A 47,849-nucleotide genomic window follows, 5' to 3' on the forward strand; every position below is an offset into this window, starting at 1 on the left:
GGGGGAGTTTTCTTAATACAACGCTGAAAGCTTTTTGGAACCCTAGGCCTAGCCTAGGGTTTTCTTTTTCACAAAAACAGCCTGCTTTCCGCTCCAGGGCGGAAAACAGGCTGCCGGATACGGCACAGTCTATTTTGAAGACTGGCCCTGCATGCTTTTGGCAACCATCAGAAGTTCATCTTGAGAAAGGTCTTCTGATGAGATGAAATAGTCGACTCCGTCATAAGTCCATGACAACGATTTATCCGTCAGTGCGCCGACCGTGAAGCCGAGGTCAACCGGCTCTCCATTCATGGACACGGAAGTGGACGTTTTGGCGACGCGGGCTTTTTCCTGAATCAATGTAAAGGACTTTTCACCGCCGTATGTGATGACGATTCGTTTGCCGTCTTCAGTCGCCATTTCTTTCTCCTCAAGCTTTTTCACGCCTTGAGGCACATCGAGCGGCGTTTTGACGGCGAAAGAGTCTGACACGTCCGCGCTTGTCGCTACGTCAATTTGAGACAGCGTCATATTTTTCTTTTCATCAAATGCGTCTTTATCGAGCGGCTTATCGAATTCAAAGCTTGTAAACTCAACCTTTACCATCGGTTTGCGGTCCGTATCCATCACTTTAACCGATGAAGGAGCCATGGTCTTTTTATGGAAAACGATTTCCTGGGTCGGCAGCATCTGATTATGCTGATAATTCGTTTTCGTTTCAAAAATGTATTTTGAATCCTTTGCGGAAAAAGAAGCTTCCCCATCATTTTTGACATCTTTTACGAGCGATTCGAATAAGTATACCTGGCTGCTGTTATTGGGCCAGTCGCTGTGAAAGCGGAAGCTTTTATTCAGCGACGGAGTCAAAACAAACACGCCGTTTTCATTGCGCAAGATCACCTGGCTCTGGTCTTTTTTCGGGTTTTCCAAGTAGACCCGGTAGAGAGAAGGTTTTTTATGCCAGATTTCCACATTGTACTCCTGCGGTTCATTTCCCGTTTCAATCGTCATTTTCGCTTTTGCCTTATAGGACGTGTATTCTTTTGCCTTCTTGTCGAGCCCCGTCACAACATCTTCTTGCGATTTTTGGCCGCAGGCAGAAAGCATAAGGATTACAAGCAGCCCCGTTAAAAGCAAAACAAAGCTTTTTCTCACCTTTTTTCAACCCCTTTTTAATCATTGATGTAAAAAGGAAGAAACCGCTTGTTCGACTTTAACGGTACGCCATAAGAACAGGGCCGGCTGTATCGGCGTGCGTACCATAAAAGCCTGCAACGACTCGTCTCCCTTATTGCACTACCCAATATATGAGCGTGTCTCAGACAATATGCAGACTAGCATGACAACCTTTCAAAATCATTTTTCTCCTCCGTACTAATCGCCGCTGCCTGTTCATAAACGTGTTACTATATATGTACGAGATCATTGTAAAGGGGCTTAAATCATAAGCATGTTTATTAGAACAGAAAATTTTCAGACGTTTATCAGGCTCTACCCGGTCACATCCGCCATACTGGCCCTGCAGCTTGCCATCTGGATTCTTTTTTTACTTCCGTTGACGGCCGTACAGATGTGGTCTGATTTATTGATTGGATTTAACTGGGGGATAGTGAATGGAGAATGGTGGAGGTTTGTGACACCGATCTTTATTCACGCCGGGTTCGGCCACCTGCTCTTTAATTCGATGTCGATCTTTTTATTTGCCCCCGGGCTGGAACGAATGCTCGGGAAACTCAAGTTTCTCATCGTTTATATCGGGGCAGGAGTGATCGGCAATATCGGCACATATTTCATCGAACCGCTGGAGTATATGCATGTCGGTGCTTCGGGAGCGATATTCGGCTTGTTCGGCGTGTACCTGTACATCGTGCTGTTTCGAAAAGAGCTGATGGGAAGCGCCAATTCCCAAATCATCGTCACCATCCTCGCCATTTCGGTTTTGATGACGTTTGTCAACCAAAATATCAATATCATGGCGCACATCTTCGGACTGCTGGGCGGACTCGCTCTGGCTCCTCCATTGTTAAATAAAAGAGTGAACGGCTTTTAACCGTTCACTCTTTTTTCATAAGAATACCATGCAAAAATATCGTCCGAATCTTTCTCCTCGACATCAGCCACCGAAAACTTCTCCATTAAAGCAGACGATTTTGTTGATGTATGAATCGAAACAAGCTGTCTTCTGCGCTGGAAATATGAGCGGCTGACTTCGAACACCTGCATGCGCCTGCGCTGAATGACAGCGGTTGTTCTGCCGATGAAGCGCGATGACATGATGATTTTGCTGCCGCTGATCTTCCATCCGGCATCGCGGTATGATAAACAGCCGATGATCCAGTAAAAAGGAATCAATACAGCGGACAAATAGCCCCACGGCGGAAACAGAATCGAAAGCGGAACGACAGCGAGAACCGGCCAGGATGCGCGCAGGAGATAGCGGCGCAGTGCGCGTTTCGGCAAGCGGTTCAAATCGTCTTCCGGCGCATAATCCGGAATGAATTCGCCGAGGCGCTGTTTGATCATTTTTTTGCTGATAATCGGAAATAAGACGGCTGATTTATCCTCTTCCAAAACGTTTCCGCCTGCGCTGACAATCGTGACGGCTGCAAGTCCAAAAGGCTGCCTGATCAGACTCTCCTTGATTTTAATCGCTTGAATCCGCTGCAGCGGAATCGTGATTTGATGCTTTTCAATCAGTCCTCTGGAAATGACGATTTCTTTCTCTTTACGGACGACTGTAAAATTGGCGTATTTCAAAAGCATCCCGACAATGCTGAGAAGCCATGCGATGAAAAGGGCCACAAAAGCGGCTAAGGCGATAACAGCCGCTCCAGCGCTGTTCAAAAACGCAAAGCGGTCATACAGCCAATCCAAGTCAAAGAAGTCGTCGACTTGAGTGAAAAAAGCGAATACCCCTGAAATAATGACGCCGATGCCGCTTGATGTTGACGCTGCAGTTAAAAGCTCCTGCCCGGTCATTTTGTACATCATTTCCGGCTCTTCCGCTGTTTCCTCCGCGTCTTCAGCAGTCTCTGCCAGCGGATCCGTGACATCGGCTCCAGTGCCTTCCGCCGCCTTTTTCCTTTCGAAAAGCGCTTGCTGAATACGTTCGGCTTCTGCCTGAGTAATGGCGACCAAGGAAACTTCCGCTTCCGTTCCTCCGCTTGCCGTTTCGACTTGCAGCTTCACCAGCTTGAACATTTGCTGAATGAGGCCTGCGCTCGTGTTGATCGTTTGAATCCGTTCGATCGGAATATACCTTTTTTTCTTATTGATCAGGCCTTCCTCTATTCGCAATTCATCCTCTTCGATACGGTATGTAAATTTGCTCCACTTGATGATGCTCGTCACGACCAAAGCAATGAAAAACAGCACGGCCGCGGCGATCGCCAGCATTTTGACTGTGTGCGACTGATTTAAAAAAAGCACTACGCTAAATGGAATGATAAAGTTTTTAACAGTCTCAACAAGGCCTTTAATAAAGTTGAGAATGACGGCGGCGGGGTGCATGCGTCTCGGTTCAGACATCATCTTCAGTCACCCTCGCCAGCCTGGAAATGGAGTCCCTGAGCTGATCGGCCTCTTCAACATCCAGAGCGGGAATGGAATGGGTCGTCGCGGCTGTTGAAATTTGCACGGAGGCGAGATTATATTTTCTGAGGATGGGGCCCTGCGATGTATCAACATGCTGGACTCTGACCATCGGAACGATCACGCGGGTCACCACAAAGATGCCGTGCTGAATATCGATTTCGTTCTCATGGACTTCGTACCGCCAGATTCTGTGGCGGATATTCGGAATAATAATAATGATGACAAATGAAATCGCCAGCCAAACGGCTGCTGACAAAACGCCGATCCATACCGGCCACTTAAATATCACCCCTGCGGCAACAAGGCCTGCTGCAGCCAGCATTAAAACGAATGATGTGATACAAGCTGTGATTCTCCAGACTTTTACGCCATCACGGCTGATTTGATTTTTCGGCTCGCTTCTCAAAACTCGATTCCCCCAATCTCATTCTATTTACGGTCTTCAGGCTGAAAATGTTTCGTTTAAAGGCTTTCGTTTTTAAAAAAAGGCGAATCCGTAAAAAAGGATCCGCCTTTTGCTTATGAATTATATGATTTTTTTTGGCGTCTGTCATTCGAAGAACGCTTTTTATCATAGGATGAACGATTGTTCTTTCCTCTGTAACCGCCGCCGTCTCTGCGTTTTGAGGAACGGTGGTGGTGATTTTTGTTTCGCTTCGATCTGAGCGGAGCCTCTTCCGTCAAACGGACAGGCGTATTGTCCGGCTCTTTAGTCATCATTTTAATGGCAGCCGCAACAACTGTCACAGAATCATGGTCTTCCAATAATTCCGCTGCAGCCGTCATATAGAAGTTCAGGTTATTTTCCTCAATGATCGTCCGGAGGCGGTCAACCGTCACCTGCTGCTGTCCTTCAATGGCCTCATCTAGAGTCGGTGCTTTCATGCGGTCCATTTTGCGTTTTGTCGTCTGCTCGATGGCGCGCAGCATATCTTTTTCGCGCGGTGTAATGAAGGTCATCGCCATTCCTGTTTTGCCTGCGCGGCCCGTTCTTCCGATGCGGTGAACATAGCTTTCAGGGTCTTGCGGCACATCGAAGTTGTAGACGTGCGTTACCCCTGAAATATCAAGGCCGCGCGCCGCAACGTCTGTCGCAACGAGCACTTCAATTGCGCCTTGCTTAAATTTCCGGAGTGCCACCATCCGCTTCGCTTGAGTCAAATCGCCGTGGATTCCTTCAGCTGTATAGCCGCGCAGATTAAGCGCTTCTGTCAGCTCATCGACGCGGCGCTTTGTCCGGCCGAATACAATCGCCAGTTCCGGAGACTGGATGTCAAGAAGACGTGTCAGCGTATCAAACTTTTTGCGTTCATGTACTTCAAGGTAGAACTGCTGAATGTTTGATACTGTCATTTCTTTCGCTTTCACTTTCACGTGCTCCGGGTTGGTCATGAAACGTTCTGCAATCCGTTTAATCGGAGCAGGCATTGTTGCAGAAAACAGCAATGTCTGGTGCTCAGCAGGCACATTGGAAAGGATGGATTCGATATCTTCGATGAATCCCATGTTCAGCATTTCATCCGCTTCATCAAGCACAACAGTGTTCACTGTTTGAAGACGCATTGTGCGGCGGTTGATATGGTCAAGCAAACGGCCAGGTGTTCCGACGATAATATGAGGATTTTTCTTCAGCGCGCGAATCTGGCGTCCGATATCCTGTCCACCGTAAATCGGCAGCACGCGAGCGCGTTTATCCTGTCCAATTTTATATAGCTCTTCAGAAACTTGAATGGCTAGTTCACGAGTAGGTGCGATAACAATGGCTTGAATGTTAGGAGACTCGGGGTCGATTTTCTCAACAAGGGGGATGCCAAATGCAGCCGTTTTTCCTGTTCCCGTTTGCGCTTGTCCGATCACATCTTTATTTGCAAGGCCGAGCGGAATCGTTTGTGCCTGAATCGGTGTTGCCTCTTCAAATCCCATACGCTTGATCGCTTTTGTGAGATCAGAACTTAATTGAAAATCTTGAAACGTTATTGTCAATGTATTCAAACTCCTTCTGCTTACTGTTTCAGTAATCGTGTTTTATCAATAAAAACTGCCCTTTGTGCAAAGGACAGGTCCATACTTATGCAAAGCCCGAATTACTTTACATGTTATATTACCATTCCGTTATACGTTTTTCAACAAGATGAGAATGAGCGGTGTGCTCTCTTGCCGGTTCGGCAGTCTCCTATGGACCTCGGGCGAAGCCGTCCGTCATCGAAATATAAAGCACGCCCGGAGGCGTCTTTTACACATTGTAACACAGGCTTGTGCGGCTTTCGACAGCATACGCTCATTTTTTCCCTGCCAACATCCCAGATTATTTTTTGCAGATTGCCGTTCAATTATTTATTTTTTTATGGATTCAATCGGCGTTTTTTTGAGAAACGCCTCAACGGTTTGAAATAGGGTAACGGAGTTTTCTTCAAGGCAGACATGGTGCTTGGATTCCGGCAAGAGGCACAGCTCTTTCTCTTCGGAAGGTATGGTTTCATACAAGTAATACGCGCTTGACAGCGGCACGATTGAATCACACTCCCCCTGAACAATAAGCACAGGGATCTGGAGGTTTTTCAAAGCAGGCTTTGTCATCTTGACGAGCTTGCGGAACTGAAATGCTGAAGACACCGGTGTGCTTGTCAGCTTTTGTTTATACCTTTTGTAAAGCAGATTATCCTCAAGCTTGCCTTGCAGAGAATCTTTGATCACATTCTTCAAATCCTGGATCAGCTGTCCCGGGCTGATGTACTGGGCGGCCGCACTCAATAGGACAAGGCGGCTGACCGAATATTTTCCGGCTAAATAGGCGGCAATCATCCCGCCCATTGAAAATCCGATTAAAAATACCGTATCACACGTTTTCAACAAGCGGACGAGCTCCACTTCCGCGCAAGCGATCCATTCCTGAAAACAGACGCCTTTTAAAACCGGCATCTCCCCGTGCCCGGGCAGCGTGATCATTTCGACTTGCCAATCAGCCGTTTGTTTTAAATGAGAAGCCAGCGGTTCCAATTCATACGGTGCTCCGGTAAATCCGTGAATGCATAAACATCCTATCATGACCATTCACCCGTTTTCTTTTACTGATGATCACATAAAAAACGACTTTATGATTCAATGTTCCCTTACAAATCTTTTATAACATCCTCAAGACGCATGCCTCTGGACGCTTTGACGAGGATCAGATCCCCTGTATTCGCTTTTTCTTTCAATGTCTTTTTCAAATCGTCTTTGTTTTCCGGGTTGAAATGAAGGACGCGGTGTTCCGGAAAATGTTTAAGCGCCCCTTTTGCAATATATGCACCGAGATCTCCGCACGTAAATAAAAAGTCGATCGAGTCCGGATTGACTGCCTGCCCGATTTCTTCATGAAACACTTTTTCTCCTTCGCCGAGCTCCAGCATATCGCCGAGGACGAGCATTTTCTTACCGTATCCCTTCATCTGTTCGACAAGCTCGATCGCCGCTTTCATCGATGTCGGACTTGCATTATAGGCGTCATTAATGATCGCAACGCCGTCCGGCGTCTTCACAAGCTCAAGCCGCATTCCGGTCACTTTCAGTTTCGTCAGCCCTTCCGCAATGTGAGCCCGGCTGACATTCAGAAGGTCTCCGGCCGCAATCGCAGCTAAAGCGTTTTTGACATTATGCTTTCCGAGGACCGGGATGAAGAACCGGTTTTCGATCCCTCTGACACGGAATGCCGTGCCCTCTTCCGTCTGTGTCATACCCTCAAGCTGATAGTCGAAAGCCGGATCCTCTCCAAACGTTTTTGTCTCGTAAGGCGGCTGGTTCAGCCTTTCGGCGAGCAGCGGTTCATCTCCGACATAAATGAGTGTGCCTTCTTTTGAAAGCCCATTGACAATTTCGAGCTTTGCCTCTGCAATTCCTTCTCTTGATCCGAGTTCCAGGAGGTGCGATTCGCCAATGTTTGTGATGACTGCGATATCAGGACGCGCCAGACGAGTCAGAAAATCGATTTCTCCTTTGGCGCTCATCCCCATCTCCAAAATGGCGATTTCCGTATCTTCTGGCATCGCCAGAATCGTCAGGGGCAGGCCGATGTGATTATTGTAGTTTCCTTCTGTCTTATGCACTTTATATTCGGTGCCCAACACAGCATGAATCATGTCTTTTGTCGTCGTTTTTCCATTTGAGCCGGTCACACCGACGATTTTCACGTCGAGCTGATGCCTGTATGCCTTCGCAAGCTTCTGCAGCGCTTCCAGCGTATCGTCAACTAAAATAACCGGCTTCCCTTCCGGAGGATTCGGTTCGCTCCGGTTCCAGAGCACGGCCGCGACGCCTTCCTGAAAAGCCTGCTCTGCAAAAACGTGTCCGTTGAACCGCTCGCCTGCAAGCGGAATAAACAGTTGGTCTTTCGCCAGTTTTCTCGAATCGGTTGAGACGCCTTTGACGAGACGCCCTTCAAAAGCTTCATTCGTCAAAACGCCTTCCGACATTTCAGCAATTTCTTTTACCGTTCTCGTTATCATGTATGTTCCTCTCTTTCTCCAGCAAGGAAAAGAGACACTACCACAAATAAGGATAGTGTCTGCAGCTGTATATAAGGGCGAACCGCTTCCGCGCCTTTCTCCATGAAAGCTCTCCGGATTCGGTCCGCTCCGTCCCGTTAAAATGTATGTTTGATCTGCTGTTTTTCTTCGTGCCGATCGATTGCCAAAGCGACAAGTTTTTCAATCAGTTCAGCATACTCAACCCCTGATTGCTTCCAGAGAAGCGGGAACATGCTGAACGGTGTGAATCCCGGCATCGTATTGACTTCATTGATCAGGACCCTGCCTTCGTTTGTAAGGAAAAAGTCCGCTCTCACAAGGCCTGAGCCGTCAATCGCCTGAAACGCTTTGACCGCCATGCTGCGCATTGTTTCGTATTCGTCCTCTGTCAGGGAAGCCGGAATAATCAAATCAGTGTCGCCGTCTTCGTATTTTGCTTTATAGTCATAAAAATCTTTCTTCGGAGCGATTTCCCCCGCGACTGAGCAGACAGGTTCATCATTCCCCAGAACGCCGAGTTCTATTTCCCGTCCGATGACGCCTTCTTCAACGACAATTTTCCGGTCATATTGGAATGCTAGCTCAAAGGCTTGGTCAAGCTCTTCACGGTTTCTGCATTTGCTGATCCCGACGCTTGATCCAAGGTTAGCCGGTTTTACGAAGCACGGATAACCAAGCTCCGCTTCCACTTGATCATAGCTTTCTTCTTTGGAGTGACTCCAGGTTTTTTTCACAAATGAAACGTATTTCGCCTGGTCAAGGCCTGCCTGTGCAAACAGATGCTTCATGACCACTTTATCCATGCCCGCGGAGGAAGCCAGGACTCCGTTGCCCACATATGGCACATTCAATAGTTCAAGCATGCCTTGAATGGTGCCGTCTTCCCCATTCGGTCCGTGCAAAAGCGGGAAAACAACATCAATCGAGTCTTCTTTCACATCAGCTTCGCCCGGAAACATATCGCGGTTCAGCAATGCCGGAGAAAATGTCTGGCCCGTCTGTTCAAACTGAAGCATTTTCACATTTGAAACCGGTTCTGTCAGTTGCGGCCCTCTCACCCACTCGCCTTTTTCTGTTATATAAATCGGGTGTATATCAAATTTTTCAGTATCTAATGCTTTCGTGACGGCCAGCGCGGTTTGCAGAGAAACGTTATGCTCCGCTGATTTTCCGCCGTATACCAATCCTAATCTTGTCTTCAATTCGTACTCCCCCCACTGGATTCATCTTTACTATCTTATCACTTTCCCGGGAAAATGATCTAATTATTTTAATACGGTCTAAAAACAGCATATAAAAAGCATTTGTATGTAAATCCTTTTCATTTTATATTAAAATGGCATTGAAAAGGAGAGGTTGCAATTGAAAAAAATCACAACAGAAGCACAATTTAATGAACTGATCCAATCCGATAAAGAAATCATCGTCAAATTTTACGCTGACTGGTGCCCGGACTGCACACGCATGAACATGTTCATCGGAGACATTCTTGAGGCTTATCAGGAAAATGACTGGTATGAGCTGAATAAAGACGATCTTCCTGAACTTGCCGATAAGTATCAGGTCATGGGTATTCCAAGCCTGTTGATTTTCAAAAACGGTGAAAAAACGGGTCACCTTCACAGCGCAAATGCCAAAACGCCTGAAGAAGTGAACGAGTTCCTGGCTGAACATATTAGCTAATTCGTTTAAAGTCCTGATTTTTTGTCTGAACCGCCGGACATGGGAGTACCCATGTCCTTTTTATACAAGACGGGACAGCAGCAATATTTGTTTCATAAAAGAATGAGCTTTCATTAATAATTCGACACGAGTATTTCCCGGGAAACGAAAATGTCGAAATTTCGCAAAAAGTTCTTGATTCGTTTTTTATATTCAGGTAGAATGTTTTTTGTTCCTATTTTGCAATTATTTTTTCTAGTTGTGAAGCCCTTGTTGGCTTCTTTTTTTTATATGCATTTTTGGATAATAATTCATATTTTTCAATTTTGTTCAATATGATTTTAAGGATGTCTCTTTACATTCTGTAATACTATTTAGTATAATACCCTTAATTGATAATGATTATCAATATCACTAATGGTTGACGAGGTGATCACATGGCCCCTCAATTAAAGAAAGCGGTGGAAATGAGAAAGAAACAACTCATTCAGCGGCTTATCCAGCTTGGCATATATAAAAAAGAAGAGCGCCATCTTTACGAATTGTCTTTAAGCGAACTTGAAAGCGAATACCAATCCAACAAGAAAGGCGGATAATCATGTCAAAACGGAAGATTAAAACCTTTCATCAGCTTGTCGAAGAATATAAGAAAGAAATCGCCAAGAACCCGAAAGAAATGGACGTCATTTATGACAAGATCGACCGCAGACACGAGAACCGCCTTTTGGCCATTTCTAAAGCAAAACAAACGTAAAAAAGAAGCCGCTCATTTTGAACGGCTTCTTTTTTACTATTCACTGAATGCAATGCCAGCAAGCTTGCCGATTGTCGCATCATCCATCGGCGGATTGTGGAGGCCCGCCCGGACATCGCGATAGAATCTTTGGAGCGGGTTCGTTCTCGCCAGGCTCTTCGCTCCGACGACTCTCATCGCCCTGTCTACGACAGCAATAGCCGTATTCGTTACCGTATGCTTAACCGCTCCGAGCTCACCTGTCAAAAAGGCGCGGCGCTCCGGGTCATCATAAAGCTCTGCGACATGATACATAAAGTGGCGGGCTTTCATGAGTTCCAAATCGATTTCGCCGATATGGCGCTGAACAGCAGGCACTTCTTTAATCGGAAATTTCAAGCTGTTCGGCTGATAGTCTTTTGCAAATTGGACGGCATAATCTCTCGCTGCTTGCGCGATACCTAGATAAACAGCCGGTATATGAAGCAGCCAGCCGTTGACTTTATCCGTTCTTTTACTTGCCAACAGCTCGACAAGCATGGATTCGTCGAGACGGACATCGGTCAGCACCAAATCGTGGCTTCCCGTCCCCCTCATCGCCGCCATATCCCACGTTTCTTCTATCACCAAGCCTTCCGCATCTTTATGGATCAAGAAAACGCCGACCGTTTGCTTCTCTTCAATCCAAGCGGTGACAAGAAAGTAGTCGAGAACCGGAGACATCGTTGTAAATGTTTTACGTCCGTTTACAATCCAGCCGCCATTCTTTTTGACTGCATAGGTTCCGGGGCGTCCTCCTCTTGTCGGGCTTCCCGTCTGCGCTTCACTTGCAGCTCTGTTAATCAGCGCGCCCTTAAATGCTTCATGTGAAATCGATGAAAACACATGCCGGTCCCAGCTGTTTCCTTCCGCCAGTTCGCCCATCACGCTTAAGTGCCAGCCGATGCTGAGAGCCGTCGGTCCGTCTCCTTTTGCAAGCCGTTCCTGAAACAAAAGCATATCGTAGACCGAAATGCCTTCTCCCCCGTAATCTTTTCCGACCGTCAGCGCTGTGTAGCCTGAATCCCGCAGCTTTTGAATATGTTCTGCGGGAAATTCGGCATGTTCGTCATAGTACGCTGCTGTTTTCTCAAATTCATCCGCCAGTTTCCCGATTTTACCGAGCCATTCCTGCTGCCTTTCCGTTTTCACAAATATTGAACACACACCGGTATCCTCCTGACCAAATTCCGATAGATTTAATAAGTATTATAGTTCGTTCCCGGCTCGTTGTGCAAATGATAGCCATGGCAAAACAAAAAAGCGCACCTTCAGCGAGGTGCGCTTTGGATTAAACGACTTGACCGCCTCGACGGTCAACTTTCATACCGAGATAAATCAGCATGTAGGTTAAGTAGCCCATCGTGATCGTGAGGCCGCCGAAGAAGAAATCGGAAAAAAGCGGTTCTTCATATGCAGCGATTCCGGCCAGCACGACCCAGCTTCCATAAAGATACGCCATAAAGAAGCGGACGCCGTTTTTTAATTTATATAACAGAAACAAACCTGCGAGCGAAAAGAGCCCGAGCGCAAGTCTAAAATAGACGAGATGATCGAAATTAAAGGCAAAAGAAACAAATGAAAATGACAACAGCAATACAATTGGCAATGCCGTAATAAATTTTTTCATGGATGTCTCATCCCCCATTCCCTTATCCTAAAATTATAATTGAGAATAGGAAATTCACACGGTAATTACGACATATTTCACAAAAATGTCATTCCTTTTGTCACACTTTAGACAAATTATTTTATACTTTCATATCGCGTTTACAAAAGGCCCACCACGCCGCTCCGAGAAAAAACACGAGATGGAGAAAGACGATGAAGAGCGAAAACAAAGGCGTCATCCCGGCAAAAAGCGGCTTGGCCTCTCCGGCGTATTGCGTTAAATTGGTATTGGCGAACAATAAAAATTTACCGAGCGGTTTTTCCAAATACGACATAATCGTCACAAGCATTTTGGCGCCGTACAGCACGACAATCGACACCATGATGCTGAGCGCGCTGCTTTTAAACAATGCAGAGCATAAAAACGCAAAGGAAACCATCATCCATACTTCAAACCACTGCGTCCCGATCATTGTCACCGTATTGATAAAGAGCGGCTCCGCTTTTTCGTCGAGCTTCACGCCGAAAAAGAGCAGACCGAATAATAAAGAAAATCCGTAGTAAATGATAAAAAGCCAAATGCTTGCGAGCACGCTCGTCACGTATTTTGAAACAAGAATTTTTTCTCTTCTGACTGGGCGGATCAGCAAAAATTTGATCGTCTTTTTATCATATTCAAAGGATATAATTGAAGCCGCCACCACAATCGAAAGCCCCTGCAAGAGGATATTCAGGTTTGGGGTGAATGAAAAATAGCCGATAAAATGATCCTCTGTCCCGGCGCTCATCAGGATTCTTTTCGTTATGAGCGCGAGGAGAAATTGAAAGACTGCGATCAGCGCCAGCGATACAAATGTTACTTTTCGCTTCAGCAATTTAACATGCTCGTTTTGAATCAGTTTAAACATCAGCATTCCTCTCTTCCGTTCCATTCGTCCGCGCCATATATTCATCCTCAAGAGACTGCTTAAACGGAGCAATCGAATAGACGTCAATATGATTGGCGACAAGCTGTTGATTTAAAGCAGGAATTTGCGTTTTCGCCACCTTTACGGTAAGCAGGCCTTTTTCGGCGTGAGCTTCGTATCCCTGGTCTTTCAGCCACTGAAGCGCTTTGTCATGAGGCTGTACCTCCAGCATCGCCTTTTCCTGCTTTTCATCTGCATCATTGAGGTCGACGGTTGATTTGATTTTTCCTTGTTGAAGGATGACGACCCGATCGCACAAATCTTCCACTTCCTTCAGCAAGTGGGTCGCAAACAGGATCGCCGTTCCTTCTTCTTCGGCGAGTTCACGCAGATGTTCGCGGAAATCTTTCATTCCCGCCGGGTCCAATCCGTTCGTCGGCTCGTCCAAAATCAACAGCTTCGGCCGGTGAAGAATCGCCTGGGCGATACCGAGGCGCTGTTTCATTCCGAGCGAGTACGTTTTGACCTTGTCTTCTGCGGCATCTTCAAGACCGACCCTGCTGATCACTTCCGCCAGTCTTTCCCGTCCGATTCCAGCGTGCATATTTGCATAGTGTTTCAGATTTTCATAGCCTGTCAGATACGGATAAAATTCAGGATTTTCAACGATGGCTCCGACGGACCGGATCGCTTTTTCAAATTGGCGGTCAATCGAAAAGCCGTTTATGACAATTGATCCGCTTTTCATTTTCATTAAGCCGGTGATCAATTTGATGAGGGTCGTTTTTCCTGATCCGTTCGGGCCAAGCAGGCCGATGATCTCCCCTTCATCCGCCGTTAAGCGGATATCCTTCAATATCGTTTTGCCGTCTATGATTTTATCAACATTTTCTATATGTAAAACAGGCTGCTTTGTCATAGCCCCCTCCTCTTTCCCCAAAAAATAAACAGTGCCGAAAAGGCACTGTTTGATTATATCATTTTTGAGTTACACGGAAACTTCACTATGAGGGGCTTCAATTTTGCCGTGTTTCTTTTCCGTTTCGGTGACGATGACTGCACATGCTGCATCGCCTGTTGTATTGACAGCCGTACGAATCATGTCCAGAAGTCGGTCAATTCCCAATATTAGCGCAATTCCCTCAACTGGAAGGCCAACTGTTTGAAGAACCATGGCGAGCAGAATCAGTCCGACACCCGGGACACCCGCTGTTCCGATGCTGGCAAGCACTGCCGTGAGAACTACCGTCAAAAGCTGTGTGAATGTCAGGTCATAACCGTACACCTGAGCGATAAAGACTGTTGCTACCCCTTGCATAATTGCCGTTCCGTCCATGTTGATCGTAGCTCCGAGCGGCTGAACAAAACTTGAGATCGGCTCTGGAACTTTCAGCTTTCTTTGAGCGACATCCATCGAAACCGGAAGCGTCGCGTTGCTGCTGGACGTACTGAAAGCGACAAGCATAACCTCTGAAAAATCTTTAAAGAATGTGAGCGGGTTCCGCTTTGCCAGAAATGCAATCGCTGAGCCGTATGTGACGATGGTGTGGATGAACAGCGCCAGAATGACGACGATCATATAAAGTCCCATTGCTTTAATGGCGTCCCAGCCTTGGCTTCCGATCGCCCCGGCAATCAAGCCGAACGTACCGTACGGTGCGAACTTCATGACGAGATTGACGAGATACATCATTAGATCGTTACCTTGTTCAACCACTTTGAGAAGAGCGTCCGCTTTTTTGCCGAGCATCGTAATTCCGAGACCGACCAAAATGGAGAAAGCAATGATTTGCAGCATATTCCCTTCAGCCATTGCCTGAACCGGGTTTGTCGGAATGATGTTCAAAAGCGTTTCGGCAATGCTTGGCGCTTTCTGTGCTGAATATTCCGCAGCGCTTGTATCATATGTTCCGATGGTTCCCGGTTTGATGACCAACGCTAAAACAAGTCCGATCATAATGGCAATTGCAGTTGTCACTAAAAAGAAAGAAATCGTTTTGGCACCGATTCTGCCCAGTTTCTTTGGATCTCCAAGTCCTGCCACCCCTAAAGTCAGAGAAAAGAAAACAATCGGTACAACGAGCATTTTAATTAAGTTAAGGAAGATCGTGCCGAGCGGCCCGAATAAAAATGTATTAAGCTTGCTGAATAAATCCGGTGAAGTGACGTTCAGTATAATACCGACGGCTGCACCGAGTAATAGAGCGATAATAATTTTTGTTGCTAACTTCATATAACATATCTCCCCTTTCCAAAAAAAGCCCATGAGAGATCTCCCATGGGCTTTTACCATTAAAATTGGTCCACATGACTCTCTTCACGTTGATGAGGTTAGCTGACGGGTTCGGACGAAGAGATGTCCGTCTTTCAGTTCGCACGGGAACAGAAAAATTCACCCCAAATGATCGGGTCCCCCACTCCTACTAAAGGATTAAACGTGTGGCGCTATTTCGTTATATAACAGTTATACCTGAAAATTCGAAATATGTAAACCAAATTTTCCGATTTACAAATATATGCTATTTTCGGGTGCCAGCTGTTCGGTTTTTCTCCTGATTTGTAACATCAAGTATATCAAGCAGGAAAACAAATATTGGAATACCGATAATTAAACCCCAAATCCCAATAAAATGTTCAGAAAAAATCAGCACGATAAACGTGAAGAAAATCGGCAGTTCCGTCTTGGCGGACATCAATTTCGGATTGAGGAAATAGGCCTCTATCGCATGGACGATCATGATGACCAATACCAGTGATACGATATAAGCGATTCCGCCGATGCTGTAGGCGATAATACTTAACGGAATAAGAGAGAGCACAACGCCTGCGACCGGAACCAGCCCGAGGAAAAACACCATAACGGCAAGGCCGAAAAGCTGAGGAAAACCCATAATCGCGAGGGCAATAGTCGTCAGTGCGCAATTGATGGTGGCGATAATAAACTGAGCCTCAAGCACCTTTCCGAACGTTCTCGTGAATTTTTTCCCAAAGTAAGCAATTTCCTCGTAGAAAATAGCTATTTTGCTCGTCTTAAATTTATCCATTAAGCTCAAGACCTTGTCTTTTTCGATCAATAAGAACATGCTGAGAACCAATGACATAACCACCTGCAGGCCAAACGCGCTAATATCCGTGATATATGTATAGATAAAGTTAAGACCTTTTTCCAAATAGGATGTCAAATTGATATCGCCGAACATACCGGTGATCATATCGAGAAAAGGAATGCTGTCAGGGTGAGAAGCGATATACTTTCCTTGTTTGATCAGCTGCTGAATCTGGGTGACGATCACGGGGTAATAGACCACACCGCCGATCGAAAGCGCGATGGCAAGAGCCGCATACAAACAGGAAATAATCAGTCTCTGGCTGACTTTAATAAAGCGGTTTAAAAAACCGCGAATCACATTTTCCAGACGGTTCATCAAAAACGTAAAGATAAATGTGAGCAATATGAGATTCATCATGCTGCGGAACAGATATAAAACTCCCGCCAATACAACAAAAACTGAAAAACGCCTGACCCCAGGATGCTGAAAAAATTTAAACAACGCTGCCATTCGGTACACTCCCACCAGTACTTTAGTCCTTAACTTTTAGCATTCAAACTTTTATAATTACAATTTGATGCATCATCTGTAAATTATATAACAAAACAGACCGGAAATCTCTTCAGAAGATCAATAATTAATAATATTTTAATATGGACGTTCGCGCGGCAGCGGTAGCATCTTCCATAAAAAGAGAGGGGCTGATGTTCAGCCCCTCTCTTCACCGCTCATTAACCGCTTCTTCTTTGGCGTCCGCCTTTTTCACCGTTTTCTTGATAGAATTCCTTGTCATGGTTACGGCTTGTCGCTTCTCCGCCTTTTTGACCGATCTCCTTGTAGAATTCTTTGTCATGGTTTTTGCTTGTGGCTTCTCCGCCCTTTTCACCGATTTCCTGGTAGAATTCTTTGTCATGATTACGGCTTGTGGCTTCTCCGCCTTTTTCGCCGATTTCCTGGTAGAATTCTTTGTCATGATTACGGCTTGTGGCTTCCCCGCCTTTTTCGCCGATTTCCTGGTAGAACTCTTTGTCATGATTTTGGCTTGTCGCTTCTCCGCCTTTTTGACCGATCTCTTGGTAGAATTCTTTATCATGGTTTTGGCTTGTTTTTTCTCCGCCTTTTCTGCCTGCTTCTTCCCTGCTCATTTTGTTGTTGTCATTATTGTTTGCCATTTTCGATTCCTCCTTTTGAAGTGTTATGGTTTTTACATTCCACATTTCAAAAAGAGTAAACACTAATAGCACATTCACGAAAGAGTCCGGGAATCATGCGATTGTCCGCTGCCCTTTATCGCCCATTCCGGTACCGGAGCCGGCGCATTGTTCTGCAGCGTCTTAGATATCTCGGCAGGCTCTTCAAACAGCGCAATGTTGATGGATTCGAACGTGCCTTTCTGATTTGTTCTTTCATATATTGCATCATGATGTTCCGCCATAAAGTTCAAATAATCTCGCTTCGATTTCCAAAGCACGAGGACAACGGCTTCCGGCCCGTCTTCTGTTTCCACCCATCCGCCCCACTGCCTGATGAATCCGCTGACGTATTGCAGCGGGGCCCATTTGGCCTGCGCCTCGCTGAACGCTTGAAGTTGCTGTTCGGCTGATTTGCACCGTATCAGCTTCAGCACATTCCCTTCCGCGAAAGCGACGGTTTCCGCATTCGTTTTTTCTATACAAAGGTTAACCGATCTTACATGAGCGCGCGTCCGGTGAATGACACCTTTCGGAATCAGCAGGGAATCGTTCGCTTTCAGAACTTCTGTAGGACGGTCCTGAAAATCGATCAACAGCTCTCCTTCCAAAACAATAAACAGCTCATCTGAGCCGGGATGGAAATGCCATACGTATTCGCCCTCCAAAACAGCAATTCGCATACAATGGTCGTTCACTTCCGAAACGGAAAAATTGGCGTGCTTTTCTGTGACTTTCTTTGTCAATTCAAGAAGATTCGTTTTGCGATCCATCAGCTTCCCCCACTTTTGATTTGATTTTCTCCCGAACTTATTTTACCATTTGACTTTTGAGCGTGCGCCTTTTAAAGTGTTGGATATTGGTGAAAAAACGGTTTGAACCTATAGAAGAGGTGTACATCATGCAAAATCAAAACGGAAAAGCTTCAGGGCTTTTGCCGCTGTTTTTATTTGTTTGTTTATTCGTTGGATCAGGCTTGATCACAGGCGACTTTTACAGCCTGCCAATCGTGGCCGCGGCGCTTGCGGCATCGGTTGTCTCACTGGCGATGAATCGCAAGGAGAAGCTCAGCCAAAAGACGGAGTGGTTTGCGAAAGGCGCCGGACACCCCGATATTATGATCATGGTGATGATCTTTATTTTGGCCGGCGCGTTTTCATCTGCCGCAAAGGCGATGGGAGCCGTCGAATCAACCGTTAATCTCGCGCTTTCGTTTGTACCGGGGCAGTTTATGGTTGCCGGTTTATTTATCATCGCTGCGTTTATCTCTGTGTCGATGGGCACGTCAACCGGAACGATTGCTGCGCTCGCTCCGATCGCTGCGGGGATCAGCGCTGAGATCGGCGTTCCTGCGGCCTATTCGGTTGCTGCGGTTGTAGGGGGCGCGATGTTCGGTGATAACTTATCATTTATTTCCGATACGACCATTGCCGCTGTCCGCACACAAAAGACGAAAATGTCGGACAAGTTTAAAACGAATTTCCTGATCGTTCTGCCAGCCGCGGTTGCGACAGTCATCCTGCTGATGGTGTTTTCAGCCGGAGGCCATCCCGGCGCACAAGCCGGGACTTACAGCTGGGTGAAGGTGCTGCCGTATCTCGGGGTTCTGATATTCGCCCTTCTCGGGTTTAATGTTATGGCCGTTATTTTCGGCGGGATCGTGTTAGCCGGGGTGATCGGAATTTCCGACGGAAGCCTGACGCTTCATACGTACTTAACAGCGATCACCGAAGGCATCGGCGGGATGTCCGAACTGATCATTTTATCGCTTCTGATTGGCGGAATGGCTGAAATGATGAAGCGAAACGGCGGGATCGCATTTCTCCTTCAATTTGTATCGCGGAGAATCCGTTCAAAAAAAGGAGCGGAAGCGGGCATTGCCGGCCTTGTCAGCGCGGCAAACCTGGCGACGGCCAACAATACGATTGCCATCATTACAGCGGGGCCGCTGGCAAAAGATTTATCTGACCGGTACGGAATCGACAACCGGAAATCGGCGAGCATCCTCGATATCTTTTCCTGTGTTGTTCAAGGATTGATTCCTTACGGCGCGCAAATGCTGTCAGCTGCACAAATCGCGAAAATATCGCCTGTCAGCATTCTTCCTTATTCTTTTTATCCGATTTTGATCGGCGTTTGCGGCATATGCGCGATTATCTTCAGACTGCCCCGCTTTACGGAAAAAGCGTAACGCCATGAGAAAGGCTGCCGTTATCAGACGGCAGCCTTTTTATCACTCTGTTTCTGCGGTGTCCAGCTCCGCAAGCCTTTCCATGATCCTCCGCTTTTTATACATCATCATCCCTGTTTCGGCAACGCCGTTCACCATTGAACGATTTGAGATTGCGCCAAAGAGGATGCCTGCGACAGGCACCATTTGAAACAGCTTTTTCCATCCGAAAGAATCGCGGTATGTATAAACAACCTCCCGCCAGCCTTGAATTTGCGAAATCATATTTTCCCGGGAGCCTGATGGTTGATGGTAGCGGCTGAGTTCCTGAATAATCGCTCTTTTCCCGACAATATCAGCAGCGCTGAGCTGCAGGCATTTAATAATGAACATCCGCTCCGTTTTTTCTTTAGGATCGTAGCCGTAAGACACCGCGATGTCCTGCAATGTCTTCAATGAAAGGCCGAGTATTGCGGGAATATCGACGGCAAGCGTGAACAAGCCGCCCACACCGGTTGTCGCTCCTTGGACAGCCGCGGTATTCGCCCTGTTTTTCCCGAGGTTTTCACACATTTGATCCATCACTTCCAAAGGAGCCCTTTGAATATCTTCGACTGTTTCGATTGTTTCATCCAGCAGCTTTTTTTGAAACTGTCGGATCATATGCTTTTCGGACGTCAAATATTGGCCTCCGTTTTGAATAAAGCCGCCGATTTCGTCGAGCAAGAGACCGATTTTATCTTGAATGAATGCCGGCGTAAGCTTGTCCAGAACTTTGAACGGCAGCCGGCCGATCCTTTCCCAAAACCACGCTTTCTGCTGTTCTTTTTCCCATTTTTCAATTTTTTTCAGTTCGTTTTCCAAATCTGTTTTATCGTAGCGCACAGAATGTTCGCCCTCTCAATCGTGTTTTTTTATAGTATACAATGATTCACTTTATGAATCCGTGTTTTTTGATCGGCAGCTGGCGGGTAAACCTTTATGTAAAAGGAGGAATGATCAAATGCCATGGTCAATGGAAGACTATCCCGCTTCATTGAAACATTTGGACAAACCGGTAAAAAATAAAGCCATTGAAATTGCGAATGCGATGGTAGACGAAGGATACGACGAAAGCAGGGCGATTCCGATTGCGACGAGTCAGGCGAAGGAATGGGCGGATAACAGAAGCAAAAGCGAACTCAAATCTTATGCGGAGGAAGCCGATGAAACGGAACGCGGTGACAGCGGTTCGAGCAGCAGGCCGGAGCTTGCGGAAAAGTGCGAGCATGTCATTAAACACGAAAAAGGCTGGGCAGTCAAAGCCGAAGACGCTAAGCGGGCCAGCGAAGTAAAGGATACAAAAGCAGAAGCCGTCGAACGGGCGAAAGAAATCGCCGAAAACAAAGGCACTGCCGTCATCGTCCATAAAAAAGACGGCAGTGTGGAGCGGAAGATCAGGATGAATTAGCGGGGCGCTCCGTTTTTGGAGCGTCTTACTTTTTCCCCGCCAACTCCAATACAGCATCAGCCGCTTTTTGATAGCCGCCGGCATCGCGGAGCGAGCGGCCGATATTGGCGGCGCCGTCTTTATAGGAGCGGTTTTTAAGCATCTCTTCAATCGTTTTTTGTAAAACAGCCGGAGAAAGTTCATTTTTATCCAGCTTGATCCCGGCGCCTGTACGTTCCACCTGACCTGCGACGAAAAACTGGTCTGCACCCATCGGGATGACGATGAGCGGCGTATCAAAGTACAGGCCTTCATTTGTACTGTTCATGCCGCCGTGGGTGACAAATACATCGGCTTTTTTCAAAACCTCCAATTGCGGGATATACGGCCTCACGATAAAATGATCCGGTATGGTGCCGAGATCCGCGGGGTCCGTTGATTTCCCGACAGCCATAACCACCTTGCCGTCAAAGTCTTTCAGCGCTTCGATACACATATGATACAGTTCTTTTTGCTGATTAAAGATTGTGCCCATCGAGATCACGATGACGGTTTCCCCCTCCAGCTCAGCGAACGGAAAGCTGCCTGGGTCCTGCCTGCTCGTAATTGACGGCCCGACAAACAAATAGTCATTGCCAAATCGTTCGGCATGAGGCTGAAACTCCCTGGAGGTAAAGACAATCGTAATATCCCCCGGACAGGAGAACACGTCAAACGGCTTGTCGAGGCTGACGGGATACCGCTCACTTAATTCGCCGAGGGATTGCTTCAATTTTTCAAAATACGGCGAGCTTTCAAGGTCGCCTTGCAGGGTAAACGTTTTTGCAAACGTCTCGTCCATTGCAAATGTCGTACATAACGAAACGCTCGGCAGCCCAAGCATTTCAGCAATGATTTTCCCCGCCAAAAAGTGATGGTCATATATTACATAATCATAAGACTCGCTCCTGACTTCCCGGTAGATGAGCTGAACGATCTCATCGACTTTACCCGACATATTGTAAACCAACTCGGCAAAGTCCCTCTTTTCTTTTTCCTTCCCTGGTGATAAAGCCTCTCTGAAATCCGGGTATAAACGGACTTCCGCGCCTGTTTTTTTAATTTTTTCAGCGTATTCCTCAACTGCATAATATACGATGCTTTCTCCTCGTCTTTGCAGCTCCTTTGTGACGCCAAGAGAAGGATTGATGTGCCCCTCCCCCGGGAAATTGATCATCAGTACATGTCCCATCACAGATCTTCCTTTCTCATACGAAAATTTATATAAGGAAATTTACTACAAAAAGACAAATGAAGTAAATAAATTTAATTAAGTTAATAATACATAAACATAACTATATGACCATTTGTCTGTTTCTGCATATCTTTCCTTTAAATTTTTTTGCCATGCAAATGAGCGTATATCATTAGAGAAAACAGGCTCTTTATTACTTGACAGCCCAAATCGGAAGACGATTTTCCTTTTTTTAAAAGCAAATTAAAACACGGCTGATCGAGGCACAATACATCATAAGAAACAACCTACGGAGGTTTTACCATGGATACGAAAGCAACCAGGATCGAAAAGGATTTTCTAGGCGAAAAGGAAGTTCCGGCTGACGCCTATTACGGCGTACAAACCATGAGGGCCGTGGAGAACTTTCCGATTACAGGCTATCGGATTGATGAAGAGCTGATTAAAGCTTTGGCAATGGTCAAAAAAGCGGCGGCTCTCGCCAATATGGATATTAAACGTTTATATAAAGAGCTCGGCGAAGTCATTGTAAAAGCGGCCGGCGAAATAGCGGAAGGGCTCTGGCACGATCATTTTATTGTCGACCCCATTCAAGGCGGCGCCGGCACTTCAATGAATATGAATACAAATGAAGTGATCGCAAACAGAGGTTTGGAGCTTTTAGGAAAAGAAAAAGGTGATTACTTCCATTTAAGCCCGAACACGCATGTCAATATGGCCCAATCTACAAATGATGTGTTTCCGACAGCCATTCATCTGGCCACATTGAATCACTTAAGACAGCTCATATCGACGATGGAGCATATGCTGGATGCCTTCCGCAAAAAAGCGGCGGAGTTCGATTCCGTTATCAAAATGGGCCGCACCCATCTTCAGGATGCTGTTCCGATCAGGCTCGGCCAGGAATTCGAAGCCTATTCCCGGGTGATCGAACGCGATATTCAGCGGATCAAGCAGTCGCAGCATCATCTCTATGAAGTCAATATGGGAGCCACCGCAGTCGGCACAGGTTTAAACGCCGATCCGAGATATATTCAAAGCGTTGTCGCACACCTGTCAGATATCAGCGGCTATCAGCTGACAGGCGCAGACCATCTTGTCGATGCCACACAAAATACGGATGCCTACACAGAAGTATCGGCTGCTTTGAAAGTCGGCATGATGAACATGTCCAAAATTGCCAACGATTTGCGTTTAATGGCGTCAGGCCCGAGGGCGGGACTTGCCGAGATCCGGCTGCCGCCCCGCCAGCCCGGCTCCTCCATCATGCCCGGAAAAGTAAATCCGGTGATGCCTGAGCTGATGAACCAGATCGCATTTCAAGTGATCGGCAACGATCATACCATCTGCCTTGCATCAGAGGCGGGGCAGCTTGAGTTAAACGTGATGGAGCCCGTACTCGTCTTTAATTTGCTGCAGTCGATTAAAATCATGAACAACGGATTTCGCGTCTTTACCGATTACTGCATCACCGGAATTGAGGCGAATGAGATCAGGCTGAAAGAATTCGTCGAAAAAAGCGTAGGAACGATTACGGCCGTCAATCCGCACCTCGGCTATGAAGCTGCCGCACGAATTGCGAAAGAAGCGATTGCCACAGGACAATCCGTGCGCGAGCTGTGTTTGCTCCACGATGTTTTGACAGAGGAAGAATTGGATCTCATTCTCGATCCGTATGAAATGACACACCCTGGCATCGCAGGCGCTTCGCTTCTCGAAGATTAGCCATCCGTCTTTCTCAATATGCTTTCAAGCGTTTATAGACGCCCGAGACGGGCTAAACATTTAATATAAATCAATTGAAAGAGGTGGAAAGACAATGTTAGGATTTCTCGTTTCTTTAATTGTTGCGATTGTCATTGGTTTGATCGGAGGTGCAATCGGAGGCAGCGGCGCTCCCTGCGGATGGATCGGCTCCATGGTTGTCGGCTTTGTCGGAGCTTGGATCGGCCATGGACTGTTCGGAACGTGGGGGCCTGATATTGCGGGATTCGCCATCTTTCCGGCGATTATCGGAGCCGCAATTCTCGTCTTCATTTTAAACCTGATCTTCCGCGGAAGAATGGGTTCTCAGGCCTAATATCCGGCCAGCATCGCCCGAAAGCGGTGCTGGTTTTTTTGTTTGGGCGAAACCGTTCGCGCATATACTATAGCATCTTATGGTTGACAATTGATCATCGCGGGCATATGATGATGATATAAATTTGCACTAAGGAAACTTTTGTGTACAAGGAAAAACAACTGAGAATCTAGGTGAATCAAATGGTCAGTCACGATTTGTCCAAACACTCGCAAATATCAAAAGAAGCTCAAGATGCACTGGACGGAAAAAGCAAAGGCTTTAAAAGGCTGCTCCCTTTTTTGGGTCCGGCGTTTATCGCGGCTATAGCTTATATTGATCCCGGCAATTTCGCCACCAATATCGCGGCTGGTTCGAAATACGGCTACTTGCTTTTATGGGTGATTCTTTTTTCAAATATTATGGCTTTGCTGATTCAGTCGCTGTCTGCCAAGCTCGGAATTGCAACGGGTAAAAATCTGCCCGAAGTCGCCCGGGAAGAATTCCCTAAACCGGTCTCCATCGGCTTGTGGATTCAGGGAGAGCTTGTCGTGATCGCGACCGACTTGGCCGAATTTATCGGAGCTGCTCTCGGTCTCTACTTGCTGTTCGGTATACCGATGCTTGAAGCATCGATTATTGCAGCCGCCGGATCTTTCGCGATTTTGGAACTGCAAAGGCGCGGCGTCAGGCCGCTTGAAGCAGCGATAACAGGAATGCTGTTCATCGTCGTGATCGCTTTTGCCTTTCAAACCTTTTTTGCAAAACCTGATATCGGATCGGTTTTGGAGGGCATGTTTGTTCCCCGCTTCGATGGTGCAGACAGCATCCTGCTGGCGGCGGGAATCTTGGGAGCGACCGTGATGCCGCATGCCATCTATCTTCATTCCGCTCTCACACAGCGGAGAGTGGTCGGAAAAACGGAAGCGGAAAAGAAAAAGATATTCCGGTTTGAGTTCATCGACATTTTGATCGCCATGCTGATTGCCGGAGCAATCAATGCGAGCATGCTGATCGTCGCCGCTGCACTGTTTTATAAGAACGGCATTTTTGTCGAAGACCTTGATGTGGCCTTTAGCCACTTCAGCAGCATGGTCAGTCCGCTTTCCGCGGTACTGTTCGGCGTCGGCCTGTTAATCGCCGGTTTATCGAGTTCGTCTGTCGGAACGCTTTCAGGAGATATTATCATGCAAGGCTTCATTAATTTCAGGATTCCGCTTTATTTAAGACGGTTCATTACGATTTTGCCGCCTATAGCCATTATTGCTTCAGGGGTGAATCCGACAACCGCTCTTGTCTTGAGTCAGGTCGTCCTGTCATTCGGCATCGCCTTTGCCCTTATCCCGCTTATCTTATTTACGAGCAATAAACGCATTATGGGGAGCCTGAAAAATGCGAAGTGGATAACAGCCGTCTCATGGCTGATCGCCGCCTTAATCGTCGCCCTTAATATTTTCTTGATTTACGATACATTTTCTGGTTAAAAGCCGGCCTCGGTCGGCTTTTTTATATTATACTGAAGAAAAGGGGGATTCTGGATGTTTAAATTAATGGTGCGTGATGATCTTTATTTGAAAATGCTCGAACCCAAAGATGCCAAAGCCGTTTATATGCAGATCCAGCAGTCTAAAGATGTGTTGCGGAAATGGCTGTTTTGGGTGGACGGCACAAAGCAGCTGGAGGATACCGAAGCTTTTATTGAAGAAAGTATGAAACAGGCCGCTGCGAACAACGGGTTTCAGGCGGGAATATGGCATCAAGGCCATTTTGCCGGAATCATCGGGCTCCATTATATTAATTGGATCAACCGTACGACTTCGATCGGCTATTGGCTGGGGGAGCCTTTTCAAGGAAAAGGGATGATGACTGATGCCTGCCGGGCGCTGATCGACACGCTTTTCAGCGAATACGATTTAAACCGAGTTGAAATCAGAGCCGCTGTTCAAAACGTAAAAAGCCAGGCGATTCCGGAAAGGCTCGGCTTCACGAAAGAAGGCTGCCTCAGACAATGCGAGTGGCTCCACGATCACTTCGCCGACCATTTCGTATACGGGCTCCTGAAGGAGGAATACCTCGCCCGCAGCAAATGAGTCCGGGATTTGTCACACGCATTTCACATTGCAATCTGTTATGATAGATAAAAAAATATGGAGTTTTGATCATGAGAGTATTTATACTGTTTTACTTATGGATTGTCCCGCTCGTCATCGGGCTGATATTTTTTCGGGTGACCCAACGGACAAGCTTTAAAAAAAGGTTTTATCCAGGCTATATCATGATCGGTCTTGCTGCGGCTGTATTTGCCGTCTGTTACCTGATCGGACAGCCTTATCTCGGGAATTTCTTCGGCGGTACAATGCTGTTCGGCACCCTGCTGCCGTTCATGGCTGCCGCAATGAAGAAAAAGAAATAACGAACCTCAAAAAACCCCGGCATGTTTTGGGAAAGCCGGGGTTTTTGATCACTTATTTTCTCTGTTTGCACCAAAACCCGCTGATTCACAAACCGGTTTTCAGACAACTGGGCTTTATTTGTTCACTAGATCAACGTCGATCACCTGATAGAAAGCGTTTTCAGTATCAGCCACATCCCAAACGGCCAATATGACATGATACCCGGAGCGGTCTTCTGGAATGTAAATTTCGTGAGATAAATGGCGAGATGCAGGGGAACCATCATGCGGCACGGTTCCAATCCGTTCGAAATCTGCACGCTTAAGCGGTTTGTCAGGATCCCAGCCTTTTTTGGTGATATAGTAGTGCCATTGGCTGGTGTTGTGGGGGGCGGTATATGTCCAGGTAAAGGTGTGTTCCCCGCCGGTCATAATATGTTTAAACCAGCGATTTTCCGACTGTTGATCAAGAATCCCGCCGAACAGTCCGCCCGCGGATGCTATTTGTCCGTCTGCCGGGCCGTCATGCGGAAACCCTTTTTTCGCTTCGAGGCTTTGTGGCTCATACATCACGCTTCCGCAGTTCAGATTGAGAAGTCCGTAAGCCTCACTGCACAGAGCCGCTCTGCTCTCCGGTTTTTCGACAAAACCATGAGCGAAGGCTTGCTGAGGAACGATTGACATCAACAGCAATCCGGCTGCTAGTATGAAAGCTGTACTGAAGGTACTTTTCATAACATAATCCACGTTTCAATCCCCTCTCTTTTTATCGTGTTGAGACGGGTTTTGATGCAAAAAGAAAAAACGCGGACATTCCAATACTATCCATCAAATTTTAACACCTGAACATGATAAAGCCAAGGGACGATCTCCCTTGGCATCATACTAAAAAATCCTTTTCAAACTTTTTTTCAGCGGCGGCAAGTCGAGCTCTTTTTTCTCAACCAGTTTTTTGATCATATATTTGCTGTAGTTTACAGCTTGCGTATAGGATATTTTTCCCGGAAGCGGCGGTTCATCTGCTATTGCCACATCGATAATCGACGGTTTTTGTGATTGAAAGGCATTTTTCAAAGCCGGTATGAGCTCTTCGTGCTTTGTCACGCTGAAGCCCTTCCCGCCGCAGGCCTCGGCAAACTTGGCATAATCGACGTTTTCGAGCGCCGTCGCATAATTTACATGCCCTTTTTCCTGCTGTTCATATTGAATCATTCCCAAGTTCTGATTATTTAAGATCACGACAACAATCGGCAGGTCATATTTGACAGCAGTCGGAAAATCGTGCATGGACATGCTGAAGCCGCCGTCTCCGCATACGGCTACAGCTTGGCGCTCCGGATTGGAAAGCTTTGCCGAAATCGCGCCTGGAAGACCGCATCCCATCGTGCCAAGCCAGCTTGAAATCAGAAAATCCTGACTGGTCATATTAAAATGGCGCGCCGTCCAAACCGTCACATTTCCGACGTCAACGGACAGGACCGCATCATCGGCGACTGCGTCCTCAAGCCTTGCAATCACCTGCTGAGGCTTAAGCGGTGCTGTCGCCACCTGTTCGTCTTTTTCAATTTCATAGCGCCACTTCCTCATATGTTGTATACAGCTTTCCAAAAATGCGCGGTTCGATTTCCGTTCAATGGTTTTCGTCAGTTCCAAAAGCCCTTTTTTCGCATCGCAGACAAGGCCGGCGGTGACAGGATACCGTTTGCCGATTTTCGCCGGGTTGTTATCAAGCTGAATAGCCGGCGCATCTTCCGGCAGATAATCGCGGTATGGAAAAGAAGTCCCCAGCATGATCAACAGATCGCTTTCCTCCATCGCTTCATATGCGGGTTTTGTGCCGATGTGTCCGAGGTTCCCGAGCATGTGCGGGTGCCGATCGGGTACGACTCCTTTCCCGGGGAGCGTAACGATGATCGGGGCGGCCGCTTTATCGGCAAATTCGAGCAGCTCATCTCTTGCCGATTTCATTCCTTTTCCCGCTAAAATCACCGGCTTTTTCGCATGATTAATCAATTGTGCGCATTGCATCAGCTGGCTTTGCTTCGGTTGAAGATCGCCTTCGATATAAAGCGCAGACGTATAAACCGGCTTCCGCTTAATCTTTTCCGCAAACAGATCATCGGATACGCTCAGTACGGCGACCCCTTTTTGGCTGTAGGCGGTACGGATCGCCTGATTTAAAAGGTCAGGCAGGGCTTCGGCCGAATGAACCTGCTGATTAAAGACAGCCACATCCTCAAACATTCGTTCAAGACCGATCTCCTGAAAGTAATCTCTTCCGATTTCATTCGAAGACACCTGCCCTGTAATCGCCAGCACAGGCGCCCCGTCAGCTTTCGCGTCATACAAGCCGTTCAGAAGATGAACGGCGCCCGGGCCCGCTATCGAAAGGCAGACGCCGATTTTGCCTGTCAGCTTCGCATCGGCTGCGGCAGCGAGAGCAGCGGTTTCTTCATGGCGCACTTGAATGAAGCGGAGGCTGTTTTCTTCATGCCGCAATTCATCGATAAATTCGTTGACGCTGTCGCCCGGCATGCCGTAAACATGATCAATATTCCATTCCTTCAGCAGTTCTGCAGCTGCTTTTCCTGCGGTTTTGTTTGCCATATCACGTCCTCCTTTGTTTCTTCCATACCACTTTTTCGCTGACGGGAAACGTGATCCGGCATGCTGACGAAAGTGAAGGAAAAAACACACAGCGGCTGTTTCATACTTTGTGTTCCCAGCCGTGCTCATCTCGCATAAAGATCTCCCCACCGCACTGCTGAACTTGAAGACGTGCCCGGAAAATCCGGCGGCATCCGATCCTAAGCACCACTCCATGTACACATGATCAAACCTACTAAAAGCCTGCCGCTCATTTTGATATGCCCCCGCAAAGTTAGACAATAAAATGTCATGAAGCGGTTGGACCGGCATGAATCCGGAATTGTATTGGACTCATACCTTTTCATTTGATCTTCATCCGTTAGCAGCGCTGTTATAGCAATTGGGGCGCAGTTCATTCACACAAGTGTTGAAACTTTTTTCAATATTTAAATTGTTATAATTTAGGCTAATAGTTATAATTTAACAGAAATAAACCACATTTGCATAACTTCGATGAAAGTTAAATCCTTCGTCAAACACAGGGGTGGTCGTGGCGGCAAATATTATCATCTGCTGTTATAAAAAATTTATAGTATTCGAGAAATGGATTATTTATCCAATCACCCTAATCTGATGGGTCAGCAGTGCTCGTACGTATGTGATTCCGCCTGTCATGCGGCATTGTATCAAGGTTACTCCATTTTAGAAAGACAAGCTGGTCTATGAATGTGGATACACGACAAGCTCAATCCGCTTGTTGAGTCTCCTCGGCACGTTAGGTATTCATAATGCTGCAGATTGTCAGTTTCAAGTGCTGTGGTCTTCGAGATTCGGTTGTTGCGATCTGAAGGTATTTTCACTGAAACTATAGTCGAACACTCAAATCTTCTTATCTTATCAACCGTATACTTCATAGTCTAAGTTTCGGGTGAAAAGGAGAGACGCAGATCGTCAAGGTAAAGTCCCTCTCATTTATCAAAAGAATTTAGAATTGGAGGCATTTACATGTTATCAGAAATAGAAAAGGGGCTTGAGGGCCTGCGTGTCAAACTTGATCGTATTGATGAACAACTGTTGGATACATTGAAAGCACGTTTAGAATGCTGCATTAAGATTGGATTATACAAACGCGAGTATCATATTCCGATGATGCAGCCGCACCGAATTAACTTTGTCCAGGAACGGGCAGCTCGATACGCTGACGAGAATGGTCTAAGTCAAGAGTTTTTGCGTAACCTTTATGAGCTCATTATTTCTGAAACGTGCAGGGTTGAGGATATCGTCATTGATAATTCAGAAAATCGCAGACAGGACATTTCTTTTTTGCCCGGCCGGGCAAAAAAGAAAAAGGGAGGAATTGTTTAATGGGGGCAGGGATACAAACACTTCTAATTGACAACTATGATTCATTCACTTACAACCTCTATCAATTGATCGGCGAAGTAAATGGCCGACCGCCAATCGTTGTCCGTCATGATGCAGACTGGTCACAAGTACCGATTGATGAGATTGACAACATCGTGATCTCCCCAGGCCCCGGTCGACCGGAACGGGTTGAGGACTTTGGTATTAATGCAACTGTTATTCAAGAAGCTAAGCTGCCAGTTCTCGGAGTCTGTCTTGGACATCAAGGTATAGCTCATTTGTTTGGCGGAAAGGTGAACCACGCTTCTGAGCCCATGCATGGACGAACATCAGTCATTCACCATTCAGGGGTTGATATCTTTGACGGGCTTCCGCCTGAGTTCTCTGTCGTACGCTATCACTCCCTTGTCGTTACTGATCTGGGTGATGATGTGAAAGCGATTGCCTGGACAAAAGATAAGTTGATTATGGGGCTTCGACACCGCCATCTGCCGATTTGGGGTGTGCAATTCCACCCCGAGTCAATCTGCAGTCATTATGGGCACGAGTTGCTTGCCAACTTTCGAGACCTGACTCCGAAGCGCACTGAACAATCAAGACCGTCTCCCAAATTAAAGGAGCCTTCCCAATCTAAAAGCGATTTCTACCGGATTCATTTTCGAAAATTATCGGGATTTCCTGACGCTCAGTTAAGTTACCAGACACTATTTGCTGATGCACCTCATGGATTCTGGCTTGACAGCAGCAGTGTCATCGAAGGCTTGTCACGATTTTCCTATCTTGGCGATGGTGCCGGAGAGAATGCTGAATATATAACCTATAGCGTAGCAGAGGGTGTTGTAAAAGTACAACGTTCGGGTCAAGAGACGGAGTTCATTGAACAGTCATTTTTTGATTATCTTGATGAGCAAATCCGCCGTCGGGCAACATCTGCTCCGAAAGGCCTTCCCTTTGAATTCAATCTCGGCTATGTGGGTTACATTGGCTATGAGCTAAAAGTTGAAACTTGCGGGAGCAGCCGGTATCAATCTGAGATTCCTGATGCGGCCTTGCTTTTCGCAGACCGCATGCTTGTTTTTGATCATCTTGAACAGGAAGCCTATCTGTTGTGTCTTTCGACTGGGGATGAGGATAAGCAAGCACTCAACTGGCTAAACGCTGCAGAGCGAATCTTGGATGACATTCCTGCTGCAGCAAACGATTCGGACAAGGATTCAGTCCTTACATCCGTGCCAGACCACAATATCCCAATCGAGTTTCGGCATAACCGGACTTCTTATCTTCAACTGATCAACAATTGCTTTGAAGAAATCCGCAATGGTGAATCCTATGAGATATGCTTGACTAATTCCGCAACTGTTAATACCCCTATAGATCCTTGGATTACGTATACGCACCTGCGAAGAATCAGTCCGGTTCCCTATGGGGCATTTTTAAACTTTGCGGATGCGGCAGTACTAAGTGCCTCTCCGGAACGGTTCCTCTCAATCAGTGCTGATCGTATCATTGAGTCCAAACCGATCAAGGGTACTCGTATGAGAGGCAGGACTTCTGCTGAAGATCATCAATTACGAAATGAGTTACTAAGTGATGAAAAAGATCTCGCAGAAAACTTAATGATCGTTGACTTAGTCAGAAATGACCTTAACACTGTTTGTGAAATAGGATCTGTTCATGTACCTAAGCTGTTCGATGTAGAAACATATGCACCAGTCCACCAGTTGATCTCGACGATTCGCGGCACTATACGTCCTGACAAATCAACGGTTGATTGCGTCCGTGCTGCTTTTCCAGGCGGTTCGATGACCGGTGCTCCGAAAATTCGGACGATGGAAATCATAGACCGGCTCGAGGATGGCCCCCGCGGTGTCTACTCGGGCAGCCTCGGCTGGTTTGGACTGAGTGGCGCTGCGGATCTTAGCATTGTTATCCGCACAGTTGTTGTGACCGATGACAAGGCGACTTTTGGTGTCGGAGGAGCGATCGTAGCATTGTCAGATCCAGAAGAGGAGTTCGAAGAAACTCAGGTTAAAGCGCGAGCTATGGTCTCAGCTATCGCAGCAGCGGAACTCTCTGCAGTGGGAGGTTCAAGATGAGTCAGGAAATAAGGCAGTGTGTGATTGCGGGGGGAGCCGGCGGCGTTGGCGGGATGTTTGCAGACCTCCTTGAAGGATCGGGTGTTGAAGTATGTATTATCGATAAAAAACCTCCTTCTGTTCGTCGACAATTCAAAAAGTGTGACATCACTGTTCCGACTCCACAGGCCAAAGATATTATTCAGAAGGCGGACATGGTGATGCTCGCTTTACCAGAGACCGCGGCTCTTCAAGCAGTAAAAGTTGTCGGGTCGTTAATGAAGCCTGATTCTCTCTTGGCGCACACTCTTTCTGTCCAGTCACCCATATTTAAAAAAATACACGCTTTCGGTTTGCCTTTCGAAAGCATAGGTCTTAACCCTATGTTTGCTCCAAGTCTTAGTATCGCGGGTAGACCGGTAGCTGTCATCGTTCAAAACGACGGGCCTAAAGGAAGTCATTTGATTCAGATGATTTTAGATTGGAAAGGCCGTCCGGTGCTATTAGAAGCTGAGGAGCATGATCAATTGGCCGCGGCTATGCAAGCACTCACTCATTCAGCGATACTCACCTTTGGATTGGCGCTCGCGGAATTAGATGTTGACATTGCAAAACTTAGTTCCCTTGCCCCTCCTCCGCATGCAACTATGCTTGCGCTACTGGCACGGATTAGTTCTGGAACACCGGATGTGTATTGGGACGTACAATCCGTGAACCACCAAGCAATGACGGTGCGTGCCGCACTGGCTGAAGCAGTTGCATCGTTGAATGAATCGGTGAGGGATCAGTCCGTATTCACCGAACTGCTGCGTAAATCCCGGGAGGTATTTGGATCTGAAATAGCCCATTATCAAGATCTCTGTGCTAGTATCTTTGAAGGTCCAATCGCACCAAAGGAGGGAAAGCACAGCCAAACCAACCACCCGGTTAATAGAGTAGAATCAAGGATTTTAAAAACAACTGATTCCTTAGAACAGGGAACAGCTTTCCGGGACAAATAGAAGTATGAAAATGCCGTGTAGATTCGCGACTTTTCACTGACAAGTTCTTCTTCATAACAGCTAGTTTTGATGATATTTGGTCACATTAAAACAGCCTGCCGTTTCCGGCAGGCTGTCTGCTGATTATTGATCAAGCTTCAGCTTCTTCAGCTGTTCGGCGAGCGCGTTGTTGATCGGCTCATCCTTGTTTTGCTTTTTCAAGTAGGAGTGTACATCGCGCTTTGATGCTTTTGAATTTTTGTCTTTTGCCCTGCGCTTTTCGAAAACGGAGAGCTTTTCTCTGTGGCCGCAGACGCAGGCGAATGTCTGGCCTTCTCCGTGTCCGCGCAGTTCCATGCGCTTATGGCAGTTCGGGCAGCGGGCGTTCGTCTGTTTGGCGACTGTTTTGCGGTGGCCGCACTCCCTGTCCTGGCAGACGAGCATTGTGCCGCGTTTGCCGTTTACTTTCAGCATCAGTTTTCCGCAGTCAGGGCAATGCGTCCCTGTGATATTGTCGTGCTTAAACGTTTGATTGCTGCTTTTGATTTCTCTGATCGTCTGCTTTGCGTACTCCTTCATTTCTTTGATGAAGGCGGAGGATTTCAGTGTTCCTTTTGCAATGCCTGACAGCTTCTGCTCCCATTCGGCGGTGAGGGCCGGAGATTTTAAATCTGACGGAACAAGCTCAAGGAGCTGTTTTCCTTTTGAAGTAATGTAAATATCTTTTCCTTTTTTCTCGATCAGGAACGTGTTGAACAGCTTTTCGATAATGTCGGCGCGTGTTGCGACTGTCCCGAGTCCGCCCGTCTCTCCGAGAGTTTTCACAAGGTTTTTTTCTTCTCCCTGCATAAATGCGGCCGGATTCTCCATCGCAGACAGCAATGTTCCTTCATTAAACCGCGCCGGCGGTTTTGTTTCACCCTTCGTCTCTGTCAAAGACCGGACGGACAGCGTGTCGCCTTTTGCGAGTTTTGGCAGGGTTTGATCCTTTTCTTCCTCGTCATCATCTTCGTCTGCAAAATCGTACACCGCTTTCCAGCCTTGCGACTGAACGGTTTTCCCTTTTGCCGTAAAGGTTTCTCCGCCGATTTCGGCAAACACTTTAGTTTCTTCATATTCAAACGGCGGCATTAAAACGGCGAGGAAGCGCTTCGCGATCAAATCGTAAAGCTTTCTTTCCTTTTCGCTTAACGCGCCGAGCGCAAGCGGCTCTTCCGTCGGAATAATCGCGTGGTGATCGGATACTTTCGCATCGTTGACAAAGCTTTTATTGGCTTTAACGCCACGCTTTAAGATCCGGGCCACATGCTGAGCATAAGGCTTCACCTGCATGCCTTCCAAACGGTCTTTCAGCGTAGGGACGATGTCATTGGAAAGAAATCTTGAGTCCGTCCGCGGATAGGTGACAAGCTTGTGCTGCTCATAGAGCTTCTGCAAAACGGACAGCGTTTCTTTTGCGGAAAATCCGAAGCGTTTATGTGCGTCCCTCTGCAGCTCGGTCAGATCATACAGACCGGGGGCAAAGCTTTTTTTCGCCGTTTTTTTCAAGTCGGCGATGGCGGCCGGTTTGCCTTGCAACGCTCCTGCAAGCTGTGACGTCACAGACGCGTTGAAAGTGCGGTTCTGCTTCGTCTTTTTGTCCTGCCACGTCAGCGTCATACCGTCAACCGCTGCACGCAAGCCGAAATAAGGGACGGGTTTAAAGTTCTTGATATCTTCCTCTCTTTTCGCGATCATCGCCAATGTCGGCGTCTGTACGCGTCCGCAGGAAAGTTGGGCGTTGAATTTCGTTGTCAGCGCCCTTGTCGCGTTGATGCCGACGATCCAATCGGCTTCAGCTCGAGCCACGGCTGAATGGTAGAGGTTTTCAAAGTCTTTGCCGTTCTTTAAGTTTTTAAATCCGTCTTTGATCGCTTTGTCTGTGACCGACGAAATCCACAGGCGCTTCAATGGCTTCGTGACCTTTGCTTTATCGATGATCCAGCGGGCGACAAGCTCGCCTTCCCGGCCGGCATCTGTTGCAATGACGATGTCTTTGACATCTTTTCTGATCAGCTGCGATTTAACCGCCTGAAACTGCTTTCCGGTCTTTTTGATGACGACGAGCTTTAAAGGCTCGGGGATGATCGGCAGATCTTCAAGCCGCCAGAATTGGAATTCCTTTCCATATCCTTCAGGGTCCGCCAATGTGACCAGATGGCCGAGCGCCCATGTCACGATATAGCGGTCGCCTTCAAGATATCCGTTTCCTTTTTTATGACACTTCAGCACGCGGGCCAAGTCACGGCCGACTGAAGGTTTTTCTGCTAAAACGACTGTTTTAGACAAGTCCATCACATCACTTTCTTGTTCATGCATCCTTTTATTATAACAGATGATACAAATGCATCTCTAATGTTCACGACCCCTTTATTTCAATTTCAGAAAAAATGACGTGTGTCACGGTTTGCGCATATGGTGATGTTTCATTGATAAACGCTTCGATCTGCGCCAGGCTCTCTGCATTGATTTTCAGCATATAGCAGGCGGCTCCCGCGATCCGGTAGCAGAATTCAATGTTCGGGAGGCGTTCGATATACGCTTTAAACCTTTCGTATTCCCCGTTTTTCACCGTTGCTTCAATGATGCAGGATACGGGAAGACCGACCTTTTGGTAATCGATGTCAAGCGTATATTTTTTAATGACGCCAAACGATTCGAGCCGCCTGACTCTTTCGGTCACAGACGGCGCGGAAAGGCTGATCTTTCTGCCCAGCTCCCGCATCGATAAACGGCTGTCTTTCTTTAATTCGGCTATGATTTTAAAATCGAGGTCATCAATTTTCATATGTAACTTTATTCCCTTCATTCTATTTCATTACTTTAATATTATCATGAAAATTATTTCGTTCGGAATTCATTTTTCACTTCTGCTTATATATGATTAAGAAGAGGTGATCATCATATGACAAGAATCAATTTTTCAGACAGAGGAGAGACGCCGTTTCAGCGGCTGCTCGGACACTCTGAAAGCCTGATGTCAAACTGGACGGCTTTAGCTGAGGAGCTGTCAGGAGACGGCTTTTTATCAAAGGAACTGAAGGAGCAGGTGCGCCGTGTGCTGGCTCAGGGAAACGGATGCGAATATTGCAGGGCCAAGGGGAAACCCGAGATCCCGAATCAGCAGAAAACGAGCTTTGCGATGGGGTTTGCAGAGGTCTTTTTGGCGCAGAGGGAGCGCGTTTCAGACAGGCAGTTTGATGTTTTAAAAGAAGTGTTTTCAGAAGAAGAAATAACGGAATTGACCGCATTTATTTGTTTTACGACTGCCCAGCAATATTTCGGCGCTTTAATGAAGCTTCCAGCAGACGCATAAATTCAACGGAGAAAAAACCTGTCATATTTGTCCCCTTTTGGTTTATAGTATAAAGGTAGACTATCACTCCACAGGAGGTATACTATGCTGCAAACGCCGATTGGCCGCCTTCGGTTGATGGGTTTTATTGAAGGCATGTCGCTTTTAATCCTGCTGTTTATCGCCATGCCGCTTAAATATTGGGCGGATTATCCGATGGCCGTTACGATTGTCGGATCGCTTCACGGCGGATTGTTTATTTTGTATTTGTTTGTTCTGTTGTATGCGACTTTTGTGCTGAGGTGGTCTGTGAAATGGCCGGCTGCCGGTCTTGTGGCCGCATTTGTTCCGTTCGGCAATTTCCTTTATGACCGGGGACTAAAAAAATATGATCAGTAAAATCCGCCGGGTTTCCCGGCGGATTTTTTGATCACTCATTTAAAAAGCGTTTCAGCTCTTTCTTGTTTTGTTCAAGATCTAAATCGAGGACCGCCCCGTATTTTGGATCGTCTTTGTTCGTGAATGATCCGTTAATCGGGAGCCTGAAGCTTTTGGTTTCTTTTATGCTTCCGAGCAAAAAGTCTTTGCCGAGGGAGAATATGACGCCGTTCGGTATGTTTGTTTCAATATACGGATCGACGAGCCCCCAAAGCTTCGGAAGCTGGGCGATATTTCCGATGCTCACCGCTTCATTTTGAAGTTTTGAAAAGACTTCCTGCTGTCTTCTGACCCGTCCAAAATCGCTTTCTCTGTCATGCCTGAACCGGACATAGCCCAGCAGCCTATCACCGTGAAGAATTTGTTTTCCCGGCTGCAGTGTCATCCCGATTCCGTACGACATTTTTTTCGGAACGTCGACTTCGATGCCGTCAGGCGCCACCGCATCCACGATTTTGGCAAAACCTTTAAAATCGATGACAGCGTAATAGTTAATGTCCAAATCAAAGGATTCTTTTAATGTTTTTCTGACGAGTTCCGGGCCTCCATATGCATAAGCCGCGTTGACTTTTTGCTTGTCATATCCTGGGATGTCGACATAGCTGTCCCGCATAATCGAGATCAATTTAGGCTGTTTCTGCTTTTTATTATAATGGATCACCATCATCGAGTCAGACCTTGAATGGTCTTCCCCTCTTGAATCGATCCCTAGAACGAGGATGTTCACTTCATCAAGATCAGAGCCTTCCCCGTTAAATTCAAACTGACCGTCTTCTTTAAAATCTCCGTCAGATTCGGATAAGCCTTTTTTGTATTCAAAGTAGGTATAGCCCGCTGCTGCTATGATAACCAGCAACATTAATGTAAACAGGCGCTTTATGATTTTTCGTCTTTTTCTTTTCGGTTTTCTTACTCTTACTCTAACCCTCTCCACTTTTATCACCGCCACACATAAGACTATCACAGGATCAAACAGCGGGCAATTAACAAAAGAAAGATCAAGCCGTCTAATCCTGTCGAAAAAGATAATGTTTTGTTTTCATTTGTTTCATTTTGAAAGAAAAATGATCGAATTTTGATCTTTTCGTCAAAAATCGACTACATCCACTTCGTCATCCATGCGATATAGTAAGAAGCCGGGATAAACAGAACTTGGGCAAAAATCGTCCCGGCCACCCTCGATGTTGCCATCGTAATCGAAGCCCATTTCAAATAGGTATAGCTCCGCCTCCCTTTTGCTACGTCATCTGCAAGTACGGAAACCTTCGGATCGACAAACAGCGCCAGCAGCATTGTCGCAACCCCGTTGACAAGGCCGGAAGCCATCACCGCGGTCGTATGCCTTTCGGGCACGAGGACGCCCGCATAAAGAGCGGCAAGAACACCGATTGTATAAATCGCCGTGATGGCCATGTTCAAGACAAACAACCGCTTCGGTATATAGCGGAACCGAAAGTCTTTCACATATTCCAGGCTCGGTCTTCTCGCATAATGCTTGGCATGCTTGAAGATATTTTTTGAGAACGCCTTGCGAAACACTTGCAAAACGGAGCCGTTTTCCCCTGCCAAATGAACAATCGCTCTCGAAAATACGGCGACGAACGTCGGCAGAAGCAGCATTCCGAAAATGGTGCCGACGGTTGAACCAAAGATTAAAAACCGAAATTGGCTGCCGACGAGGGAAAGTGCGTCCGCACCCGCAACATCGACAAGCTTCCCCGTCACAGGCTGCTGAACCATGTTTGACATTCTCGAGACGATGACCATCACATTAAATAATGACAGCGCCGATGCGATAAATCCGACTCTCGCGCCTGACAGACGGGCGGCATATGCAAGCGTTTCGATGGAATGGATCAGCAACAGAAAACAAAAAATCAATAGTACCTTAGATGTTAAAAAGTCCATTTTCTTTCCTCCAGTCTATAGGTAAGACTGTTTTCAAAACGCAAACGTTTCGGCAAATCAAAAACCGCCCCGGCAAAAGCCGAAGCGGTCTCAATTATCATATTTATTCGAGCAAATAAATCTATCCGCTGCCAAAGGCGGTCATTTGAATTTCGTAAAAGATCAGCATCTATCGTTCCGAGTTGAAAGTAAACACCATGGAATTTCTGATACAAGACAACGAAAGCCCTACCTCTCATTCGTCCTTACGGCTCCGAAGCCGCGCCAGTGTGAATTGTGAAACAAAAAGTCTTTTTTCCCTCTATCCTGTTAGGGGCGGGTCAGAGGAAGAAATCAGTATCTTCTAAGAAAGAAAAAAGAAGTCTACTTTCCATTTATTTGCTCTTTTGCGTGTTCCTGTTTTTTATTATACTACAGTTCGTCCTTCATGACAAACTGACAGAGCACAGCGGGCTACAGATCAAGTGTGACCGGGGTGCTTTCGCCTTCATTCATCAGTCTGATTTCCGAAGGCTCAATCTCAAGCACGGTTAAGTTCGGATCGTCCTTTCCGTCAAACCATCGCTCAAGCCTTTCATCCCAGATTTTGTCCTTTAAATCCTGAGAATGGTTGAGCTTTGCCGTACCTGTGATTTCTAAGTATGCATCGCCTAATCCTTCACCGTTATAACCCAACAGCACATGGACGTTCGGGTTGTTATCAATTTCTTCCGCCTTGTGCGTCTCATCGCTTGTCGGTGTATAAAGCGTCAGCCCGTCGTGGAAAAAGGTCATGTAGCGGGAATGAGGCTTGCCGCTTTCGACCGTTGCAAGCGAACCGATTTTATGATGATCGAGAATGTCGAGCACCTTGTTCTTCAATTGCTGCTGATCCATTTTGAGTTCCCTCCTTTGTATCGTCTCCACTGTTACTTTTCCACAATGTCTTGTATATTAAACAATTGAATGGAGGTTTTTGACGTGAATATTTTCATATCGTTTGATGCGGAGGCTGATATGGGCTACATTGCTTTAACGGAAAACCGTTCCGGATCTGCCGCAGCAACCGATGATATCGGTAACACGGCTTTGGCTGCAGACTTTGACCGCCATCAGCGGATTATCGGTGTCGAATTTCCGGGGAAGGCGGCTCCGGAAATAGCGCGGCTTGGAACGCTGACCGGCAGAAAACACAAACTTGAACCGGCTTTCCTAAACGGCGCCCGCGTTCAGCGGTTTCGAGCGACGGCACAGGAAGCCGTCAAAACACTTTGTGTGAACGGTGTTCAATTTTATTTTGCCGATCATGACGGACAGCGCTTCATCGGCTTTGATGTGCTTGACCGGACGGAAAAAAGCGAATGAGAGCGGCTCCCATTCGCTAAATTCTCGGGTCTGTGAACACATCGTGATCATCGGTGCTTGTTGAAGAAAACTCCGTAACCACAGCACCCTCACTCCCCGCTTTGAACCAATGTTTCGTATCCGGCGGAATCGTGTACTGTTCGCCGGGTGTGAGCTGAATTTCGTGCCAAACGGTGAAATGCTCGATATCCTCGTGCGGCGGCAGAACGGCTGGGACTTCCGTTTTTTCTCCTTCTACATACAAATACACTTTTCCGTATCTGCACCTGAATGTCTCTTCCTTCCCTTCCTGCCCGTCTATGGGAGGATGCCGGTGTTCGGGGCATGTTTGTTCAGGGAATAATACAAGCTCTTTGGCGCAGTAGCGGTCTGTGTTAACATAGACGAACAGCTGGAGCCCCAGCTTATTCAGCTTATTTAATCCGTAGTCCATGATTTGGATGTTTTTTTTATCATCGTCGCTCAGCGCGATGCCCGCTTTTTCGTAGTATTCGATTACGTCTTCCTTTGTCACCTTCACACGAGCTTCCCCCTTTTATGTCGTGATAAAGTCTCCGCCGTTGACGTGGAGGGTCTGCCCTGTCATATACGAAGAATCGTCAGATGCTAAAAGCACATAGCAGCCCACATGGTCCACTGGCTGACCCGGACGGCCCATCGGGGTATCTGTACCGAACTTCGCCACTTCCTCCCCTGAAAATGTTGACGGGATCAGCGGCGTCCAAATCGGTCCGGGTGCAACGGCATTGACGCGGATGCCGTCTTTGACGAGCGCCTGTGACATCGATCTTGTAAACGCATTGATCGCACCTTTTGTTGCCGTGTAGTCAATCAGCTGCGGATTGCCCCGGTAAGGGTTGATCGATGTTGTATTGATGATCGCGCTGCCCGGCTCCAAATAATCGATCGCTTTTTTTGTAAAGTAGAAATAAGAGAAGAAATTTGTTTTAAATGTTCTCAAGCTGTTCACTGGAAATCTCTTTAATGCTGTCTTTAGGATGCTGTTCGGCCGCATTATTGACAAGAATATCAAGACGGCCCAGCTCTTTTACGGTTTGTTCAACCGCGTCATTGCAAAATGCTTCGTCTCTGACGTCTCCGGGAAGCAGCAGGCATTTGACGCCTTCTTTTTCAACCCGCGCTTTCGTCTCTTGAGCGTCCTCGTGTTCATTTAAATAGACGATCGAGATGTCCGCGCCTTCTTTAGCATAGGCAACGGCAACTGCCCTGCCGATTCCGCTGTCGCCTCCTGTGATCAGCGCGACCTTTCCTTTCAATTTATCCGTCCCTTTGTCATTGTCATTTTCATAGATCGGACGCGGGTTCATGACACTTTCGATGCCGGGTTGACGGTCTTGCGTCTGTGCCGGCTGTCCGTTTGTCTGCTGATTGCGCAAATCCATTTGTGATTCCTCCCTTTAGCTGATGTTACTAGACTTTTAACCGGAGAAATTTTTGTTTAAACATGACCGTGTGCGCGAAAAATGAAGAAAGCCCCGGGGTGACCGGGGCTTGGCTTTTACCACTCTTTATCCTGTATAAACCGGTGAAACAACACGTTCAGCCTGCCGTACAGCTGCTCGCGGTCTCCGTTCTGGTACGCTTTTATACTCTCATCACTTTCAATCATCGAAGAGCTGATCAAGCTCAAAATCTCGGAACCTTCCGGAGACAGATCGGCCGGCGCCAGCATGATGAGCATCCGCGTCATCTTCATGGCGCTTCCGTCCATCCCTTTGATCTCGAACGGTTTGGACAGATCATAAGCTTTAAAGAGGGGAATCGCGGCCGCTTCGCTTTTTAAATGGAACAGTGCGAAGGTGGTTCCGGGAATGCCGAGGCCCCCCTGTGCTTCTCTTGTCATCAGCCCGCCGGCCATCTGTCCTGCATCTGTAACCAGACCTTGATCTTCAAGGGTGCTGCAAAGGCGTTTGACCGTATGTTCCAAGCTTGATTCAGCTTCCAGCGTTTCAACTGTAAAATGGCTCAGTAAATGTTGAATGCCGGCTGCGTAATGGCCGATTTTCCGCGCAATCTGAAGCATATCAGGAAACGGCTCCGGTTTTTTGGGAGCCATCCGCTTTTTCCGAAGGATGAGCGGGATTTTCCGGGTGAGCTGGTGTTTGATCTGTTTCACATCTTCTGTGTCAAGGAGCGGACTGACGGTGACGCAGTCAATGTTTTCATATGGGATCGGCACGGTTGAAACGATGATGTCATAGGCACCGGTATTTTTCGATTTCAGCTCCATCAGCGAGGATATCTCAAAGGAAGCGATTTCAGGAAGCTCTTTTTTCAGCCGCGAGGCCAGCATCTTTGATGAACCGATTCCGCTCGAACAAATCACGAGCGCGCTGATGTCTACTTTTTGTTTGCTCATCTCAAGCGCCGATCCAAAGTGAAGGACGATAAAAGCAATTTCTTCATCTGGAAACCGAATTTCCGGAAAAAATGTTTCGACGCCTTCCTCTATGGCCATATATAAGAGAAAATAATCTTTTTTGACCTGTTCTGTTAACGGATTATGCACTGACATCTTTTCTTTGATCCGGATGATCGCCGGTTCAAGGTGGGCGATTAATCCTTCATAAAGCGAATGGTTGCCTGTTAAATTCGTGCCCGTTTTTTGCGAGATGAAATCGATCAGCTTTTTCGTCCTGAGCGCGGTATCCAGCTCGATATCTTCCGCTCTGTAGTCGATTTTGAAGCTTTTGTTGGCACTTCTTAAATGCATCGTAATATACCCCGCCTCAGCTTCGGGGATCTTCACGTGAAACGCATCTTCAAGCGCCTTTGCAAGCGCAATCGCCAGTTCAAACTCTTTCGTACGCTTCAGGTCCGTCAATTCTTCTTCATTCATATTGATCATTTCACCGAGCTGTATCCGCTCGATCGCAAACGTCAAGTGGACGACGAGAGCGATGTATGCACTGTCGGAAAGGGAAAGTTCATACTTTTCTTTCATCTGAAACAGCACTTTTTCCGCTTTCAGCAATTTCCCCCTGCTGACGACACCGAATATTTTCTCCGGCGCTTCGTTCTTGCCTTTAATGTTCATTTCAATCGTTTCCAGAAACTGCTGAACATCGAGCTTGTCGGCCATCAAGTTTCCGACGATTTTTCGCTTGGCATCCTCCGGCCCCCTCAGCTCTATGCCGTAGCCTCTTTTTCTGATCAGCGACAGGCCGAACGGAGCGATCCACTTCTCCAGCTCGTCAAGATCGTTGCTGATCGTTGCCGTCGTCACCTGCAAGTCATTGGCGATTGTATAAAGTTTGATCGGCTCTCCCGCTTCAAGCATCGCGCATAAAATCAAAAGCTTTCGTTCATCGGCACTGTATTCGACATGGCTGTCCCGGGACAGATCTTCAAGAAGCCGCTGTTTGTCTCTGTAGACACCGACCAGTTTCAAGCCTTTTCCCGGCTGCTTATCAAGCTGAAGACTGTACTTGTCCAGAACGGATTTAACCGCTTTGAGCTCGCGGTGGACCGTTCTTGTGCTGACTTCAATATAGTCGGCAATTTCATTGACCTTGACATAACGGTTTTGATGCAAAAGATATTTCATCAATTTTTGTTCCCTTGCTGTCATATACATAAAACGCCGCCTCCGATGTTGTCGTTTTTGCGGGAGTGAAAGGGGGGTCCGGCGGTTGAAACGGTATCCCTATCATAAAACGCTGTTAAGAAATCTTCAATTCGAACTAATTAAATTTTTATTAAAATCTTCTAGAAGTGAAGAAACATCAGCCCCAGCTGATGTTTCAAGGTTAGGTTGCATCTGCGCCGCCCTGTTCATACATTCTGTTTCGGCAGCCCCCGCCCGGCTGCCGAACTTTTCCCGATTCTATCTGAAACTATGCTTTCAAATGGCTGATCACCAGTTTGAATAAAGAATGATCCTCTTTTAGTCCGCACACGTCCCGAAGCACCCCTTCATAGCCTTTTTCAGCGATCATGCTTTGAAGCTGAACGGCTTCCGGATCATCGGCACAATCAAACTGCAACGCCAAGGCAATACCTTCTGCAAGGCGAACAGGTTCAAAGCCGAGGTCGCAAAGCTTCCTGGCCGGGCCGACAAGACGGTCATCCATGCCAAGCTTGCGAAGCGGCGACCTGGCCACACGGGTGACGTCGTCTGATAGGCATTCATTTTCAAAGCGCCCGATAATTTTTGCCATATATGCCCGGTGCTCTTCCTGTGTAAAATCGTATGTTTGAACAAGGTACCGGCCTGTTTCTTCAAGCGCGCCTGCCACCGTTTGGCGGACCTCAGGGTGATGAATGGCGTCTTTTATCGTCTTCAAACCTTTCTTATAGCCGGCATACGCCGCCATGGCATGTCCGGTATTGACCGTAAACAGCTTTCTTTCGATGAATGGCGCGAGATCCGGTACATATGTCACACCTTCAATATCCGGCACTTTTCCGGCGAATTCCGTTTGATCGACGGCCCATTCGAAAAAAGGCTCCACCGTTACTTTCAACAGATCATCATGATGCTGGATCGGCACGATTCTGTCGACTGCCGAGTTCGGAAAGCCGACTGAATCGCTGATTGCGGCGCGCTCTGTTTCAGTTAAGCGGGCAAAAATCTCCTCGCGTAGATGAGCGCTGCCTCCGATCATATTCTCGCAAGCTATAATATTTAAAGGCTGGGTATTTATTTTCATCCGACGCTTCAAACCTTCTGCAATCGGCTCTGCGATCAATTTAAGCACCGCAGGACCTACCGCTGTGGTGAGAAGGTCGGCTTTCGCTATCAAATCATACAATTCGTCAAGCTGGGTCGCACTGTTGATCGCCCGAACCGGGCCAATCGTTTCCTGCTCTCTTCCAGCGTCGGCCAATTCGACGATATAGCGGCCCTTGTCGTTCAGTTCCTTGATCACGGCATCGTTTACATCGGCGAACACGACATCATACCCCGATTTGCAGAGCAAGGCTCCGATAAATCCGCGGCCGATGTTCCCCGCACCGAAATGCAGTGCAATCATATTTGGTCACCTTCTTCAAAAACCGCCATTAACTCGTCTTCATTTTTCGCATTGATGATCCGTTCGACATTGTCCGCTTCTGAGCAAACGATCGCAATCTTTGACAAAATCTCCAAATGCTCATCATTTTTCCCGGCAATGCCAAAGATCACTTTAGCGATATTGCCATCGCCGTATTCAACACCTTCCGGAAGCTGGATCACGGATATTCCGGAATGAAGAACATCGTGCTTGCTGTCTTCCGTACCATGCGGAATGGCGATTGCGTTCCCCATGTAAGTGGAAGTGAGGCCTTCCCTCTCCAACATTTTCTCGATATAATCCGCGGTCACATAGCCGGCGTCAACCAGCGCCTTTCCAGCCAGCCTGATCGCTTCTTCCTGCGTTGCGGCAGATTGATTGAGATGAATGTTTTCTTTTGCAAGTACTGGTTTCATTGGGAAATCACTCTCTTTCATACATTTTGTGTGAGCCTGATTGACAGGCTCACGGGTTCTCACACTTTACTTTTTTAGCTGATTGATCAGTTCATCGTATTTTGGACTGTTAAGGAAATTTTCCACCGATATGTGTCTGGCGTTTGGAAGCTTCGCTTTTGCGCGTTCCGTTAAGTCTTTATGCGTGATGACGATGTCGGCATCTCCCGGCAGATTATTGATCGATGTATTGGATACGTCGATATCGAGTTCTGCTTTTTTGACTTTGTTTTTCAAAATGGATGCCCCCATCGCACTGGAGCCCATTCCGGCATCACACGCGAAAATAATCTTGCCGACATTTTCGTAAGTTGCCTCTGATTCTTCCGCTTCATCAGCCGAAGCCAACGCGGAAACGGCTTGGCTCTTCTTCCCTTTCATTTGCTGCATTTTTTCTGCTGCGGCTGTTAAATCTTCTTCGCCGGCTTTAGACGTTTTCAAAATCAAAGAAGCGACAATGAATGAAACGGCTGCCGCGACGAGAACACCAAGGATCACACCGATGTGGTTGCCTTTCGGCGTCATCGCCAGCACCGCAATAATGCTTCCCGGTGAAGGAACAGCCGCCAGCCCCGCATTAAAGATGGAGAATGTCAGCACACCGCTCGCTCCGCCCGCTATTGCAGCCAGGATTAACAGCGGTTTCATCAGAATGTAAGGGAAATAAATTTCGTGAATCCCGCCAAGGAAGTGAATCACTGCAGCGCCCGGTGCGGTCTGCTTTGATGTGCCTTTTCCGAACATCATGTAAGCTAAAAGAATCCCGAGACCCGGACCTGGGTTCGCCTCCAAAAGGAATAAAATCGATTTTCCTGTCTGGGCGGCCTGTTCAATACCAATCGGGCTCAAAATCCCGTGGTTAATCGCATTGTTAAGGAAAAGAACTTTCGCAGGCTCTACAAAAATACTTGCCAATGGAAGCAGATTCGCATTGACGATCACTTCCACGCCGGCCGCCAATGTTTTGTTCAAGCCGAGCACCACCGGACCGATCGCAAGAAAGCCGAGCACTGCCAAAATGAAACCGAGAATTCCGGCTGTAAAGTTGTTGATCAGCATTTCAAATCCCGAACGGACCTTATCTTTGAAAAGCCTGTCCGTCAATTTCATCAGGTAGCCGCCCAGCGGCCCCATGATCATCGCGCCGAGGAACATCGGAATGTCCGCGCCGACAATAACGCCCATCGCTGCAGTCGCACCGACGACGCCTCCGCGGTGGTCGTACACCATCTTACCGCCCGTGTATCCGATCAAGAGCGGCAGCAAAAATTTGATCATCGGATCAACCAATGAAGCAAGCGCCTCATTCGGCATCCATCCCGTCGGAATAAACAGGGCGGTAATGATCCCCCATGCGATAAATGCACCGATATTCGGCATGATCATTCCGCTCAAATAGCTTCCGAAACGTTGAATCTTTACTTTGAAATCTGAATTTTGTCTTTCTTCCAATTTCATAACCCTCCTTTGTTGTCCTTTAAAGCCTCTGATAAAAAAATGATGTCGAATAATGTCGGCTCCTTGTCTTTATATTAAAACGCTTACAGATGACTGCTCAATTGAAAGAAAACGGCACTTTGGCAGGAGCCGTGTGACAAAATTTAATAGTTTCATTTTTTAGTCTGGTTTCGGCTGCCGCGGCCGACTCGAGGAAAATAAAGGCGCGCTGAAGAATTGCGTAAAAAAAGACCATTCCTGATTGGAATGGTCTTTCCAGATTGTTGACAAAATCCCAAAACGGCTTTTGTTTTGGGGTTTTGTCATCCTTTCAGCGTGACCCGCAACCCT

At 47.1% G+C, this 47,849-nt stretch carries 45 protein-coding genes, 3 pseudogenes and 1 riboswitch; of the genes and pseudogenes, 17 read left to right on the plus strand and 31 right to left on the minus strand.

Translation table 11 applies throughout. The annotated features are described in order from the left end of the window. Positions 1-129: 129 nt before the first annotated feature. The gene (locus QMZ64_RS20360) at positions 130-1,089 is read right to left on the minus strand and encodes a LolA family protein (protein ID WP_165395380.1); all 960 of its coding nucleotides are present in this window, start codon (positions 1,087-1,089) and stop codon (positions 130-132) included. Between the two features lie 343 nt (positions 1,090-1,432). On the opposite strand from QMZ64_RS20360, the gene QMZ64_RS20365 reads away from it, so the two are divergent. Further along, positions 1,433-2,032, plus strand: coding sequence for a rhomboid family intramembrane serine protease (locus tag QMZ64_RS20365; protein WP_265627785.1), 600 nt, complete (start codon positions 1,433-1,435; stop codon positions 2,030-2,032). On the opposite strand, the gene QMZ64_RS20370 is transcribed toward QMZ64_RS20365, so the two are convergent. The 6 genes from QMZ64_RS20370 to QMZ64_RS20395 form a co-directional block, all read right to left on the minus strand. After that, positions 2,029-3,513: a PH domain-containing protein gene (locus tag QMZ64_RS20370; RefSeq protein WP_301441532.1), complete on the minus strand. Its 1,485-nt coding sequence runs from the start codon at positions 3,511-3,513 to the stop codon at positions 2,029-2,031. The genes QMZ64_RS20365 and QMZ64_RS20370 overlap by 4 nt on opposite strands. Further along, positions 3,503-3,982: a PH domain-containing protein gene (locus tag QMZ64_RS20375; RefSeq protein WP_243944257.1), complete on the minus strand. Its 480-nt coding sequence runs from the start codon at positions 3,980-3,982 to the stop codon at positions 3,503-3,505. Before QMZ64_RS20375 ends, QMZ64_RS20370 begins: the two co-directional genes overlap by 11 nt. A gap of 113 nt (positions 3,983-4,095) precedes the next feature. After that, the gene (cshA, locus tag QMZ64_RS20380) at positions 4,096-5,559 is read right to left on the minus strand and encodes a degradosome RNA helicase CshA (protein WP_265624792.1); all 1,464 of its coding nucleotides are present in this window, start codon (positions 5,557-5,559) and stop codon (positions 4,096-4,098) included. Between the two features lie 351 nt (positions 5,560-5,910). Next, positions 5,911-6,621, minus strand: coding sequence for an alpha/beta hydrolase (locus tag QMZ64_RS20385; RefSeq protein WP_265624793.1), 711 nt, complete (start codon positions 6,619-6,621; stop codon positions 5,911-5,913). Between the two features lie 65 nt (positions 6,622-6,686). After that, on the minus strand, positions 6,687-8,057 hold the full coding sequence (locus QMZ64_RS20390) for a UDP-N-acetylmuramoyl-tripeptide--D-alanyl-D-alanine ligase (protein WP_265624794.1): 1,371 nt from the start codon (positions 8,055-8,057) through the stop codon (positions 6,687-6,689). A gap of 137 nt (positions 8,058-8,194) precedes the next feature. Then, complete coding sequence (locus QMZ64_RS20395) at positions 8,195-9,280, minus strand: D-alanine--D-alanine ligase (RefSeq protein ID WP_023857873.1); 1,086 nt, start codon at positions 9,278-9,280, stop codon at positions 8,195-8,197. A gap of 160 nt (positions 9,281-9,440) precedes the next feature. On the opposite strand from QMZ64_RS20395, the gene QMZ64_RS20400 reads away from it, so the two are divergent. The 3 genes from QMZ64_RS20400 (at position 9,441) to fbpB (ending at position 10,494) form a co-directional block, all read left to right on the plus strand. After that, complete coding sequence (locus tag QMZ64_RS20400; protein WP_003179104.1) at positions 9,441-9,761, plus strand: thioredoxin family protein; 321 nt, start codon at positions 9,441-9,443, stop codon at positions 9,759-9,761. A 416-nt stretch (positions 9,762-10,177) separates the two neighbouring features. Continuing rightward, the gene (fbpA, locus tag QMZ64_RS20405; protein ID WP_023857875.1) at positions 10,178-10,336 is read left to right on the plus strand and encodes a Fur-regulated basic protein FbpA; all 159 of its coding nucleotides are present in this window, start codon (positions 10,178-10,180) and stop codon (positions 10,334-10,336) included. A gap of 2 nt (positions 10,337-10,338) precedes the next feature. Further along, the gene (fbpB, locus tag QMZ64_RS20410; protein ID WP_106071079.1) at positions 10,339-10,494 is read left to right on the plus strand and encodes a Fur-regulated basic protein FbpB; all 156 of its coding nucleotides are present in this window, start codon (positions 10,339-10,341) and stop codon (positions 10,492-10,494) included. A gap of 36 nt (positions 10,495-10,530) precedes the next feature. Here the strand turns inward: fbpB and QMZ64_RS20415 are convergent, their stop codons facing one another. From QMZ64_RS20415 to QMZ64_RS23210, 9 genes and pseudogenes are all read right to left on the minus strand, one after another. Further along, complete coding sequence (locus tag QMZ64_RS20415) at positions 10,531-11,679, minus strand: acyl-CoA dehydrogenase family protein (RefSeq protein ID WP_265624795.1); 1,149 nt, start codon at positions 11,677-11,679, stop codon at positions 10,531-10,533. A 124-nt stretch (positions 11,680-11,803) separates the two neighbouring features. Further along, positions 11,804-12,142: a hypothetical protein gene (locus QMZ64_RS20420; RefSeq protein ID WP_265624796.1), complete on the minus strand. Its 339-nt coding sequence runs from the start codon at positions 12,140-12,142 to the stop codon at positions 11,804-11,806. Between the two features lie 121 nt (positions 12,143-12,263). Further along, positions 12,264-13,031, minus strand: coding sequence for an ABC transporter permease (locus QMZ64_RS20425; protein WP_265624797.1), 768 nt, complete (start codon positions 13,029-13,031; stop codon positions 12,264-12,266). Beyond that, complete coding sequence (locus QMZ64_RS20430; RefSeq protein ID WP_265624798.1) at positions 13,024-13,950, minus strand: ABC transporter ATP-binding protein; 927 nt, start codon at positions 13,948-13,950, stop codon at positions 13,024-13,026. The genes QMZ64_RS20425 and QMZ64_RS20430 overlap by 8 nt, the downstream gene beginning before the upstream one ends. A 69-nt stretch (positions 13,951-14,019) precedes the next feature. Beyond that, positions 14,020-15,264, minus strand: coding sequence for a dicarboxylate/amino acid:cation symporter (locus tag QMZ64_RS20435; protein WP_243944241.1), 1,245 nt, complete (start codon positions 15,262-15,264; stop codon positions 14,020-14,022). Between the two features lie 73 nt (positions 15,265-15,337). Beyond that, positions 15,338-15,479, minus strand: a riboswitch (cyclic di-AMP (ydaO/yuaA leader). Between the two features lie 71 nt (positions 15,480-15,550). Beyond that, positions 15,551-16,591, minus strand: a complete 1,041-nt coding sequence (locus QMZ64_RS20440) for an AI-2E family transporter (protein WP_265624799.1) — start codon at positions 16,589-16,591, stop codon at positions 15,551-15,553. A 221-nt stretch (positions 16,592-16,812) separates the two neighbouring features. Beyond that, positions 16,813-17,253 (minus strand): glucose starvation-inducible protein GsiB, encoded by a 441-nt coding sequence (gsiB, locus tag QMZ64_RS20445; protein ID WP_106071083.1) that lies wholly within the window; start codon positions 17,251-17,253, stop codon positions 16,813-16,815. A gap of 74 nt (positions 17,254-17,327) precedes the next feature. Next, positions 17,328-17,708, minus strand: a complete 381-nt coding sequence (locus tag QMZ64_RS23205) for a YdbC family protein (protein ID WP_322784727.1) — start codon at positions 17,706-17,708, stop codon at positions 17,328-17,330. Positions 17,709-17,714: 6 nt separating this feature from the next. Continuing rightward, positions 17,715-18,044 (minus strand): annotated as a pseudogene (locus QMZ64_RS23210) (cupin domain-containing protein); the annotation flags it as partial. Between the two features lie 128 nt (positions 18,045-18,172). On the opposite strand from QMZ64_RS23210, the gene QMZ64_RS20455 reads away from it, so the two are divergent. After that, the gene (locus QMZ64_RS20455; RefSeq protein WP_043926730.1) at positions 18,173-19,462 is read left to right on the plus strand and encodes a Na+/H+ antiporter NhaC family protein; all 1,290 of its coding nucleotides are present in this window, start codon (positions 18,173-18,175) and stop codon (positions 19,460-19,462) included. A gap of 42 nt (positions 19,463-19,504) precedes the next feature. Here QMZ64_RS20455 and QMZ64_RS20460 read toward each other — a convergent pair whose 3' ends face one another. Further along, positions 19,505-20,326 (minus strand): EcsC family protein, encoded by an 822-nt coding sequence (locus QMZ64_RS20460; RefSeq protein ID WP_265624801.1) that lies wholly within the window; start codon positions 20,324-20,326, stop codon positions 19,505-19,507. A 118-nt stretch (positions 20,327-20,444) separates the two neighbouring features. Here QMZ64_RS20460 and QMZ64_RS20465 point away from each other — a divergent pair, with 118 nt between their 5' ends. Then, the gene (locus QMZ64_RS20465; protein WP_265624802.1) at positions 20,445-20,891 is read left to right on the plus strand and encodes a DUF2188 domain-containing protein; all 447 of its coding nucleotides are present in this window, start codon (positions 20,445-20,447) and stop codon (positions 20,889-20,891) included. Positions 20,892-20,916: 25 nt separating this feature from the next. Here the strand turns inward: QMZ64_RS20465 and QMZ64_RS20470 are convergent, their stop codons facing one another. Next, complete coding sequence (locus QMZ64_RS20470; protein ID WP_265624803.1) at positions 20,917-22,101, minus strand: macrolide family glycosyltransferase; 1,185 nt, start codon at positions 22,099-22,101, stop codon at positions 20,917-20,919. A 306-nt stretch (positions 22,102-22,407) separates the two neighbouring features. Here QMZ64_RS20470 and aspA point away from each other — a divergent pair, with 306 nt between their 5' ends. From aspA to QMZ64_RS20495, 5 genes are all read left to right on the plus strand, one after another. Beyond that, positions 22,408-23,829, plus strand: a complete 1,422-nt coding sequence (gene aspA, locus QMZ64_RS20475; protein ID WP_265624804.1) for an aspartate ammonia-lyase — start codon at positions 22,408-22,410, stop codon at positions 23,827-23,829. A 94-nt stretch (positions 23,830-23,923) separates the two neighbouring features. After that, the gene (locus QMZ64_RS20480) at positions 23,924-24,184 is read left to right on the plus strand and encodes a GlsB/YeaQ/YmgE family stress response membrane protein (RefSeq protein WP_301441533.1); all 261 of its coding nucleotides are present in this window, start codon (positions 23,924-23,926) and stop codon (positions 24,182-24,184) included. 182 nt (positions 24,185-24,366) lie between these two features. After that, positions 24,367-25,647 carry an Nramp family divalent metal transporter gene (locus tag QMZ64_RS20485; protein WP_265624805.1) on the plus strand — a complete coding sequence of 427 codons (1,281 nt, stop codon included), beginning with the start codon at positions 24,367-24,369 and terminating at the stop codon, positions 25,645-25,647. Between the two features lie 54 nt (positions 25,648-25,701). Then, positions 25,702-26,253, plus strand: coding sequence for a GNAT family N-acetyltransferase (locus QMZ64_RS20490; RefSeq protein ID WP_265624806.1), 552 nt, complete (start codon positions 25,702-25,704; stop codon positions 26,251-26,253). Positions 26,254-26,324: 71 nt separating this feature from the next. Beyond that, positions 26,325-26,576 carry a hypothetical protein gene (locus tag QMZ64_RS20495; RefSeq protein WP_243944227.1) on the plus strand — a complete coding sequence of 84 codons (252 nt, stop codon included), beginning with the start codon at positions 26,325-26,327 and terminating at the stop codon, positions 26,574-26,576. A gap of 120 nt (positions 26,577-26,696) precedes the next feature. Here QMZ64_RS20495 and QMZ64_RS20500 read toward each other — a convergent pair. After that, positions 26,697-27,290, minus strand: a pseudogene (locus tag QMZ64_RS20500) (lytic polysaccharide monooxygenase auxiliary activity family 9 protein); the annotation flags it as partial. 150 nt (positions 27,291-27,440) lie between these two features. Beyond that, positions 27,441-29,162, minus strand: a complete 1,722-nt coding sequence (locus QMZ64_RS20505) for a pyruvate oxidase (RefSeq protein WP_265624807.1) — start codon at positions 29,160-29,162, stop codon at positions 27,441-27,443. A gap of 987 nt (positions 29,163-30,149) precedes the next feature. Here QMZ64_RS20505 and QMZ64_RS20510 point away from each other — a divergent pair. From QMZ64_RS20510 to QMZ64_RS20520, 3 genes are read left to right on the plus strand one after another with little or no spacing between them, the layout of a single operon-like run. Then, positions 30,150-30,509: a chorismate mutase family protein gene (locus tag QMZ64_RS20510; RefSeq protein WP_265624808.1), complete on the plus strand. Its 360-nt coding sequence runs from the start codon at positions 30,150-30,152 to the stop codon at positions 30,507-30,509. Next, a complete protein-coding gene (gene pabB, locus QMZ64_RS20515) occupies positions 30,509-32,605 on the plus strand; it encodes an aminodeoxychorismate synthase component I (protein ID WP_265624809.1) in 2,097 nt (698 codons plus the stop codon). Before QMZ64_RS20510 ends, pabB begins: the two co-directional genes overlap by 1 nt. After that, the gene (locus QMZ64_RS20520) at positions 32,602-33,585 is read left to right on the plus strand and encodes a prephenate dehydrogenase dimerization domain-containing protein (RefSeq protein ID WP_301441534.1); all 984 of its coding nucleotides are present in this window, start codon (positions 32,602-32,604) and stop codon (positions 33,583-33,585) included. The genes pabB and QMZ64_RS20520 overlap by 4 nt, the downstream gene beginning before the upstream one ends. A gap of 123 nt (positions 33,586-33,708) precedes the next feature. Here the strand turns inward: QMZ64_RS20520 and QMZ64_RS20525 are convergent, their stop codons facing one another. Then, complete coding sequence (locus tag QMZ64_RS20525) at positions 33,709-35,892, minus strand: DNA topoisomerase III (protein WP_265627857.1); 2,184 nt, start codon at positions 35,890-35,892, stop codon at positions 33,709-33,711. Positions 35,893-35,962: 70 nt separating this feature from the next. Then, positions 35,963-36,391, minus strand: coding sequence for a transcriptional regulator LrpC (gene lrpC / locus QMZ64_RS20530; RefSeq protein ID WP_265624811.1), 429 nt, complete (start codon positions 36,389-36,391; stop codon positions 35,963-35,965). 117 nt (positions 36,392-36,508) lie between these two features. Here lrpC and QMZ64_RS20535 point away from each other — a divergent pair, with 117 nt between their 5' ends. Continuing rightward, positions 36,509-36,919, plus strand: coding sequence for a carboxymuconolactone decarboxylase family protein (locus QMZ64_RS20535; RefSeq protein ID WP_265624812.1), 411 nt, complete (start codon positions 36,509-36,511; stop codon positions 36,917-36,919). A gap of 84 nt (positions 36,920-37,003) precedes the next feature. Continuing rightward, positions 37,004-37,297 carry a DUF3817 domain-containing protein gene (locus QMZ64_RS20540; RefSeq protein ID WP_020450222.1) on the plus strand — a complete coding sequence of 98 codons (294 nt, stop codon included), beginning with the start codon at positions 37,004-37,006 and terminating at the stop codon, positions 37,295-37,297. A gap of 31 nt (positions 37,298-37,328) precedes the next feature. On the opposite strand, the gene QMZ64_RS20545 is transcribed toward QMZ64_RS20540, so the two are convergent. The 3 genes from QMZ64_RS20545 to QMZ64_RS20555 all read right to left on the minus strand — a co-directional run bounded on the left by QMZ64_RS20545 (position 37,329) and on the right by QMZ64_RS20555 (position 40,120). Next, positions 37,329-38,270, minus strand: a complete 942-nt coding sequence (locus QMZ64_RS20545; RefSeq protein ID WP_265624813.1) for an LCP family protein — start codon at positions 38,268-38,270, stop codon at positions 37,329-37,331. Between the two features lie 164 nt (positions 38,271-38,434). After that, complete coding sequence (locus QMZ64_RS20550; protein ID WP_145653663.1) at positions 38,435-39,244, minus strand: lipid II flippase Amj; 810 nt, start codon at positions 39,242-39,244, stop codon at positions 38,435-38,437. 453 nt (positions 39,245-39,697) lie between these two features. Continuing rightward, a complete protein-coding gene (locus QMZ64_RS20555) occupies positions 39,698-40,120 on the minus strand; it encodes a pyridoxamine 5'-phosphate oxidase family protein (RefSeq protein ID WP_075753916.1) in 423 nt (140 codons plus the stop codon). Between the two features lie 84 nt (positions 40,121-40,204). On the opposite strand from QMZ64_RS20555, the gene QMZ64_RS20560 reads away from it, so the two are divergent. Beyond that, positions 40,205-40,588 carry a DUF2283 domain-containing protein gene (locus tag QMZ64_RS20560; RefSeq protein WP_265624814.1) on the plus strand — a complete coding sequence of 128 codons (384 nt, stop codon included), beginning with the start codon at positions 40,205-40,207 and terminating at the stop codon, positions 40,586-40,588. Between the two features lie 16 nt (positions 40,589-40,604). On the opposite strand, the gene QMZ64_RS20565 is transcribed toward QMZ64_RS20560, so the two are convergent. From QMZ64_RS20565 to QMZ64_RS20590, 6 genes and pseudogenes are all read right to left on the minus strand, one after another. After that, positions 40,605-41,108: a D-lyxose/D-mannose family sugar isomerase gene (locus tag QMZ64_RS20565; RefSeq protein WP_243944216.1), complete on the minus strand. Its 504-nt coding sequence runs from the start codon at positions 41,106-41,108 to the stop codon at positions 40,605-40,607. A 15-nt stretch (positions 41,109-41,123) separates the two neighbouring features. Beyond that, positions 41,124-41,991: pseudogene (locus tag QMZ64_RS20570) on the minus strand (SDR family oxidoreductase). 116 nt (positions 41,992-42,107) lie between these two features. Further along, positions 42,108-44,186 carry a BglG family transcription antiterminator gene (locus QMZ64_RS20575; RefSeq protein ID WP_265624816.1) on the minus strand — a complete coding sequence of 693 codons (2,079 nt, stop codon included), beginning with the start codon at positions 44,184-44,186 and terminating at the stop codon, positions 42,108-42,110. 259 nt (positions 44,187-44,445) lie between these two features. Continuing rightward, a complete protein-coding gene (locus QMZ64_RS20580) occupies positions 44,446-45,585 on the minus strand; it encodes a mannitol-1-phosphate 5-dehydrogenase (protein ID WP_265624817.1) in 1,140 nt (379 codons plus the stop codon). After that, a complete protein-coding gene (locus QMZ64_RS20585) occupies positions 45,582-46,022 on the minus strand; it encodes a PTS mannitol transporter subunit IIA (RefSeq protein ID WP_265624818.1) in 441 nt (146 codons plus the stop codon). The genes QMZ64_RS20580 and QMZ64_RS20585 overlap by 4 nt, the downstream gene beginning before the upstream one ends. A 66-nt stretch (positions 46,023-46,088) precedes the next feature. Further along, a complete protein-coding gene (locus QMZ64_RS20590) occupies positions 46,089-47,513 on the minus strand; it encodes a PTS mannitol transporter subunit IIBC (RefSeq protein ID WP_409365372.1) in 1,425 nt (474 codons plus the stop codon). Positions 47,514-47,849: the final 336 nt, after the last annotated feature.

The organism is Bacillus sp. LB7, assembly GCF_030449715.1.
Lineage (GTDB): Bacteria > Bacillota > Bacilli > Bacillales > Bacillaceae > Bacillus > Bacillus paralicheniformis.

Bases quoted from the DNA above. Each gene is read 5' to 3' on its own strand.
- QMZ64_RS20360 (WP_165395380.1), bottom strand. From the start codon at position 1,089: ATGCTTTCTGCCTGCGGCCAAAAATCGCAAGAAGATGTTGTGACGGGG.
- QMZ64_RS20365 (WP_265627785.1), top strand. From the start codon at position 1,433: ATGTTTATTAGAACAGAAAATTTTCAGACGTTTATCAGGCTCTACCCG.
- QMZ64_RS20370 (WP_301441532.1), bottom strand. From the start codon at position 3,513: ATGATGTCTGAACCGAGACGCATGCACCCCGCCGCCGTCATTCTCAAC.
- QMZ64_RS20385 (WP_265624793.1), bottom strand. From the start codon at position 6,621: ATGATAGGATGTTTATGCATTCACGGATTTACCGGAGCACCGTATGAA.
- QMZ64_RS20390 (WP_265624794.1), bottom strand. From the start codon at position 8,057: ATGATAACGAGAACGGTAAAAGAAATTGCTGAAATGTCGGAAGGCGTT.
- fbpA (WP_023857875.1), top strand. From the start codon at position 10,178: ATGGCCCCTCAATTAAAGAAAGCGGTGGAAATGAGAAAGAAACAACTC.
- fbpB (WP_106071079.1), top strand. From the start codon at position 10,339: ATGTCAAAACGGAAGATTAAAACCTTTCATCAGCTTGTCGAAGAATAT.
- QMZ64_RS20420 (WP_265624796.1), bottom strand. From the start codon at position 12,142: ATGAAAAAATTTATTACGGCATTGCCAATTGTATTGCTGTTGTCATTT.
- QMZ64_RS20425 (WP_265624797.1), bottom strand. From the start codon at position 13,031: ATGTTTAAACTGATTCAAAACGAGCATGTTAAATTGCTGAAGCGAAAA.
- QMZ64_RS20430 (WP_265624798.1), bottom strand. From the start codon at position 13,950: ATGACAAAGCAGCCTGTTTTACATATAGAAAATGTTGATAAAATCATA.
- QMZ64_RS20435 (WP_243944241.1), bottom strand. From the start codon at position 15,264: ATGAAGTTAGCAACAAAAATTATTATCGCTCTATTACTCGGTGCAGCC.
- QMZ64_RS20440 (WP_265624799.1), bottom strand. From the start codon at position 16,591: ATGGCAGCGTTGTTTAAATTTTTTCAGCATCCTGGGGTCAGGCGTTTT.
- gsiB (WP_106071083.1), bottom strand. From the start codon at position 17,253: ATGGCAAACAATAATGACAACAACAAAATGAGCAGGGAAGAAGCAGGC.
- QMZ64_RS20455 (WP_043926730.1), top strand. From the start codon at position 18,173: ATGCAAAATCAAAACGGAAAAGCTTCAGGGCTTTTGCCGCTGTTTTTA.
- QMZ64_RS20465 (WP_265624802.1), top strand. From the start codon at position 20,445: ATGCCATGGTCAATGGAAGACTATCCCGCTTCATTGAAACATTTGGAC.
- QMZ64_RS20470 (WP_265624803.1), bottom strand. From the start codon at position 22,101: ATGGGACATGTACTGATGATCAATTTCCCGGGGGAGGGGCACATCAAT.
- aspA (WP_265624804.1), top strand. From the start codon at position 22,408: ATGGATACGAAAGCAACCAGGATCGAAAAGGATTTTCTAGGCGAAAAG.
- QMZ64_RS20480 (WP_301441533.1), top strand. From the start codon at position 23,924: ATGTTAGGATTTCTCGTTTCTTTAATTGTTGCGATTGTCATTGGTTTG.
- QMZ64_RS20485 (WP_265624805.1), top strand. From the start codon at position 24,367: ATGGTCAGTCACGATTTGTCCAAACACTCGCAAATATCAAAAGAAGCT.
- QMZ64_RS20490 (WP_265624806.1), top strand. From the start codon at position 25,702: ATGTTTAAATTAATGGTGCGTGATGATCTTTATTTGAAAATGCTCGAA.
- QMZ64_RS20495 (WP_243944227.1), top strand. From the start codon at position 26,325: ATGAGAGTATTTATACTGTTTTACTTATGGATTGTCCCGCTCGTCATC.
- QMZ64_RS20505 (WP_265624807.1), bottom strand. From the start codon at position 29,162: ATGGCAAACAAAACCGCAGGAAAAGCAGCTGCAGAACTGCTGAAGGAA.
- QMZ64_RS20510 (WP_265624808.1), top strand. From the start codon at position 30,150: ATGTTATCAGAAATAGAAAAGGGGCTTGAGGGCCTGCGTGTCAAACTT.
- pabB (WP_265624809.1), top strand. From the start codon at position 30,509: ATGGGGGCAGGGATACAAACACTTCTAATTGACAACTATGATTCATTC.
- QMZ64_RS20520 (WP_301441534.1), top strand. From the start codon at position 32,602: ATGAGTCAGGAAATAAGGCAGTGTGTGATTGCGGGGGGAGCCGGCGGC.
- lrpC (WP_265624811.1), bottom strand. From the start codon at position 36,391: ATGAAAATTGATGACCTCGATTTTAAAATCATAGCCGAATTAAAGAAA.
- QMZ64_RS20535 (WP_265624812.1), top strand. From the start codon at position 36,509: ATGACAAGAATCAATTTTTCAGACAGAGGAGAGACGCCGTTTCAGCGG.
- QMZ64_RS20540 (WP_020450222.1), top strand. From the start codon at position 37,004: ATGCTGCAAACGCCGATTGGCCGCCTTCGGTTGATGGGTTTTATTGAA.
- QMZ64_RS20550 (WP_145653663.1), bottom strand. From the start codon at position 39,244: ATGGACTTTTTAACATCTAAGGTACTATTGATTTTTTGTTTTCTGTTG.
- QMZ64_RS20555 (WP_075753916.1), bottom strand. From the start codon at position 40,120: ATGGATCAGCAGCAATTGAAGAACAAGGTGCTCGACATTCTCGATCAT.
- QMZ64_RS20575 (WP_265624816.1), bottom strand. From the start codon at position 44,186: ATGTATATGACAGCAAGGGAACAAAAATTGATGAAATATCTTTTGCAT.
- QMZ64_RS20580 (WP_265624817.1), bottom strand. From the start codon at position 45,585: ATGATTGCACTGCATTTCGGTGCGGGGAACATCGGCCGCGGATTTATC.
- QMZ64_RS20585 (WP_265624818.1), bottom strand. From the start codon at position 46,022: ATGAAACCAGTACTTGCAAAAGAAAACATTCATCTCAATCAATCTGCC.